Here is a 54,646-nt window from a genome sequence, read left to right as displayed (position 1 = left end):
CTGATCCTGTCTTCCTCTGCTTTACAGGCACAGTTTAGTACGCTGGAGCAGCGCCTTTTCGAATTGCCCGATGTGCTCTTCAAAGCCATTGATGCGCCTGATGGGTTCGAAGCCGCCTATGAGCTGCATATCAAGCAGCCCATTGACCATGAAAACCCGGAAAAGGGGCACTTCTACCAGCGTGCTTACCTGTCGCACCGCAGTTTCGAAGCGCCAATGGTTCTGGCCACCGAGGGCTATTAAGGTGATGGTTTTCGGCGCTCCCGAACGAGGCGAGTCTTTTAACGTACTGATTAAACGTTTGCGTAAATCCAAGGGGCTCACTTCTTGATTCTCCAAATACGATTCATAGGATACCAAATTATCATAGTCTGCCTCCCAGCGCCTGCGCCAGGATTTTACCGTATTCAGTGAAATATCCAGTTCCCTTTTGATGTGGGAATTGCTTTGTCCTTGATTGGCCATTAGCAATAGCTTGATGCGCTTGGCTAGTTGCTGGCTTGTCGTATGCCGGCGCCCTATATCCTGCAATATCTCCTTTTGTAGTAGAGTCATCGGGATTGGGGCAGCCGGTGCTTGGCCTCTTCCCATGGTATTTTCTGTCAAAGAACGTTTAAAATTATCAATTATTTATGTCTTAAGCCAGTAGTTTGGCTGCATCCCCCCTGAGGTGAGGAAGCCCGATCTGATCGGCAGTGCGCTGACATTCTAAAAGTAACCCAATGGCAGGCTGAGGCTGCCCCAGCTGTATGTATCCATCCGCAACATTAATTAAACTGTAAATGAAGTATCCGGGGTCCGCACCTGCTCTGGCCTGAGCTTCTGCTTCAGAAAGGTAGCCCATGCCCTGCTCTTTAGCGCCTTGCCTCAGGGACAAAAGGCCTAAAATGGACAACGCGTAGCTGGTACTGGAAGGGTCCTGCATCTTTTTACCCATGTCCAGCGCATAATCCAGAACTTCCCGGGCGGTTTCCAGCCTGGACACTTCAATCAGGTACACACCATAGTCTGACAGGCCTATCGCCAGTTCTCTGTTGACAAATTGATGGGTACGGACCAGTTGCCAGGACTGTTCACGGTAGCGGCCCTCCTGCAGGGTATCGCCCATATTCCCATAAATGGTGCCAAGGTTCTCATATAGTCCGGCCAGGTGGTTGTTGTTGCCCAGTGCTTCATCAATGGCTATAGCCTCCAGCAGATAACTGATCCCCTCTTCCTGATTAATCTGCATGTTGGCCAGGTTTTCCAGTATATAGGGCAGTATTTCTTTGAAATCAATACGTTTTGCTGCTTCAAGTGCCTGGTTATAATTGAGTACAGCAGAATCCGGTTGCCCCAGCTGCCGGAAGGTGCTGCCGAGGTTGAACAAGGCAGCAGTTGCCTTTTTGCGTGGGGGCTTCCATACCGGATACAATAGCTTCCATTAGTGTGTAGTAGTATCTGGCGGAGTCGGGCTGGCTTTGATAGAAGAAAATATTCCCGAGCAGGTTATAGGCTTCTAGCCGGACTTTGCCTGACGGGTTGGGGTCAAGCGAAAGCGCTTGGTGTACCATGGTTTTAGCAGGTTCAAATCCACCATTCATACACTCGTAATCGGCGAGGCAGATTTGAGCAAGGGCGAGCCGTTCTTTGTCCTGAGTAGCTTCCGCTATCGCCATAGCAGCTTCTGCAAAGGTGAAGCCAGACTCCGGATTGATTTTGAGGTACTGGTTGGCGAGTTGAAGGTTGATGGTAAATCGCTCATCTTGTGAGAGGTCATCCTTCAAAAGTTGCTCCAGGCTGTCGAGGCTGGCAGGCTGACCGCTCAGAAGGGCCGGCATTAGCAGGGTGCTCAGGCTGATGAGCAGCCAATAAGTCTGTTTCACACTACAATAAATTAAGATTGTTCAGTAATTTTTCACGGTAGGTTTTGCCAATGGTCACGGTCTTATTGCCAACGACCAGCCAGGCGCCGCTGCTTTCAATACGCTCGATGGCTGAGGTCCGGACGATGGCGGAGCGGTGCACCTGCAGAAAATCCTGCATCGGTAGTTTGACGGCAATTTCTTTAAGCGGGCTTCTGACCAAAAAAGTGTCTTCGGCTGTGGTTACCGTGCAGTAGCGGTCTTTCGAAACCTCTACCAGCAGGATATCTTCAAAACGGACCTTGTGGATCATATCCGCGGCTTTGACAAACAAAGCTTGCTGCAATGCAATGCCACTTTCCCAATCCGGACTGACCTGCAGGGTTTCCCGCTCCATCTGATCAGCAGCAAAGCGGTAAATCGCCAGTTCCAAAGCGGCCTGTAGGTCTTGCTGTGTGAACGGCTTTACCAAATAGCCATAGGGCAGGGTACCCTTCACCCGGTCGAGCGTAGCCTGATCAGCTCGGGCGGTAGTGTAAATGAGGGGTGTTGGTCGCAGTTGGTTGATGCGGTTGGCTAGTTCAATTCCGTCTTGCTGCCCGTTGATTTCGATATCCAACAGTACAACATCCGGCTTAGTAGCGAATAGCAACTCCAGAGCTTGTCTGGCATTGTCGGCCAGACCTGCCAGTTCGTACCCCAGCTCCTGAGTAACGACAAACAAGAACTCCTGATGAATCGGATTGTCTTCTACACCAAGTATTTTGATCATGAGTCCAGTATCCGGGGTTAATTTCCAATCGGAAACCCATATTGTAAGCTTTCTGTGCTTTTTCCTCAAATATATACGGAAGATCAGCCAGCAGGATGCAAATTTAATTCAATTTCAAGCAGTAGGGAAGGTGCCTTGTGAATACATGGCGTTTTGATTTAAGTGCGGGGACTGTATCGGTGTTCATGAAACAATGACCACTATTCGTACGCCAGTACCTCCACCAGGTAAGCACCGGAATACCCTAAGTCTTTGAGCTCGCTGCGCATATCCTCTGCTTCCTGCCGGGAACGGAAACACTTCTTAGTTTCCACCACCCATACCTGTTCACAGGGGCGGTAGCGTGCCACCAGATATTTGTGGAAAGGGTAGTCCTTGGGATGCGTGAACTTTAGTATAGCCACCTGCACCTTGTATTCGGTTACAGGAGTGGTCTCAAACTTCGGCAGTGCCGGAGGCTTTGCCATAGCCCCCTTGTCATACATCACAGGGATTTCATCGCAATAAGAGGGGCGCTCTTGTGCCTGGCTTAGAATTGGCAACAGGCAAATGTTGATCAGGAGTACAAAATATTTAGCTATATTCATGAGCGTCTGTTTATGGTGTCACAGCTTTCTGTCTGTGTATTGACCAAGGCAAAATAACGATTTTATTGCAATAATAGTGTTAGGCGTTTTATCTTCCTGCCAGAATCAATTTATGACTAATGAATCGTTTACTGCTGCTACTGTTATTTCTTGCTTTCAGCTTCACTTTTCTTCTGGCTCAATCCGATGACCCGCTGCGTACTAAAGCCAATGAGCTTGCCCGGCAGTTTATTATCACCGATGGGCATGTGGACCTGCCCTACCGTCTGCGGGTACAGAATTTCCGCCTGGAGCGGGAGTACCTGGGCATCCCGGTAGAAACGGACAAAGGCGACTTTGACTATGTTCGGGCCAAGGCAGGCGGGCTGGATGCTCCTTTCATGTCTATATTCATTCCTGCTTCACGGGAAGATAACGGAGCAAGGGCGCTGGCAGATTCCCTCATTGATATGGTGGTAGGTATTACACAAGCCCACCCGGATAAGTTTGCCCTGGCCAATTCCCCGGCTGAGGTGGAGGCTAATTTTAAAAAAGGCATCATCTCTTTGCCCATGGGCATGGAAAATGGCTCGCCTATTGAGCGGAAGCTCGAAAATGTACAGTACTGGCATGACCGTGGCATCCGTTACATCACCCTCACGCACAGCAAAGACAACCACATCTGCGATTCCTCCTATGACACCACCGGCACCTGGAACGGCCTCAGCCCTTTCGGGCAACAGGTAGTCCGTGAGATGAACCGGGTAGGGGTCATGGTGGATATCTCCCATGTCTCCGATAGCACTTTTTGGCAGGTGATGGAAATGACGGACGTGCCCTGCATCGCTTCACATTCTTCCTGCCGTAAATTTACCCCGGGTTTTGAGCGCAATATGAATGACGATATGATCCGCCGCCTGGCAGATAACAACGGCGTCATGCAGATCAATTTCGGCTCCACTTTCCTCGATGGCAATATCTCAAAGCAGATGGATGAAAAACGGGCGGAACTTACCCGGCTACTGGAAGAAAAAGGCTTAAGTTACGACGACGAGGAAGCCCAACCGGTGATTGATAAATTCCAGGAAGACAATGAGGTGCTGATGGCGGATGTAAAAACCGTGGCAGATCACATTGACCATGTGGTAAGCCTGGTAGGCGTGAACCACGTTGGGTTTGGGTCGGACTACGATGGAGTGGGAGATACCCTTCCTACTGGTCTGAAGGATGTCTCTCAGTACCCCAACCTCATTTACGAACTACTGCAGCGCGGCTATTCAGAATCTGACATTGAAAAAATCTGTTATAAAAATGTGTGGCGGGTATGGCAGGCGGTAGAGGATGCAGCGGAGTGACCCCTGTTACCAGCGGGCGTATTCAATGTATTTGGCGATAGCATCTGCTTTGGCTTTTCCTTCAAGCCTTTCTACGAGGTATAGCGCCCCGTCAATCCCGGAAGAAACACCGGCTGCGGTGACGATTTTGCCGGAGTCTACATACTTTACGCCAGTTAATACTTCGCTCTGTGGTGCTTCCTGCTTCAAGCGCTCAATTTCCCCGTGGAAGGTAGTCACCCGGTGCCCGTTCAGCAGCCCGGCGGTGGCATAGTAAAATACGCCGGTGCAAACGCTGAATAGTACCTGGCAGGCCGGGGCGGTCTCCTGTATCCATCGAATAACTTCCGCTTGTTGGACAGCTTCTTCAGAATTACCTCCAAAAGTTGCCAGTATATCTGCCGGCGGGCAGTCCGTGATGTCGTACTGTGGCAGTATCTTCACTATCCCCTGACTGGTCACCGGGCTTTTGTCCCAGGCAACGATGAAGACTTCCCACCCTGCATTGGTGAACACCTCAACCGGGCCGGCAAAGTCAAGGATTTCCATGCCCGGATGGATGAGGGCAGCTATGCGTATGGCGTTGTGCATCGGGATTGGTTTTAGATTAGTATTAGGCAGAAGTTGGAGCTCATCGCCGAAGGGCTTCAATGACGTCCCCGACATTCCGTTGTTCAAAGGCTTGCATCAGCCTGAGCCCGTTTCTTAGTGCCCACCCCGGCGGACGGGCGACAAGGCCTCCAACCTGGTGAACCCAATAGTCTGCCTGTTCAAGCCGTTGCTCGTAGGCTGAGCCCTTCAGCCGCCACAGCTCACAAGCCAGTTCCCAGGAAAACGCCCGGGCATTGCCCATACTGAAGTTGATGATGGCTTCGTCTTTATCATTGCCCAGCCAATCCGCCAGAAAAAACAGAGGAGAAACCCGGCTCAGCCGGTCCTGTAGCTCGTTCACGATCTCAGCCAATATTTCATTGACTTTTTCGAAGTCATGTTTCAAGGGTAGGAGCGGCTTGTCTTTCATTAGCTGGCTGGCGGCAATAGCCAAATCGTAGTTGATGTGCGCATTCATACCTAGTAAGATGTGCTGAATAATTGCCACGGAGGAACGGGTGCTTTCAAAAGCCAGGCGCCAACACCGGGCGATAGGCTTACCGCGCTGCCAATCCTCATAGGCATCCAGATAAAGATTGGCGAAAGCCACATCGAATTGCTCCATTCGGGGCCCGTCCTCAAAGGCTCTCCGGGCAATAGCCCGTTGTACCTGATCGGTGGTCCGGCGGTAAACATAGGCAAACAGCCCGGCAGGATCACCGTTGGCAATCGATGTGTCTATGATACGATCGAGGGCATCAAGGACCTCTCTTATGGTTGTTGGGCGCATGATCGTGGGGTATTAGGCTTTCAAAATAAGAAAAAATTGATGAACAACCTTAATCTTATTATTTGTCGCTGGCCGTTAACTGTAGCCATTCAAGCGCTGAATTCCGCCAAAAATTCTATTTTTGCCCGTCAAGTCCAAAACCAAATCGCCATGCGGAATAAATTTCTTCTTTTCTTTCTGATCCTGTCTTCCTCTGCTTTACAGGCACAGTTTAGTACGCTGGAGCAGCGCCTTTTCGAATTGCCCGATGTGCTCTTCAAAGCCATTGATGCGCCTGATGGGTTCGAAGCCGCCTATGAGCTGCATATCAAGCAGCCCATTGACCATGAAAACCCGGAAAAGGGGCACTTCTACCAGCGTGCTTACCTGTCGCACCGCAGTTTCGAAGCGCCAATGGTTCTGGCCACCGAGGGCTATATGCGCCCTTCCAACCGTATGTACGAACTCACTGGCTACCTCGATGCCAATCAGGTGGATGTGGAGCACCGCTACTTTGGTACTTCTTCACCGGATTCACTGGATTATACTTACCTGAACCTGAAGCAGGTGACGGCCGATTTGCACCATATCCGTACTTTGCTGGGGCAACTGTACACACAGCCCTGGGTGAGTACGGGCATTAGCAAAGGGGGGCAAACCACGATCTTCTACCGCTACTTTTACCCTGATGACGTGGCTGCTTCCGTGCCCTACGTAGCGCCCCTCAACCTGGAGCTGACGGATGACCGGATTTACGAATTCCTGGCGAATGTGGGTACTGAAGAATGCCGCAAAGGCATCCGCGATGTGCAAATGCGCGTATTGAAAAATCGGGAGGAATTGCTGCCCCTGCTTCGTTGGCACGCCAAAGGCGCAGGCATGGAATTTACCTATCTCAGTCTGGAAGAAGCTTTCGAATATGCGGTTTTGGAATACCCTTTTTCTTTTTGGCAGTTGGGGCACGACTGTGAGGCGATCCCAGGCAAAACAGCTGACCTGGAAACCCTGCTGGAGCACTTTGTCAAGGTTGTAGGGTTGGATTTCTACGCTGATGCCTCCATGTTTGGCTATGCCTCACACTACTGGCAGGCGGGCGATGAGATGGGCTACTATGGCTTTCAGACCAAGCCCTTCAAAGGTTTGTTGAAGGAAATTACAGAAGAGGAGCCTACCGCCATCTTTATGCCGGGCAAAGCTCCGATGAAGTTTGATCCTGCTTTCGTAAAGTCTGTCTACAACTGGACACAGCGCGAGGCCGATGAAATGATCTACATCTACGGCGCGATTGATACCTGGACCGCTACAGGGGTCCCCGTTTCCGACAAGGTAGATGCCAAGTGGTTCGTCATGGAAGGCAAAGACCACGGCAGTGCCCGCATCCGCAATATGAGCGAAGCGGAGCGTGCAGAGCTCCTGCAAACTCTGGAGCAGTGGATGAATGCAAGTAAACATTAAAAGATATTCAGAGAGCTATGAGAATTTTGCTGATTTTGCTGGCGCTAAGCCTTAATGCGATTGGGCTGATGGCGCAAGACACACAGGCTGGCGATACCACGATTTACCGGGCACTGGAGGCCCCTCCCCGTTTTCCGGCCTGCGAACAACTGGACACCACGCTGATAGTCATACAGAAATGTGCAGAGCAGTCTTTGCTCGAGTTTATGTACAGCAACATCCGCTACCCGCAGGAAGCCCGGCAGCAGAACCTGGAAGGCAATGTGGTCGCTACTTTTGTGGTTGAAAAAGATGGGAGCCTTTCCAACTTATCCGTGCTGAAAGACATTGGCGGTGGCGCCGGGCTGGAAGTCCTTCGGGTAGTGGAAGCTATGAATGAGGCAGAGATCCGCTGGGTGCCTGCCGAAAAAGACGGACAACCCGTACGGTTTCAGTATACCCTGCCGATAAAGTTCAAACTGGAGGAAGCACCTCCTTACACCATGGTTGGCCGGGATTCGGTATATACCATCTATGACACGCCCCTTGAATTTACGGGTGGGCAGGATGCTCTTATGGCTTACCTGCAGGATAACCTGGATTACCCGGAGGTACCTGCTGATACCTGTATCGTAGGGCGGGTAGAGCTACAGTTGCTGGTACGGCCGTCCGGAGAGGTACGTATTCTTGACCTGGTAGATTTCAATGACCTTGGCTTCGACTTTTGGTATGAAGCCATAGATGCAGCAACTTCCACGTACGGCAAATGGGATATCGCTACCTATGAGGGGCGGGGAGTTTCAGCTGCATTCGACCTGAGCTTGCCCTTTATCCCCGAAAACACAGCTTGTGCTACTCTGGTGGAAGAGTACGAAGCTGCGAATACCCTGGCTCAGGAAGGTGCCAAGTTGTTTGCTGATGAGGAACAGGAACCGGGTCTCGCTAAACTGACGCAGGCCATTGATATGTTTCCGAACAATGCGGAATTCCTGCTCATGCGGGGGCAGGCTTATCTGGACATGCAGCGCTACAGTGAGGCTTGTTCTGACTTGCGCCTGGCGCGGTCCATCTCCCTCGTAACCTGGTATGATGCGGTGCTGCCGATCATTTGCCGGCAGTAAAAAATGAGGAGCATGAGAAAGTGGGGGCTGGCTATATTGGTTGCAGTACTGGCCCTGCCGGTGATTTTCAACTACCATTCGGAGCAGCCGGTGGAAGCCCTGCGTGCGGCTTATACCTATCCGGAGTCTGCATTTACGGAAGTCATGGGCATGCCGGTGCACTATCGCTCCGCTGGGGAGGGCCCGGTTCTGCTGCTCCTGCATGGTACCGGCGCAACGCTGCACACCTGGGAAGGCTGGACAGCTGAATTGCGGGATTCCTTTCGGGTCATTAGTGTGACTTTACCTGCCTTCGGGCTTACCGGCCCACGTCCGGATGAGGATTATTCTATCCCTGCCTATGTTGATTTTGTAGAGGCTTTTGCCAAAAAGGCAGGCTTGGAACGGTTTTATCTGGCTGGCAACTCACTTGGCGGGCTGATTGCCTGGGAATATGCCCTGGCCCACCCGGAGCGCGTCCAAAAGCTGGTATTGCTTAATGCATCCGGCTGGCCCCGCGATAGAGAAATGCCTTTGGCTATGCGCCTGGCCAGAAAGCCGGTATTCAGGCAGTTGTTGCAGCGGATTACCCCCAAAGCGCTCTTCCGGAAGTCCCTTCGAGAAGTGTACGCCAATCCTGACCGTATTTCGGATACGCTGGTGGACCGGTACTTTGATCTCTTCCTGCGGGAGGGCAACCGCCGGGCCTACGTGCAGCGCTTAAATCAGTCTTATCAGCCTGATCCCGATCAGCTTTCCGAACTTAACATTCCCACCTTCATACTCTGGGGTGAGCAGGATGCCTGGATTCCCGTGGCGGATGCGTATCGGTTTGACGAGGTACTGCCTAACAGCCAACTCCTGATTTATCCGGATGCCGGGCATGTGCCTATGGAGGAATGGCCGGCGCGCACGGCGGAGGATGTGCGGAGCTTTCTGCAATAGTGGGTTGCTTTTAGGGCTTTACGAGTGGCGTACCCGTATAATCCGTTGGAAGAATGAGCTCATAATCAAACCCGTTTATCAAGGACTGCAGGCTTTCCGATTCAGGTGGAGCAATCTGCCCCTGAGCGACCGCCTCCCGGATCGGGCGGAGGTCAATGAGTGCAAAAGCATCCTTCCGGGCCTGCAGGATTAAGGGCAGGTTTTGGCAATAATAGCGGTTGCGTTCTTCGAGCCAGTCGGTCACTGCTCCGTCTTCAACGCGGTAGTAGCGGTTCCATACCGCGATGTTGATGCTTTCCAGGCCCGCTTCGCTGGCAAGTGTGTGGGTGAGTTCCCCCAGGTCGAGCTCTCCGCCTGATTCGACTTTACTGGCGTGCAGCCGGCCGATTTTGACAAAAACTTTGGGCGCCCCGTGCCTGTCGTACTGTTTTTGAAAATTGTTCCTGATGTACTGCACCCGGTCTCCGTGTGAGGCACCGCCACGGTAGCGGTCGTAAATATCCCAGCTGATTTTTAGATCGTTCAAAAGGGCTTTGGCCTCCGGAGAATGGGCTTCCAGGGCACTGAAATAGGCTTTTACCGCTGGCTCTTTTAAAATGCGCCCAAATACGGGGAAGCCTTTATCGTCCTGATTTTCCTGTATCATCCACTTCCGGATAGTGGCAACGGCGGCTTGATGGAGTACTGTGGGTACGTCCTCGGGTTCTAACTGGCTTTGCAGCCAATCCAGCAAAAAGAATACCGATGAAAAGTACTCCTGATCCAGCCCCCAAATGGAAAAGCCTTCCCGGCGAATTGCCTGAAGAAAGGCGGCATCTTCCTGCAGTTCGAAAAAAGGCATGGGTACGTCAGCGATAGCTTCAAACTGGTACTGCTCATAGAATGCGGCGAGGTTGACCGGTATATTTTCGGGCACTGTGGTCAGTTGTTCCAGGTACTGGGCAGAATGAGGCCCGATTTCGCACGCAAAGTGCCGGAAACCGTTCGCGCGGAGCAGCGGGGCCAGTTGTTCCACAAAGCGGGACAGGGTAGGGGAGCCGTGGGTTTCTCCCAATACCAGGATTTGGGCAGTTTGTACGGCCTGTTCGAGCGTTTGGGCCCCTTCACCGGTAAACCCCTCCGGCGTAAGTTGGAAATAGTGCGTATGGGATGCGACAAAGGCACTGTCGAGTGCGGGTAATGCTGAGCTTGGGATGTTGGTTTTGGGAGTCTGACAGGCCCAAACCACGAATAAGGAAAAGTATAGCAGGTATTTCATAGCTGGAGTAGTTTGTGCCCGGCAGCTGTTGTGGCCACCGGGCAGTTGTCAGTCGGGTGATTTATCGAACGGTAAAGTCGTTCAGGCTGTCAAATTCTACTAATTCATAGCGGGGGGAGCACTCGTATAGCCAGCGCAGGATGCCCACGTGCCCGGCCCCAAAGAGGATAAGCACCCGGTCATCGTCCTGAATATCTAATTGCTGGATTTTATGGAAAATGCGCAGGTTGCGGTTCATCCAGAACATGGACAGCGCATCCGGTCCTTCAAAGGCTTCCGAGTCAAACTGCCCACCGGAAATATAGGCTCCGAAGTAACGGTCGATGACCTTATCCTGATTGAGGTACAGGAAGTTTTCCAGCAGGGTGTTGTGTGGCATTTGTTTGTCGCTGTAAACGTACCATTCCTTGTAGCGCTTCATCCACTCATCTTTGCCCCCAAAGTAATGCCGGTCGCCAACCCTTTTAATGTATTGATCGGCTTCCGAGTCTCCAATTTTGTCATGCAGATCGCCCAGTAACCCCCATGCATCGCAGCCGTAGATCGTATCCAGCCCCAGCTGATCCATCAGGCGAATGCCGACCTGATCGCGTTCATTGGCATATAGTTCCTCTTCGCCTTTTTTCCAGCGGCGGTAGCGGTTCATGAGGTAGCCGGTATTGGCACCCGATTCCACGATGATTTTGGTCGGCTTAAACTGGGCTACGTAATCCAGCAGCTCCTGTAGCTCTTTCTGTCGTTTGGGCGTGAAAATGTTGATCTTGTCTTCCTCCCTGGTCTTGTGCTCGTCCAAACCGGGATAAGCAAAATGCCAGGTGCCCATAAGCAGCACCTGAGGCACTTGCCGTTCGCCGATGAGGAACTCGTCCGGTCCCTTGTAGGGCATCTCCTGGGCAGTGGACAATTGAAAGAAGCATAAAGCGATGAAAATGGGGATAATGGATTTCATTGGTGATAATTTTTATTGTTTTCGGTTGAGTAGAGAAATGGTCAAAAAAGCATTTATGGGCTAGTCCTGTTGAAGCAGCAAGACTTCGGAGAAGTCACATCTTAGTATCCCTTGAAACACCATAGCTGACCGACTTCGGAGAAGTCGCACGTTGACCGCTGTTAAAGGAAATAACCCAAGTGCTTTCATCTGTAATCCAGCTTGTGATTTGTATAGATGACTAAGCATAAACTCAAAAATGGAGCCCTTACCCACATCTTCCAACTGGAATCGGTAACCCTGAGGATTTCCCCGGTCAATCCCAAAATTCAAAACAGTGGGCATTCACCGGGCAATCCTGCTCATTCACCGATAGAATCTCCCTGCCAGCCTATCCTTCGGGGGGATACTGCCCATGAATTGCTTAGTTTTAGCCTAAAATTGATCCGGGATGAAACCTAAATACGGCGTTTTACTCATCTGGAGTGTGGCCTTTTTCCTGATATATGTAGAGCTTAGGGATATTGCTGATGACGGCATTCAAAGCTTTGTGGATACCTGGACCAGCCAAAAGGGCGTCTTACTGTCTTTGTCCTCCCTGATTGCGGATATGCTGTATGCCTTTGGCTGCTATTCTGTGCTTTTCTGGCTCAGGGGCAAACCTAACCTGCTGCTGGGTGTATTACTTTTCGCGGTGTATCCATTTACCGCTGCTATTCGGTTTTTGATCGAGGAAGTACTGTACCTGCGCTGGTTTGGATTCGACAATTACTACGATCAGATGAGCACCGGTGCTTACCTGCTGGACAATTTGTACTACGCCATCCCATTTTCAGCCGTAGGTATTGTGTTTTACTTCTCACAGTATTCCCGATTCCGGGAGCGGCAAAGCCAGGAGTTGCTCATTCAAAATCAGAAGACGGAGCTGGCTTTTTTGCGGTCGCAGATCAATCCTCATTTCCTGTTCAATACCCTGAATAATGTCTATACCCTGGTTTACCAAAAATCAGATAAAGCACTGGAAGCCATGGAAAAGCTGACGGGCCTGCTCCGGTACGCTCTGTATGAGAATGCTGATCAGGTGCCCTTGGAACGGGAAGTGAGTTACATTGAGGACTTCATCAGCCTGCAGCGCCTTCGGTACGGGTACGAAGTGCAACTGCAATTTGAGGTGCCCGACAACCTGCACGGGCTGGTCATTCCCCCATTTGCGCTCATCCCCTTTGTGGAGAATGCCTTCAAGCACGGCGAGCTGCGGAATCCGGAGCACCCGGTGCTCATCCGGCTGGAGCGTACGGCATCGGCTCTGGTCTTTCACACCCAAAATACCCGGCGGGTGCAGCAAAAGGATCAGGTGGGCGGCATCGGCCTAGCCAATATCCGCAAACGCTTATCTTTGATTTATGAAGATCAGCATGAGTGGGCCGTCGAAGCAACCCAAAATAAATTCGAAGTCACCCTGAAAATCCCCATTGCCCTATGCTCCGATGTGTAATTGTGGATGATGAGCCCCTGGCCATTCAGTTATTGTCCGACTATGTCCGGAAAACTCCGGATTTGGAATTGGCGGAGGCTTTTTCCAACCCCATTGAGGCTTTGCAGTACCTGCAGGGGCAGACGGATTTGCTGCTTTTTCTGGATGTGCAAATGCCTGAGCTCACCGGCATTCAGGTGATGAAAATCCTGAATCAGCGCCTGCCGGTCATCCTCACCACTGCTTACGAGCAATATGCGCTGCAAGGGTACGAACACAACGTGGTGGATTATCTGATGAAGCCTATTTCCTACGACCGCTTTTACCAGGCCGTACAAAAAGTGGAGATTGGTGATAGGAGGCCCACCTCAGAAGTTCAGGATGCAGAATTGAATGCCTCCTATTTGTTCGTGAAAACGGAATACCGCCTGCAGCGCGTTGACTACGCCGATATTGCCTATCTGGAAGGGCAGGGCGATTATGTAGCCATCCACACGCCGGCCGGCCGCATTATGACATTGGAAAACATGAAGCATTTTGAAGAGGTGCTGCCGACAGCCTTATTTGTGCGCACGCATCGGTCCTATATCGTATCCATTCCCAAAATCGACTACATAGAGCGCAACCGGGTAGTGATTGGGAAGGAGCGCCTGCCGATTAGTGAGGGGTACCGGAAGGGGGTGATGGGTAGGTTGAAAGGGTAATATATTCGCTATCCTTCTATCTGGAAAGGATTCCAAATGGTTAGGTTGGCTAATTTTTGACTATGCTGTAAGTCTTCAGAGAGCAATATGTTGGCTTCCGCAGATTGAGCAGCTACTAAAATCAAACTGTCCCAAAACGAGAAGCTGTGTAAAGTGTGAATATCTACAGCCTTCTGAATAAGCAAAGGGGTAATTTGAATTACTTCAAATTGACATAGGTCATCAACCAGTTCTTTTACTAAGCTGGGTTGTACTTTAAACTTACCTATCATCACACTTACAAATTCTTTTAGCACTTGAGTCGAAAGTACAAAAACTGCTTCTTTAGCCCCGGCTTGGAGGATTTCCCGACATATTTGCTGTTTCCTCTGCTCATCTCCACTGAATAGATAAATCAGAAAGTTGGTGTCAAGAAAATATTTTCCGGTCGTATAATTCATTTCTGTTCCATTTCCATTTTTTTGTTGATATACTGAGGGAATTACTTCTTTCAAGTAATTTTTCTGTAGGGCTTATTGTACTTGTAGCCACATGGCGTCTTAGCAGTTCTCTTACAAACTCATTAAGGCTTGTACCGTGCAGCTTGGCATAAGCTCTGCTTTTCTCCAGTAGCTCATCAGGAATAGATAGCGTGATATTCTTCATTTTACACAGGTTATGTGTACAAATATACTGTGTTTTAAGCTTTGAAGCAATATCACCATTGTAATCCACTTAAAAAGCTTTCGCATCCTGCCCAATCAAATAGTTCGCCACCCAGCCGTAAGCGAATATGCCCAGTGCGAACACAATGATCAGCCAACTGCCGAGGGAAGGGACGAGCGCTCCAATAATGCCAACAGCTGCCAGTGCCAGGCTGTAAATGGTCAGGGAGCGCCGGGCTTTGGTGCCTTCACTGACGGAGAAAGTGCCACCGGCGGGGACTAAAAGCAATCCAAAAACAAGGCCCAGGAATAGCAGTTGACCGGCATCGCTAATGAAATAGCCCGCCAGGGATAGGAGCGATAACCCAATCAGGCCACCAGCGATATTGGAGCCCATTTTTTCATCCTCTGTCAGGGCGTGCTTGCCAATGGGGTGGAGGCGGAGGAAGAGGTTGGCTATCGGCACTGCAATCCAGGAAGACAGCGCAAACAATACGTACAGGGCGATAATAGGATAGGTGAGGGGCGCCAGGGCCGGGTTGTTCCGGGCAATACCCAGCACCACCCGATAGATGATATAAGCTCCGATTATGACTGCCCAGCGGTTTTGCTCATTCATTTTCGCCATCCAAAGGAAATACTTCAGTAGGCCGCGGTAGAAAAAGTTCTCGCCTTTGATTGCTTCCTTGAGGCCAGACCGGGCATATTCGTTATTGGGGTTCAGTCGGAGGGCTTCCCGAAAGTTTTGCTGGGCTTCCTTGAAACGGCTTTGCTCAATAGCCACCCAGCCACGGTTGGCGTGGGAGTAACTGTCCTCGGGGGCTTTGTGCAGGGCGTAGTCGATAGTCTGAGCGGCTTCGGCTTTGCGGTTGAGTTTCACCAGGGCTTGTGCCCGTATGTTGACCAGGTTGACATTTTCAGCATCCTGTTCCAGCCCCTGTTCGGCAGCGTCGAGGGCTTCCTGCCATTTTTCCTCGTAGAAGGCAACATGAGCGAGCAGCAGGAAAAAGTCTGCATCCGCCGGGTTGAGCTGAAGCCCCTGCCGGATCATTTCGCGTGCCTTTTTCGTGTTCTGATTGTAAAAGTACGCCCTTGCCATAGTGTAGAGCAGGAACGGATCGTTAGGGGCATGGCCCATGGCACGTTGGCCGAGTTCCAGGGCTTCAGCATAGCGTTTGCCGCTGAGGTAGCATTCCGCCAGCCAGGCCATGGCGTAGGCGTCATTGGGCGCATGGCTTAGGGCCTGCTTGAATTCCTTTTCGGCATCAGCCAGCCGCTTTTGGGCCAGGAGCAGCTTGCCTCGTTCCAGATGAATGTTGATCATTTCTTAATCTTGAGGTAGTCGAGGATTTCGTCATAAATGCCCGCCTCATTGGCAAAGAGGGCGTAGTTCTTGGCGGTACTGAACCATTCCTTAGTGGTGGCCCGGTGCTTTTTGATGGCTTGCTCCAGATCTTTTGTTTGCAGAGGCTGAGGTGTTCCCGTGCGAATGGCTTCTGCCAGTTTGCCTTCTATAGCCCGGTCGATGATGGCCTCCAGGTCGGCTCCGGAGAAGTCACCGGTCTTTTTGACCAATTTGCTGTAGTTTAGCTCGCTTACCGGCTTGCCTTTGAGTTTGAGCTTCAGGATGGCTTCGCGGGCGGCGGGATCGGGCGGGGGCACAAAGATGATGCGGTCAAAACGGCCCGGGCGGCGGAAGGCAGCGTCGAGGTGCCACGGGGCATTGGTTGCGGCGAGTACCAGGACGCCTTCGTTATTATACTCCACGCCGTCCAGTTCGGCGAGGAACTGATTGATGACATTCCGCCCGGCACTGTGGCGCATATCCGACCGGCTGGCCCCCAGGGCATCCACTTCGTCAAAGAACAGAACGCAGGGTTTCAGGCTTCGGGCTTTTTCGAATATAGCGTGCAGGTTGCGCTCGCTTTGCCCGATGTACATATCCAGGATATCGCTGATCCCTACGGCCAGGAAATTGGAGCCAACCTCACCGGCAGTAGCTCTTGCGAGGTGGGTCTTGCCGCAACCGGGCGGGCCATACAGCAAAATGCCACCACCAATTTTCTTCCCATAGGCCTGGTAGATTTCCGGGTGTTTCAGCGGATGGAGAATTTTCATGCGGACTTCCTCTTTTACCTGTTCCATTCCACCGACGTCTTCAAAGGTGGTCTCGGGCCGCTCTATGTCTATGCTTTTATCCTGGTCTTCGCCTTCGTTTCCTCCGGTTTTGAGCTTGATTTTTTCCGGTTCCGGCTGGTCTTTAATTTGCAGATTGATCTCTGATTCCAGGTAGGCGTCCCGGAGTTTATCATTGATGGCGATGGCATTTTCGTAGGCTTCCTTAGCGGCTTCGGCTTGCTGGCTTTGCAGCAGTAGCTTTGCGTATACGAGCCATGCTTTTGCTGGTGGAGCCGGGGCTTCCACTAGCTCTTCGATCAGTACCAGTCCGGAGCCGGTTTTCTGCTGGGCGCGGAAGGCATCGGCGAGGCCGATTTTAAGGTCGGTGTCGGCTGCGTTGAGGCGGAGTGCGGCTTTGTATTCGGCTTCCGCTTCTTCATGGCGGTCCTGCTTCATCAGTGCATTGGCCAGGAGTTTCCGCAGCGGGAGGTTGTCAGGAGCGCTTTTGAGGGCTTCGCGTAGTTGTTGTATTTCGTCCATGTGGTCCTTTCTTCTTTTGGGAAGGGCAAGGTACGGAATTTGGGGGAGAGTTGGGAGGGGGCAGTATTGCAGTGGGCAGTATTGCAGTGGGCAGTTTGGCAGTGGGCAGTATTGCAGTGGGCAGTTTGGCAGTGGGCAGTATTGTAGTGGGCAGTGGGGCAGTCTTGCAGTGGGCAGTTTGGCATGTAGAGGGAGCGAAGGTAGCCTGATGTGAGGCGGTCTGATTTCGGGCGGGTGCCGGGTTTACAGTCAACAGGTTGCCTTCGCTCCGAGGTGTTGTTAGCTCATTGCTTTGAGGGTCTGCCGGAGGTAGCGCTTGTACTTGATGCGGTACGCCCGGTAGATTTTGCGGTAGCGGGTATAGGAGTCTTCATGATCCATTACGGGATGAGGGTGCTCGCCATTGAGAGGGGCAGGCTGTTGCATAAAGCCCTGCTGTTTCATCCACTCATCGTTGTAAATCTTACCGAGGTAGCGGGTGCCGTGGTCGGGGAAGAGGGCGACAACTACATCCGTTGGCTTGAGCTGCTCCTTGAGGCGGAATACGGCCTGCATGGCAGAGCCACTGGAGTAGCCTACGAGCAGGCCTTCCTGGCGGGCCAGCTGACGGGCGCGGTGGGCGCTGCTACGGTCGGTAACTTTGATAAAGTCATCGATCAGATCGAATGCTACGTTGCCGGGGATGATGGTTTTGCCAAGGCCTTCTACTTTGTATGGATAGATTTCACTTTGGTCAAACTCGCCGGTTTCCCAGTACTTCTTGAGGACGGATCCGTAGGCATCCACCGCGATGATTTTGATGTCCGGATTTTTCTCCTTGAGGTAGCGGGCGGTGCCGGATAGGGTGCCACCGGTACCTGCGCAACAGACGTAGTGGGTGATTTTGCCCTCAGTCTGCTCCCAGATTTCCGGGCCGGTAGAGCTGTAGTGGGCTTTGGAGTTGTTGAGGTTGAAGTTTTGAGCCAGGTAGTAGGCCCCAGGGATGTCCTCAGACAACTGTTTGGCGCGGGAGTAGTAGGAGCGCGGGTCCTCGGGGGCTGCATCTGCAGGGCAGACCACCACTTCGGCACCCATGGCTTTCAGCAGGGACAGCTTCTCCTGAGAGGCTTTGCTGGAAACCGTGAGGACACAACGGTAGCCCTTCAGGCTGCAGATCATGGCCAGGCTGTAGCCGGTGTTGCCGGAAGTGGCCTCCACAATGGTGTCTCCGGGCTTGATAAGCCCTTCGCGCTCTGCCTGTTCGACCATAAACAACGCCGTCCGGTCTTTAGCCGATTGCCCGGGGTTGTAAGCTTCTACTTTTCCGTAAATTTTCGCCGGCAGGTCCTTAGTGATCCGGCTAAGATGGATGAGTGGCGTATTGCCGATAGTTGCCAGTACGTTCTCGTATCGCATATAAGCTTGCTTTTTGCTCACGATAGGCTGTACTTTTGTACAGCATGTTTGATTTTTATAGGCTTAGTTGCCCGGAGTGTATGGTCCGGAAACTAAGTACAGATTTGCAGTCCCGATACGATTGTGAAGCAAAGGTAATAAATTTTTTGCCTCTGGGAAGATCGGTATTTCTATTTCTCCTTTGTCCCGAAAAGTATTTTAAACGCAATGATCAATATAACCTCCCTGCAATGAAAAAAGTCAACAATCAGAATTGGAAGCCGTTTTTGACGTATCTTGCTATTTATTTTTTTGGTACGCGCAGCCATTGCTGTATCGGCATAAGGCCACCCAAACACCCAACACTTTATGGCAGACACACGGATATCCTTTAAAGCACGATTGATTCTATACCATCGCGGTCGTATTCTGTTACTTAAGCAGACGAAGCCTAACGGGGGCAATTACACGCTCGTGGGCGGTACGGTGGAATCCAGAGAGTTTGCCCGGCAGGCGCTCATCCGGGAGAGCTTTGAAGAGGCAGGGATTATACTGCGGGAGGAAGACCTGGAATTAGCCCACTTGTTGCACAAAGTGAATGGAGAGGAGCACCGCATTGTCTTTTACTTTAAAGCTTACCGTTGGGAGGGCGAACTAAAAGCAAAGGAGACGCACAAATTCAAGGAGGCAGAATGGTTTTACCTGGAGGATTTACCCAGGAATCTGACCTCAACGGTACGCCACGTACTTGAGGCCTACCGTCATGGTCAGTTGTATTCCGAATACCTCAAAAAATAGCACTTAATTTGCTACCACCGGAGGTTCCAGTAGCTGGAAAAACTGGTCCAGGCGTGGCATAATAACGATTTCAGTACGGCGGTTGAGGCTGCGCCCGGTTTCGGAGTCGTTATCTGCTTTGGGTAGTTTGTCGGCCCGGCCTGCAGCGATCATGCGGGTGGGGTCTACATAATGTTCTTCCTCCAATGCCCTTACCACTGCCGTAGCGCGTTTTACGCTCAGGTCCCAGTTATCTTTAATGCAACTATTGGAAATGGGTACGTTATCGGTATGGCCTTCCACCATCAGGTTGAGGTCGCTATGATCGCTGACCACCATAGCTACTTTGCCAAGTACTTCGTTTGCTTCTGCTGTGATCCGGGAACTACCGGACTGGAACAGGAGCTGATCGGAAATGGAGACATGCACCACACCGCCCCGGACTTCCACCTTCACATCATCGTCGTTCAGGTCGGAAAGGGAGCGTTTAAGGTTGAGCACCAACGCCAGGTTTAGGGAATCCTTCTCCTGCATTTTGGTCGTCAGGTCCTCAATGAACTGGTACTGTTGGTTGATGTTCTCCAGGGACTCCCGAATGCTCGTAGCACCTTCCTTGCTCACAATGGACAAGTCGGACATGCGGTCAAGCAGGCTGGAGTTCGTAAACTGCAGGTGCTCAACCTGGTCTTCCAGCTGCTGGATTTGCTTGTCTTTTTCACTTACCTGCCGTTCCAGGCTTTCGACTTTGCCCTTGTTGCAAGCGGAAAACGTGAAGAGAGTGATGATTAGTAAAGCGGAGAGGGTTGTTTGTTTCATCCTGTTTTAGCATTAATGGTGGATGGAAAGAACTGAATTGCCCCTCCGTTTAGTATATCCGGCTTTAACTTATCACTCTGTTGCAGAGCTGATTTTCCGGTGAACGCCCACATAGTCATCATCTTCTTCGCCATCTCCGTCCCAATCCATTCGGGCTTTCAGGCTTATCAGGCCATTTTCAATGCCGGCTTCATAGTGGTAAGTGGCATTGGGCTCCACCATCATGAGCGTATCCCCGAACACATTCCACATGCCCCGGCTCGTGCTAAGTATAGTATCGGTAAGGCTGGTAAAGACCTGCTCATATTTATTATCCAGTTTATAGTAGGTCTTTACCGGCTTAACACCCAAACGGCTTATCCACTCTTCTTCCCGGACTTCAAAAACGTAGGAGGTATCGGTGCCGTTAGCCGTATTAATATCTACACGCAAAGACACCGATTCCCAAGTGCCGGGCAGGGTCTTTTGCAGGTCTGCCTTTGCGGTATCTGTATCTGGGGCCGGGTCTGACGAACAACCAATGGTCAACGCCAGCAAAAGGAAAAAAGGTAGCTTGTTCATGCTGCTTCAGTTATTTTGTAGCGCAAAAGTAAATCTTACTGATGAAAAGGATGAGGCGCCAGGGGCAATTTAGCTAAAGGGTGAAAATCCCCTTTTAGCCCGAGTGGTTGCTGATGCCGGATGTCGTGTACAATTTCTATGGCTGGGCGGGCAGCACTTAGCGGGAATCCTTTCCCATCAAGGATGGCCTGATAGCTTTGGGTGTGCAGGTCGGTAAAGCCTCCGCTGAATTCAAATTCTTCTCCTTCAATAGTGAGGGCCCGGAAAGTGCGCCCTCCGGCAGTTTTTACGATATCCGGCAGAGTGTCCGTGTTGATACTGAGAAACCAGCGCACCCGCGCCCGCTCGAATTCCAAAAAGCCCGCGGCCCGGTCATGCGTATGCAGGTGGACGGTATTCTGCTGTACTGGCCCGAAAATCCACTGCAGCATGTCGTAAAAATGTACGCCGATATTGGTGGCGATACCGCCCGACTGCGGCTCCCTGCCTTTCCAGCTGGCGTAGTACCAGTTGCCCCGGGAGGTGATGTATGTCAGGTCTACATCAAATTTGGAGTCACCGGGGGCTTGCTGTACGCGCTCCCGGAGCTGCTGTACGCTGGGGTGCAGGCGAAGCTGCAGGATATTGAATACAGACCGGCCGGTTTCAGCTGCTATTTCCTCCAGGGCATCCAGGTTCCAGGGATTGAGTACCATAGGCTTTTCACAAATGACATCTGCTCCATGCCGCAGCCCAAACCGGATGTGGGCATCATGAAGATAGTTGGGAGAGCAAACACTGAGATAGTGAAGTGGCGTACCGGAGCGCTTCAGCTTTTCGAGGTGCCGGTCGAAGCGTTCGTACTCCACAAAAAAGGCGGCATCCGGAAAAAAGGAGTCGATGACCCCCACGGAATCATGTTTGTCAAGTGCTGCAATGAGGTCGTTGCCGGTATTCTGTATGGCTTGCATGTGCCGGGGAGCAACGTAACCGGCCGCTCCGATCAGCGCAAAGTTGTATTTCATGGTTGTGCAGTTGGATTAGGAAAGGGGATGGATTCGGTCTCCGTTTTTCAGGTAGACGGTCCCGGTTGCCGGGCAGATGGCGCGTAGGTCTTCCCCAAAGGAAAGTTTTTCGCCGTGGGCGCTCATCCATCCAGTCTGCCTGGCAGGTACCCCGGCAACTAGCGCATAGGCAGGAACATCGCGGGTCACCACCGCACCTGCAGCTATGAAAGCATAAGTGCCGATGGTATGGCCGCACAGTAAGGTGGCATTAGCGCCAATGGTGGCCCCTTTTTGGATCAGCGTCGGCCGGTACTCCGTCTTGCGCTCCACACCAGCCCGCGGATTGATCACATTTGTGAAAACCATGGATGGCCCCAGGAATACCTCATCTTCGCAAATGACACCCTCGTACAGAGAGACGTTGTTCTGGATCTTCACCCGGTTGCCAATTTGCACACCGGAAGCCACGAAAACATTCTGCCCAAGGCTGCACCCCTCACCAATGACAGCGCCGGGCATCAGGTGGCAGAAGTGCCATATTTTTGTGCCTTTGCCGATTTGTGCCCCTTCATCCACCCAGGCAGAGGGGTGCACATAGTAATCCTTGCTTTCCATACGTTGCGTAAATGATCTACGCCAAAAGTACGGTACGCCAACGGTAATTAAAACTTCGGGCAGGTAACATTCGTACGCCAGCGGGCCGGCTGTGTGTAAATAAAGCTGACCTCGAATGCACCACGGGAGTTATTGGCCGTAGCCAGTACAGAAGTGGTGATGTCGTAGCTCAGCCCAATATTCCAGCGTTCCATTTCAAGTACGGTGGTGGCTACGATGGCATCCATGCCTACGCCAGAGTCCAGCTGATTGGAAAAATGGGTCCATCCACCGGCCCGGATGGCTACTTCCCGCCAGTCGCGGTTGGTATAGCGGAAGTTGGCACCTGCCATAACACTCAGGTGCGGGCCCTGGCTCATCACTGCCGCTGCCGGCAACAGGCTAAGCCCTTTGGCTAAAGGGAACTCTCCGCCCATGTGGCCTACAAAGCGCATGTCCAGAGGCGTGGCATCGGCACCCAGAAAGGAGATGTTAGGCTCATTGAGATGCATAAGGGAGCCGCCAATGTAAAAACTTTGGTTGTCTTCAAAGGTGATAAACCATAGCAGGCCGGCGTTGAAGTCAAGGTACATATTTGTACTCATTTCATCGCCGAAGGCTTCGCCATTGTCGGCTCCAAAATCAATAGAGCCATTATTGGCATCAAATTGCTGGGAAAACCACAACCGCTGCCAGTTCAGGCCGTGCTGCCCGAAGCCTACCTGTGCACCGGCCACCAGGTACTGCGTGTAGGGACGGTAGCCAGAGCCACCGAGCTGCTTCAGGAATGAACCCCCAATATTTGCTTTAGTCCGGTTGAAATTGGCCAGGCCTACCTCGTCGCGCATGGCACTGATGCCGAGCCCAAAGTAGTCATCATTCTGCACCCGGAAGCGCATGTCGAAGCTGGCGGCCAGGGTACGGTAGGGGTTATTGTCCAAAATGGCCGGATAAAGGTCCCGGTAGTTGGCCACAAAGCGCATACGCCCTTCAAAAACCCCGATCATCGCCGGGTTCATTTCCAGAGGAGCTGCGTAGAACTGAGACAGTCTGGGGTCCTGTGCCTGCAGGGCAGACAGGGTGCCCAGTAACAATAGTATGGTGTAGATATAACGCATAGTCTGCTTTTTTCGGTTTGAGTGTGTCAAAATCGGGTGCTGTTATCGGATTAAAGTGGTCTGCCCTTCGAGGGCTTCCTCCCGCCCGTCCGGATAGGTGACGATGACCTGCCAGATGTAAACACCGGGCATAAGCGCTTTGCCACGGTAGTTGCCATCCCAGCCGTTGGCTTCGGAGTTGACTTCAAATTCACTGCGCTCGAACACGAGTTCGCCCCAGCGGTCGTACACCCGGAACGTTTCCACGAAAGTGCCTTCCTGCCCGTGGACGATCAGGCGGTCGTTCGTGTTGTCCCCGTTTGGCGTAAAGCCGGTGGGCACTTCCACGATCCTCGGTTTTTCTACGTAAATACGCAGCTGATCGCTATCCGTACAGCCCAGAGAGTCTACGCCAACCAATTCATACAAAATAGAAAATTCCGGTGAGGCGACCGGATTGAAACAGTCGGTACAGCTCAGGGTGCCTTCGTAGGGTGGGATCCAGGTGAAACTAACATTACCCGTGGCATTTTCACTTGTGCCATAAATCCGTATGCTGTCTCCAAGGGTGATGGTGTAGCTCTGAGGCCCGGCGTCAATTTTGAGTTCCGGTGGATTGCTGATAGATGTATTTTCACTGCTGATACAGCCGTTGTTATCCCTTACATAAACGATGTAGTCATCTGCTTCCAGCCCAATCAGCAAGCTGGAACCTGAGAAGAAGTCATTGTCTAGGCTGTATCGGTAGGGGGGAGTTCCTCCTGTGGCATTAACCTGAATGCTGCCGTTTGCCTCATCAAAGCAAATCGGATTTTGAGCGGAGAGGCCCACCATGAGTGGTTCCGGAGAATCCACGCTATCGGTTAAAATGATCTCACAGGCGTTAGCGTCCGTAAGGGTTAGGGTATAGGAACCTGCTCCCAGGCCGGTTGCGGAACTGCCGTTTTGCCCGTTTGACCAGTTGAAGGCATAACCCGGTGTGCCTCCAGCCGGTAGTGCTGTAAGCGTGCCATTGAGGTTGCCAAAACAATCGATATCCTCACTTTCCAGCGTCGCTTCAAGTGGCGTAGGCTCTGTAATTCTGAATTCTGCAATGCCAGCGCACCCATTTTGATCATTGACCGTGAGGGTGTAGGTACCTGCTGCCAGGCCTGCAACGGTTTCTGTGGTTTGACCGTTGCTCCAGTCATAGGTGAATGGGGGCGCATCTCCGGTGACTTCCACAGCGGTAGCTGTACCATCTGCTCCGCCATTACAACTTACACTATCGGTAGCGACTTCCACTGTAATGGCTGGAGGTTCAGGCAGGAATCGGTCTCTAATCCGTTCGCAGCCTTGACCATCTGTTACGGTCACGGAATAAGTCTGCCCACCAGCCAGTCCGTCGGTAATAGGGCCTGTATCTCCTGTACTCCAGGTAATGGAATAGTCTTCAAAGGTTTGGCCGTTGCCACCAGTGATCAGGTTAATCCCAAGCCGTCCGTCGACCACCCCATTACAGGAAGGCGGATTGGTGATAATCAGGAACGATATTTCTTCGAGGTCGGCTGGAAGGATCGTATCCACTGCGGTACACCCGCTGTCATCTGTCACGGTTACAGTATAAGGGATGGTGTCCAGGCCGGTAGCCGTTGCCGTACTCTGGCCGTTACTCCAGCTGTACGTAAAGCCGCCTGTGCCGCCAAAGCCAGTCGCCGTTGCCTGATTATCCTGTGCTCCGAAACAGCCCTGCTGGGTCTGCATGACTTCAAGGGTTACTGCTTCCTGCGGTTCATCGAGGGTTATCGAAGACTCCAGCATACATCCGTTGTCATCTGTAATTGTAACCTGTACGGCTCCTGCCTCTAAACCGTCAGCGGCAGGCCCTTCCTGCTGATTGCTCCAGCTGAAAGTGTAAGGAGCGGTTCCGCCTTCCGGCAGTGCAGTAGCGGAGCCATCTGAGCCACCGTTGCAGCTGGCATCCTGTATTTGAAAGGTCACGCTGAGCGGCTCCGGTTCAGTGAGGGTCACAGATTGTTCAGTCATGCAGTTGTTGTTATCCGTTACGCTCACCGTATAGGTTTGTGCGTTAAGCATATTTGCGGTTGCACTGCTTTGAGCAAGATTATCGCTCCAGTTGTAGCTGTAAGTTCCGGTCCCGCCGCTGACAAAGACGGTAGCGGAGCCATTGTCGCCTCCGTTGCAAAGGGGTGGCGTAAAGGTTAATGAGTCGATAAGTAAAGCCGGGGGCGAAGTAACCTCTGTACAAGCGATCTGTTGGCATCCATTGCCATCGGTGATGGTTAGGCAGTAGTTGCCTGCCTGTAAGCCATTGATTTCCGGAGTGGTGGCATTATTACTCCAGGAATAGTCATAGGGCTGCACCCCTCCGGTGACCACACTCTGCAAGGCGCCATCCTCCAAATCAGCACAACTGGCAGCCTGTGGGGCGAGTTGGATGATGATAGAATCCGGTTGGCTGATCGTAACCGTGTCGGTGGCCGTGCACCCGAGGGCGTCAGAGACTTGCAGGATATAAGTACCTGCGGTTAGCCCATCCGGCGTTGGCGTATCCCCTATGCCAGGGTCTTCCCAATTGTAGCTGTAGCCACCATTGCCGCCGTTGGCTGTCGCTGAGATCGCACCGGTAGAGCCGTTATGGCAATCAATCGTTGCTGTGATTTGAAGGCTGACTGTGAGCGTATCTGGTTCATTGAGCCCAAATTGCAGGGTGTCTGCGCAGCCATTGGCGTCATTGAGAATGACCTGATAATTGCCTGCACTCAGCCCGGTGAAGGTAGGATCAGACTGTGGCGTACCTCCATCAAGGCTGAACATAAGTGGTGCGGTGCCCCCCTGCGTTGTAATGGTTGCACTACCATCAGCAGCGCCGAAGCAGGTGGGGTCGGTTAGTGCATCCGCTGTTCCGGTAAGGGTGCAAAGCGCAATGGAACAAACCGTTTCGCCTACGGCAACTTCGCAGTCCAGCTGAGCCCCCCCTGTGAAGACGCGTACCTCAAAGGTGACGTTGTCGCTATTGTTCAGTCCGGAAAGCTCATAGGATGTACCCATAACAGGCCCTTCCCAGTTGCCGGTCACGCCGTTGATCGTTGCCCGGATTTCGTATTGTGTGAAGTCACCCACCGCTGTCCAGTCAAACTGCAGCACGCCAGGACCGGTAACCACGCAGCTCACCTGGGGGGCAGGGATATCCGAAACCACACCGATCAATACCGTATCCATACCCACACAACCATAGCTGTCATTGGTTTCCACAATATAACTTGTGGTCATGGTTGGAGTAGCAACGGGGTCCGGACAATCTGTGCAGGATAAGTTATTTCCTACCCAACTGTAGGTCACATCGTTATTGTTATTGAAGGAAATGGACCAGGAAATGAATTCGCCAACATCATTGGGTGCAAAGGCATCAGAAGCCCGTAGGATCCAGTTGCCGTTTATATCACTGCCGGTCAGGTCTGCCCAGTCCCCTTCGGGCTGGAAATCACCGGTAAAGGGCCCTGTCCCGGTATTGATTGGAGTGATTGCCGCAGGCGTGAAGCAGGTGTTCGTATAGTTGTCAGAGCCACCACCGTTGCCGGTACTCAGCTCAAGGGTCTGCCCGGTTGGCGATTCCAGGAACAGATTAATGTCTCCGTTCCAGTTGGTTTCAATGTTGACACATACCGACTCAATCTGCGTGGTGGGGTCCGTTAATACCAGCGGGTTGATGCTGTTGACACTAATGACGGATTCGTAAGGGTTATTGTTAGGATAATTGGCTGCACCGAAAGGAATTTGCGGAATTTGTTCAAATGTAATTGGTACCATGCCTGCAAGGGGCGAAGTGGCATCGAGCGCCACACTTTCGCCCTCACATATAACCGTATCGGTCAGCGGGCTGTCTGAAGTACCACAGCTGTAGCAGTCCGGATGCGTAATAGGCAGCGCCTGTATATTGACGGTAGTGTCGAAAGTGCAGCCAAAGTCATTTTCCACGGTGAAGGTATAGCTGGAGGTGCCTGCATTTTCCGGGATCGCGGAAATAGAGTCCTGGCTGTAGAAAATCATATTATCCGTTTCGATCCAGCCCCAGTTAGTGATGACCGGCTGAAAAGTTTCCAGGTTGGCAAACAGGCTGGGGTCAAAATTCAGGCCCCACTGGAAGAGCCAGCCATTGTCCTGTGAGAGGTTGTCCTGCACCCGGATGGTCCATTCGCCATTGAGGGGGCAGCCTTCCAGGTTGGAAAAATCTTGTTGAGGCAAATAGCTTCCTTCCGGGAAGTAGGAATCCATATAAGAAAAGGTCTGGCCTGTATTCTGACTCGGCACGGTCGTGTAGGTGTATTGGTAGTCACCGGCTTCAGCATTGAGTGTGCCATAATCCGTGCCTGTCATGCTAAAGCAGTATTCGTAGGGCACACCGGGGGTCAGGTCGCTGGATTGACTGTCTACTCCCCCTGTGGCAAAGGGCTCACCAAAGTTAGTGGAACCAACGGAAGACGCGCCATAATCTAAGATGAAAACAGATTGCCCGTTGGGGCAGATGAGCTCGATGTCCAGGTCACCACCGTAGGAGTGTTCCATAATCAGGCATACGCTGGAAAGCAGGTCGGAGTTGGTCAGGGTCGCTCCCGGAGGGAACTGGTTCAGGCCTACCGAGGAGAAGTAGCTCGTACCGTTGCCATCAGGGAGCAGCAGGGTGTCAGAACGGCTGCCCCCTTGCTGAAAGCTGCCTTCCACCGTAGAGGCGGCAACATCCACACCATTAAACATGCTATCCACGGTTCCAACCAGACTAATGGTATCTCCCACGCAGCCTGGCAGCAAAGCGTCGCCAAAGTTGTACTCAGGGTAAGTCGATACCCGCACCCGTTGCGAGATAAAGTTAGTGCTGGTACAGCCCTCCGTATCTGTGATGGTAAGCTGCACGGTATATCCTCCAGGTTCAGAGTACTCATGGGAGACGTTTGGGCCAACGGCTTCGGAGCCGTCGCCGAAATTCCACAAAAAAGTGGAGGTCAGATCGGACTGAGGGTAGTCCAGGTTATTTTGCGGATAGAGGCCTGCCCCTTCAAAGGATACCCGGTCTCCGGGGCAGATGTCAATATAACCAGTATCGGCAGGTACAATCGCAGGGTTGGAAAAAGCGATAGTAGACAAGATCGTCTGGCAATCCTGAATACATTCAATATTGGCACTCCAGCCTGCATCTTCGGCGGTTGCGTCAGAGGTGAAGGTCACGGTTACACAGCCAGAAGGGTTAGCCGCTGTTGCCTGAATAATAATACCATTACCATAGGTCAGCTCGTCGGAGCAGGCCAGTAGCGGGGCACTGGTATTCTCCCCGTCATAAAAGCACAACAGGTCACCGGGCTGAATATTCATGCCCGGAAAGGTCAGCTGAATATTCTCGCCAGCGCCCGTGGGGCAGAAGGTCGTCTCCAGGTTTTCATTGGGCCCGTATCCGTTCATATTGCCGCCCGTATCCAGGAACAACCCGTCGCAGGTATTGATCAGGGGCGATTCTCCCATGAGGAAGTTCTGGGCCTGGCCGGAAACGGCAGAAATGAAAAGGGCAAAAAATACGAGTAGGCGTTTATGCATGCTCATGAAGTGAGAATTTCTATTTGGTTTGAATGTAGAATTCCGGATGCTCCGAAGTCAATTTTGCGGATTGAGCCGTAATTATCTGACCGTTAGCGTCCCACCTCCGGAAAATGTCTGAGGGTGGACATGCTGCCGAATAATCCAGACTGGCCGTACCAGTGTCATGGTTTCCGTAAATTGGTGGGATAAGATAGATAGATTTAGCGGCTTGACGAAAGGGTGTTGCTGTTTTAAAGCATGAGTTGCCGCCTGCCCTCTTATTATAAGGGCTGAACAAAAATAACAATTTAAAATGGTCTTCAAAGCAGTCTGCTTTTTTTTCAACAGGGACTACTGCTGTTGGGGGGCGGTTCATCATCGTTTGGTGGTTTGCTAATCAGTATGTAGAACCCTTTGCCCCCAACCAAGTGATCTGAAGGCAGGACTGCTGCAAAAATATTCTATTCCACGTGCAAATCCCCATCCAAAAGCTGTTAATTCTACTTTATTGGCGACAAATATTGGGAAAAGTAGCGGGCAAACGGAGCGCAGGCTAAAAGGACCACCGGTTATTCCGGGTCCATTCCCTGAGCAGGGCGGTCCGTTTGGCCGCAAGGGGGATGCTTCGTTCGTTGACTTTTATACGGAGAATGTCATGCGGCAGGTACTGTTCCGTGCTGCTGTTCCACCGGTATTGGATCCAGATACTGGCCCGGTCCTCCATGCCATCGCCATCGTAATCCCGGCTGCCACTGTCCACATGAAGGTAAACGAGGTCTGCCGGCTGATTACCAGGCTGAGGCACACTGCGCTCAAAGTAACCGAACAAGCCCAGAATCTGCTGGTAGGAAGGGCCACGCCGTGCATAAATCTGACCGCTGCATCCACCGGAACCACAATGGGAAGCCGAGTTGATTTCGATAAAAAGGAGGTCCGGATTTTGGCTGCTGCCAATGAGCGGAATGTATTCAATGTTGCAGTTTGCGCAGGGGGCGCTCTCATACACTTCCCCGCTTTTGGAGGTGAGTGGGTCACAAAGCCCAAGCTTGCCTGCGATCTCCAAGCCTGCCTTTTCGGGCTGCGCCCATCCCCACAGGGGCAATAGCAGCCCCACCCATATTTTCAGTACCGTTCTAAAAGGCATATCCGCTGTAGTATAGCCTGTGTGTAAGCGCAACAGGCCGGGTGTAGAAATAAAGACTACAAAAACTCAGGGTTGTCTTAGTGATTGTCAGCGAAGGGTATAGGAGTATTTTCTTTGCAGGGCAAGCTACAAAAAAATCGCATTTTTCAAAGAGGGCTAAGGTGTTTTTCCCCATTTTCTAAGCTGATTTAACACCGTACGCAGGTCTTTGGGCATTGGCGCCTCAATGAGCAATGGCTGTTGACTGCCGGGATGCACAAAGGAGAGCCGGCTCGAATGCAGGGCAATCCGGCTCAGCAGGGGGCGTTCTTCACTGGTTTTGCCGAGTTGGAAGCCCCGGGTTTTGATTTCAGAAAGATAAAGGGCTTCGCGCCGCCCGTAAAAGGCATCCACCGCCAGAGGGTGCCCAATGGCAGCGGCATGTACCCTGATTTGGTGGGTACGCCCGGTTTCGATCCGGAATTCTGCCAATGCGAATTGCCGGAAGGATTCCAGTACCTTGTAGTGAGTGACGGATGGCTTACCTTTCCTGACGACCATCATTTGACCGGGTTTGGCCGGGTTGGGACCGATGGGGCGGTCGATAGTGCCTTCTGCTTCCGCTGGGCAGCCGTCAAGGATAGCGGAGTAGGCTTTTTCTACCGTGCGTTCCTGAAACTGCTGTGATAAGCTGCGGTGGCTTTCTTCATTGAGGGCAAAGACCAACAGCCCGGAAGTCTCCCGGTCCAGCCGGTGTACAGTCCAGACCTTGCCAAATAGCTGGTCTAGCTGGGTTTTCAGATTAGGCTTTTCGGCTGGCTTAAAGCGATCGGGTAGGGTTAACAGGCCCGCGGGCTTGTTAACGACCAGGAGGTCATTGTCCTGATGCAGGATTTCGGGTTGGTATTTTGGCATGGACAGGTTGGGTTAAAGGTCTTTAAAATACTGAATGTTGCGGGCGTAGAAGGCCCATACAATGCTTTTGGGGTAGCGGCCGCAGAGATTGGGCTTGCTGGCAATGCTCACTTTAGCAACCCGGTCCTGGTTTTCCCGCCGCTTGCGCCAGGTGGCCTGCCACTGACCGAAAAAGGACCAGTGGGCCTGCACTATGGATGCGATGTGTTGAAATTTACCCTGGGATAAAAACAGCAATCCGGCCACACCATCGAGGAGGAGGCGGGCCGGCAAGATCCAGGCCAGCCGGCTGCCTGTCTCATTTTTAACCAGGGTGAACAGGCTGTTGCGGAAGTTCAGAAATGCCTTGCGGGGGGTATTATAGGAAAGTGTGCCGCCGCCAACGTGGTAAACCACGGAGCGGGGCCGGGCCATGATTTTGTAGCCCGCGCGCTTGATGCGCCAGCACAGGTCGATTTCCTCAGAATGAGCAAAATAATCACCGTCAAAGCCTCCGAGCTGCCGGTACAGGCTCGATCTTACCAGAAATGCAGCCCCCGTTGCCCAAAAGACTTCCTGCAGCTCATCGTATTGCCCTTTGTCGGTCTCTGTAACGGAGAAGATACGCCCCCGGCAAAAAGGGTAGCCCAGATTGTCCAGCCAGCCGCCGGCCGCCCCGGCGTATTCGAATTTTTCGCGCTCATGGTAGGCCAGAATTTTGGGTTGTACGGCACCCACCGCAGGATCGCGTTCCAGGAGCTCCACAAGGGGAGACAGCCACCCAGGGGTAACTTCCACATCAGAATTCAGCAACAGAAAATAGGGGGCATCAACCTGGGCCAGTGCCTGATTGTAACCTTCCGCAAAGCCGTAGTTTGTCTTGAGGTCGATGTGCCTGAGCTCCGGGTAGGCTTCCGCCAAAAAGGACAGAGAGTCATCTGTTGAACCATTATCTGCGATAATGACCTCAAAGTTGCCGGAGGTATGCTCCAGGACCTTCGGCAGAAACTGCTCAAGATAAATTCTCCCGTTATAATTGAGGATGACGATGGCCACGCGGGGTGCTTCTGCTATTTTTTTTTTCGCTTGTTTGCTTTCCCGGGATTCGATGATGGCTTTGGTTTCCAGCCGGTCCTGTGCAAGCCGCTCACTGAGCTGATCCAGCCCGGCAAAGGCCTCGTCGTCCCGGGTACGGGCCACAAGTTCGAGCCTCAGTTTATCGCCATAGATGTCTTTATCAAAATCAAAGAGGTTGACCTCAATAGTTTTGTTTTGGTACTCTTTGAGGGTGGGGCGGTCGCCGATGTATAACATGCCGCCGTACCGTTGCCCTTTGTGGTAAGCGTAAACAGCGTATATACCGGTTGGGGGAAGCAGTTTGTGGCGGTTGTTCAGATCCAGATTAGCCGTTGGGAAGCCCAGTTTTTTCCCGATCTTATTGCCGTGCACCACCGTGCCGGTCAGAAAAAAATAGTGGCCCAGCAGCCGTTGCGCCTGATCAACAGCGCCCTGCTCCAGCGCCTTGCGGATTTTGGTGGAGCTTACCGCGATGTCTTCCACTTCGTGCTTGCCGATTTCCTCGACTTCATAACCGGATTGTTCGCCGTGCCACTTGAGATAGTTGATGTCCCCCTGCCGGTTGAGCCCGAATCGGTGGTCATACCCGATAACTATATAGCGGGGGTGAAAGGTCTCTACCAGGAATTTCTGGATGTACTCATCGGCGCTCTGCTGAGAGAACTCCACCGTAAATGGTACCACCACCACGTTGTCGATACCGTAGCGCCGCATCAGGTCTACCTTTTCGTCAATGGAAGTGATGAGCTGCAGGGTGTTGTCCCTGGGATAGATGACTAGCCGGGGGTGGGGGTGAAAGGTGATTACGATACTCTCGCCCTCGCACTGCCGCGCTAGCCCTTTGACCCGTTCCAGGATTTGCTGATGCCCCAGATGGACACCGTCAAATGAACCGATGGTGACAACAGCGTTTTGAAAATCCGGTAAATCATTCAGGTCATTGAAAACTCTCATGCGCAGTAGGCTGATGTATAAAACAGCTAGAAAACTGTTCTGGGCTTTTAATTGTTTGTAATTTTGCTTTTCTTCTTAATCCTATTCAATCTAAATAGAAATTAGCTCGAGTGAGTTTTGATAAAACAAAAATAGTAAAGGCGCTAACCAAAGTCACTGATCCGAACTCCGGTCAGGACATTATCACGATGAATATGGTGCGCGACCTTGAAATCGACGGCAATAATATCAATTTTTCACTGGAATTGCCATCCCTGGATTCCAGGAATAAGTCGGATATGAATTTTGCGTGCATGCAAGCCGTCCAGGAAGTGTACCCGGAGGCGAACGTGAACGTCCATATGATCAGTGCTGCGCCTGGGGTACAACAACAGCCCAACAGCCCGGTCAGCCACATTAAGAACATCATCGCAGTGGGGTCTGGCAAAGGCGGCGTGGGCAAATCTACCATCTCCGTCAACCTGGCACTGGGGCTCAAACAGCTGGGAGCAAAGGTGGGCTTGATTGATGCTGACCTCTACGGTCCTTCCATCCCAACGATGCTGGGCTTGCAGGGGCAGCGGCCACAGGTAAAGCAAATCTACGATCAGCCCAAGATTATGCCACTGGAAGCTTACGGTATGCCGGTGATGTCCATTGGTTTTATTATTGAACCAGAACAGGCAGTGGTGCTGCGTGGGCCCAGGCTGTCCGGTATTATCAAGCAGTTCTTCAATGATACCGTCTGGCCGCCTCTGGATTACCTCATCGTTGATCTGCCGCCTGGTACTGGTGATATTCAGCTCAGTCTGGTGCAAACCGTTCCTGTGACGGGCGCCATCCTGGTGACCACGCCGCAGGAAGTCGCGATCGCTGATGCCATCAAGGCTATGAATATGTTCCTCCTGCCTTCGGTCAATGTACCAATTCTCGGGGTGGTGGAGAATATGTCCTGGTTTACGCCGGCTGAACTGCCCGACAATAAGTACTTCCTCTTTGGCGAAGGTGGTGGTAAGCGGCTGGCAAAGGAAAGCAATTCTGTTCTTCTTGGTCAGGTTCCTATTGTACAGGGTATACGCGAAGGCGGTGACGAAGGCAAGCCGGTCGTCCTGCGGGACGTACCTCACGCCACGGAAGCTATGCAGCTGGTGGCTAAGAATGCCGCCCGTCAGATCGCTATCCGCAATGAAACCAAAGACCCAACCCGTATTGTAAAAATGAATAATTAAGCGCCATGTCGAATACCAAAAAGCAAGAACTGATTCAACGCGTCGACGAGGCGCTCAACGATGTCCGGCCTCACCTGGCTGTCGATGGGGGCAATGTGGAAGTGGTAGATGTTACCGAAGACCATATTGTCAAAATCAAATGGCTTGGCACCTGCGAAAATTGCAGCATGTCAATGATGACGATGAAGGCTGGCATCGAGCAGGCACTGATCGGCAAAATCCCCGAGGTAAGTGCGGTGGAAGCCATTAACGGGCTGAATGTGGGATAGACTATTGCCCATCCACCAATACTACGACCGACCGGGCATTGACATATACTCCGCCGCCCCGAATGACAGGGGCATCTTCGAAGCTCAGAATGTCGTTCGGGCTTTCCACTGCTGTATTAATGATCCGTTTCCAGGGTTGTCCCCCCTTTGGTTTTGGAATCTGAAAGTTCAGGTGTTCCCAGTAAGCATTCACCATGACATGCATGCGGTAAGGGTAACCCCTGTTCTTTAGGGTATAAGACAAGGTATGGGAGTGATGGCTCCAGTCCGGGTGATTGTTGCGCACTCCTCCGAACTGGCAACGGGAGCCGCCCAGTGCTTTAGGGCTGTTCCAGTAAAATTGTTCCTGAAAGTACGGCGTTTTGAGGTTAAGTTGGATCAGCTCCCGGGTGAAGCGCAGGATGTCCTTATGCTCTTCTACGGCGCCCCAGTCGAACCAGCTGAGCTCATTATCCTGGCAGTACGCATTGTTGTTGCCCCGCTGTGTACGGCGCACCTCATCTCCCATTAACAGCATAGGAGTACCCTGGCTTAGCAGCAAAAGAGTCAGGTGGTTCTTTACCTGCCGCATCCGGCGTTGCTGTACCACGAGGTCTTTTGTGGGGCCTTCTGCGCCGCAGTTCCAACTGTGATTGTCATTATGGCCGTCCCGGTTATCTTCGCCATTGGCCCAGTTGTGCTTTTGGTTGTAAGAGACCTGGTCGTTGAGGGTGAAACCATCATGGCAGGTGACGAAATTGATACTGCGGTTGGGGTCGCGCAGCAATTTGCCAAATAAATCCGGGCTGGCGTTGATCCTGTTGGCTGCTATTTGTGTCATACCCTGATCTCCTTTCAGAAAGCGGCGGATGTCGTCGCGGTAGGCTCCATTCCACTCTGCCCATTTGTCACCGACGAAATTGCCCAGCTGATATTGCTGTACATCCCACGCTTCCGCAATAATTTTTGTGGGGGCCAGGACCGGGTCAGACTCGATCTCCCAAAGGATGGGCGGGTTTTGTACTGGCCGTCCGGCTTCGTCTCTGGACAGAATAGAGGCGAGGTCAAAGCGGAAACCGTCTACATGCATCTCATCCACCCAGTACCGCAGACAGTCACGGATGAGGCGGCGTACCACCGAGTGGTTGGCGTTGAGGGTGTTTCCTGTGCCGGAGTAGTTGCGGTAATGGTAATGCTCATCGAGCATGTAGTAGGCCCGGTTTTCAATGCTTTTGAAGGAAAGGATGGGCCCGTCAGCGCCTCCTTCACCGGTGTGGTTGAAGACCACATCCAAAATCACCTCGATTCCAGCACGGTGCAGAGCCTTGACCATATCCCGGAATTCATTGATGGCACCAACCGGGTCATCCGTACTGGCATAACCGGTATGTGGCGCAAAGAGAGCAATGGGCGAATAGCCCCAGTAGTTGGTCAGATTGGAATCGGGTACATCAGCCGGGTCAAACTGCTGTACGGGCATGAGCTCCACGGAGTTGATACCCAGCGCTTGCAGGTAAGGGATTTTTTCAATAAGCCCCCGGTAAGTCCCCCGCAGTTTATCGTCTACGCCGGAGCTTTCGTGTTTGGTAAAGCCTCCGACGTGCAACTCGTAAATGATGGAGTGGGAATAGGGATGGTTAAGCGGCCGGTCGCCTTCCCAGTCGTAGCTGCCATTGGCCACTACTACGCTCTTGATGGCTTTGGCGGTGTTGTCCCCGGGGTGACGCGCTGCCTCCCGTTCGTAGGTATCCATTACAACCGCCCTTGCGTAGGGGTCGATCAGGAGTTTGTTCCCGTCGAAATAGTAGCCAATTTCCGGTGCATATGGGCCATAAATCTTCCAGCCGTACAATTGTCCCTCGTGCACTCCCTCCACAAAGATGTGCCAGTAGTAGAAGGTCTTATGGTTATCCGGGTCGAGGCGGAATATTTGAAGCGGCGTGCTGTGGTCTTTAGCATCAAACAACAGTAGTTCAACAGCAGAGGCATACTTGGAAAAAATGCTGAAGTTGGTGCCTTCCGGGTAAACGGTGGCGCCAAGCGGTGCACTTCGGCCGGTCTGGGCGTGATAGGACATAAACAGCAAGGGTTTGTTCCGGGCTGAAGATAAGCAAACCCGTGCCGATATAGTACAGGATACCTGGTCTGAATTCCGGCTTACAAAATATCGTCAAACTCGTCCTCGGCTTCTTCGGGCTGCAGGCGTTGCAGGGCGCCCTGATGAATGCGGTGCAGGCGGCTCATTTCGACCATAGCTTCCTCTATAAAAGTAGCATCTACCAGCCGGCGGATGTCGTTGACCGAATTGATGTATTCGCCCGTGCGGAATTTGTAGGCTTGTTCGTGTTTCCCGTCTTCAAACTTAACGGTGAAGCGGTTGTCCATCTGAAAAATGGTGATTTTGAGTGTGGGGTGCTCGATATAGCCGGCGATGCGCATGCTTTAGAAAGTTTGAATGTAAGAAGTGATGGCTTTATAGACGGTTGAAAGCTCAGGATGGTTCGCCAGTTGCCTGAGGTGCCGCTCAATGGTTTGCTGGTCCCTGCGTATGGCGGGGCCGGTCTGAGCCATGCGGGGCTCTTGCCGGGTACCTTTTTGGATGGTGGCCTGGAGCAGGGGGCTGAGGATCTCGCGGGGCAGTTGGGCTTCCTCCGTCAGGGTATGGCTGGCTTGCAGCATAGCGTTGGTGAAGTTGTTGATAAACACGGCGGCCAGGTGCAAGGTGGCGCGTTGCTCATCATTGACCAGGTGCACCTGATGGCTGATCTGCCCGGCGATTTCCTGCAGGGCCTGCTGAATGGCCGGAGTCGCACCATCTATGCACATAGGGATTTGTGTGAAATCAGCCGGCTGCCCTTTGGAAAGGGTCTGTAGAGGATAGAATACGCCCCAATTCGCCCAGGCATCTGAGAGGAGAGTGGAAGGAGTAGCGCCTGAGGTATGAGCCAGTAAAGTGGTTTTGGGCAAAAAGGCAGACAGGTTTTGGGCCACTACTTCGATCGCATCGTCTTTGACCGCAAGCAGACACAGTTCGCTTTCGGTGCTTACCGCGCTTAGCTGATGAATGGGGGTGGCGCCGACTTTTTCAGCCAGCGGCCGGGCATTTAAAAGCTGCCGGCTGTAAATTTGTAGTATACTGTAACCGGCCCGATGAAGGGTCAGAGCCAGGTGGCTGCCCACATTGCCTGCGCCTATGATGGTGATTTTCATAGCAGAGGCATTTAGTTTCGAGGGCCAAATAGCAAGCTGCCGATGCGGACCATGGTGCTGCCTTCTTCCTGAGCAAGCAGGTAGTCGCCCGACATGCCCATAGAAATTTCCTTAAAGTGGGGCTGATCAGAAAAATACGCTTCGCGGAGGGTGTCAAAAATCCGGTGCAAGGCCTGGAATTCCCTGCGGACTTTATCCTGATCGTCCGTAAAGGTCGCCATGCCCATGACCCCGCAGATGCGCACGTGCTCAAAGTTTTGAAAAGCGGCTCCTTCCAGCATAGCTTTAGCTTCCGGCAGGTCAAAGCCAAATTTACTTTCCTCCTCTGCGATGTGGAATTGCAGCAGGCAGCCGATCACCCGGCCGGACTGCTTAGCTCGCTTGTTGATCTCCTTTAGGACTTTCTGTCGGTCTACGGAATGGACGAGGTGCACAAAATCCGCCATGTACTTGACTTTGTTGGTCTGTAGGTGGCCAATGAAGTGCCACCGGATATCTTTGGGCAGGGCTTCGTATTTGTCTGCCATCTCCTGTACCCGGTTTTCACCGAAGTCACGCTGCCCCAATTCATACAATTCCATAATCTGCTCATTGGGCTTGGTTTTGGAGACTGCGATGAGGCGGGTGTTGGTTTGGGCAAGCTGCTGTTGGAGTTCCTTGAAATTCATATTTGCGTGGATCGTCGTTTTTGCTTTTTGGTTCTAACACTTCAGCGGCACCAAGGTTGTCCGCTTTGCCGTCACAGAATTGACTGGAGTCTATTGATTAATTCCTACCTTTGAAGCAAAAATAAGCCCTATGCAGATACTTGATGGAAGAGCTCTGGCCAAAACAATCCGCGCAGAACTGGCAGAGGAAGTCCAACAGCTGAAAGCTGCCGGCAAGCGTGCCCCGCACCTGGCTGCTGTGTTGGTGGGGGAAGACCCCGCCAGTCAGGTTTATGTGCGCAACAAAGTCCGTTCCTGCGAAAAAGTCGGCTTCGAATCTTCTTTGGTCCGCCTTCCTGCGGACACTTCAGAAGAGGAAGTCCTCAAAGTGGTGCATAATCTAAATGAGGATGACGCTGTCGACGGTTTCATCGTGCAATTGCCTCTCCCGGGCCACATCAATGAAGTGCGGGTAACCCTCGCCATTGACCCCCGAAAAGACGTTGACGGTTTCCATCCGGTCAATTTCGGGCGTATGGCGCAAAGCATGCCCTGCTATTTGCCTGCCACACCCGCCGGCATTCTGGAAATGATTCGCCGTTATGAACTGCCTACCGAAGGCAAAGAGGTCGTGGTGCTGGGACGTAGCAGTATCGTGGGCACGCCCATGAGTATTCTGCTTTCCCGCAAGGGCTACCCCGGTAATGCTACGGTGACGCTTTGCCATTCCCGCACCAGAGACCTGGCGGAGCATACCCGCCGTGCAGATATCCTGGTGGCGGCCATTGGTATTCCGGAGTTTGTAAAGCCGGATATGGTCAAGGAAGGTGTAGTCATTATTGATGTTGGGATCAACCGTGTGGAGGCGCCGGAGCTTGAAAAAGGCTACCGGCTCTGCGGAGATGTGGACTACGAAGCGGTGGCGGAAAAGGCCTCCTGGATTACTCCTGTCCCGGGCGGTGTTGGGCAGCTTACCGTGGTTTCGCTGCTGATGAATACGCTGCGGGCGGCTAAGGGGGAGGTGTATTAGGTTTTTTTGGGTATTGTGGTTTTTTGGTATTGTGGTATTGTGGTTTTTTGGTATTGTGGTATTGTGGTTTTTTGGTATTGTTGGTGGAAGCCGGAGCAGGGCGGGTTCAAAAATTAATGAACATGGATTACTATCGCTATATCATTACGGCTGATGCGCCCTCCCGTGAGATTATCCTGGCATTTCTGGGAGAGCTTCCTTTCGATACTTTTGAGGAAACGGAAGACGGGCTGCACGCTTATTTACGCGCGGATGCGGATGCTTTCGCTATTGAGCAGCAGCTGAGTGATATTTCCGGCAAGCTATCTTTTTCTTTTAAGCGGGAGCTGGTGAAGCATCAAAACTGGAATGCGGTTTGGGAGTCCAACTTCCAGCCTATTCAGGTGGAGCAATTTTGTGGCGTAAGGGCGCCCTTCCACGAACGGCTGTCGGAGGTCCGGTACGAGATTGTGATCAATCCGGAGATGGCTTTTGGCACCGGCCATCATGAGACCACTTATATGATGATGGCGCAGATGGAAGCACTCGACTGGGAAGCCAAAGCGGTATTTGACTATGGCTGCGGGACCGGTATCCTGGCGATTCTGGCAGGGATGTTGGGGGCGGCTGAGATCGATGCTGTGGATATAGAGAAACCGGCATACGAGAGTACAGTGGAGAACGCCAGGCGCAACGGTGTACCTCACCTTAAAGCCTATTTTGGAGACCTTTCCAAAGTGCCAGAACGGACCTATGATATAATTTTGGCAAACATTAACAGAAACGTAATATTAAACTCCCTTGAGGCGTTATATGAGCGCCTAAACGCCGGCGGGCAGCTGCTGGCTTCAGGGGTTTTGCAGGTAGACGAAGCTATGGTGACCGAACGGGCAGCCCAGGTCGGGTTTGAATGCCGGAAAACGATGCACCGTGGCGACTGGTGCTGCCTGCTGTTTGAGAAACAATAGCAAAATTCAGCATGGCCAGAATCATTACGATTGTCCTTTCCTTTCTCTTTTTGTTGACCACCATTTCAAATGCGCAGCGACTGGAGCGCTTCTCTGAGGACCACGCCGAGTTCATCCGGCAGTTGGAGGAGTATATGACCAGCAGCAAGCGTGAAGTGCTGGAGGAAGCCTACAAGGAATTTGCCGACGTTTTCGCCAGCGGGCAGTTTACTGAGGAGGAAGTACAGCAAATTCTCAAAACCGGCAATGCCATGCTGGAGCTGCGGATGACTGCCGGTCCTTATTTTCAAAATTACCTGCGCGCACTGACTAAGGTAAAAAATACGAAGGACCCGGCCCGGGTTTTTCAGGAATGGCATTCTGTAATGGACCAGATGCTGGCTGGCATTGAAAACCGGCGGCTTCGCCCCTTTGATGACTTCCTGGAGTTTTCCAGCCAGTTTTTTGAGCGCCGCGCACTGCGCTATTCCGATTCCGGCGGTACTTCCTGGTATGCCTATACGGACGACTTCACTTTCAAATACGAAGAGGAGCAGCCTGTGGTCGCTTTCGAAGGGCTCGACCTCATGGCGCAGCGGCGCACCGATTCCATATTCATATACCAGACTTCCGGTACTTTCGAGCCGGTAGAACGCATGTGGCGGGGCACCGGTGGCCGGGTCACCTGGGAGCGGCACGGCCTGCCTAAAGGGGTTTTCGCGGAATTAGGCGACTATGAGTTTGAAGCGATCAAGAGCTTGTATACCGTGGAAGACGCTAAAATGCACTACCCGGTATATTTTGGGAACAAAGCGGTAACGGGCAATTTTAGTGACAAACTCGTATCGAGTAGCGATGCTGTGGAAGGGTCATTCCCAAGGTTCGAATCTACCGAGCGCCTGGAAGTCAGTAATATAGGCGAAGGCATCGCTTTTGAAGGGTACTTCCGCCTGCACGGCACCACCGTTTATGGCTTTGGGAATAAGCAACAGCCCGCCAGAATCAATATACGGGATGCGAACAGCACGGCATCTTTCCGGGGCGCATCAGAGCTATTCACCATCCGGCGTGAGGACCGTATTGCCGGCAGTGGGGTGGAAGGCGTGCTGTATTTTGGCAAGGACAGCATTTACCACCCTTCGGTAGATGTTCGCTTCGAAATCAAAGAACGGGAGATGACCCTTACCCGGGGCGAAAGTGCGGCAGACCAAAACCCTTTTTACAGCTCCCTGCATGGCATCAACTTTTACGCTAATTCCATGACGGCCTATCTGAATGGCGACTCTATTGCGATCGGTCGGGGCAAACTGCCGTATCAGCGGAAAGAGGATGTGATTTTCGAATCCCTGAACTACTTTACCGAACAGGATTACCGGCAGCTGCAGAGCATTGCTTCAGTGAACCCGATCGCTATTCTGAAGGTGATGTACGATAACAACGGGGGCGTAAAGACACTTCCGGCGGCTGACGTAGCTCAACGCCTCAACCCGAAATTCGGCATTGAAAACATCAAAAGCCTGCTTTACGATATGGTAGCCCGGGGCTTCATCAACTACTACCCCGAAGAGGAAATCGTAGAGGTGAAAGACAAAGTATTTTTATATGCAGATGCTTACCGGGACCTGATCGACTACGATGTGCTCCGCATTCGGTCCACCACGGATAGCACCAGTGCGGTCATGAACCTGTCGAACAACAGTATTGACATCCGAGGAGTGGATATGGTGGAATTGAGTGCCAAACAGCGCGTCGCCCTGAAGCCCGAAGGCGATCACCTGGTGGTGCAGGATAACCGGAATATTGACTTCGACGGGGTGCTTTTCGCCGGCCTGACGACCTTGGAGGGTAAAGACTTCCACTTCAAATACGAGCCTTTTCAGATTGACCTGGACTCTGTCCGGTTTTTCGATCTCTTCGTACCCACCGGCAAATTGATGAAGAGTGGCGAGCCTGAAGCCCTGTCCATCGGCTCACGGCTGGAGCACCTGACCGGCGTACTGTTGATCGATGCCCCTTCCAATAAGTCCGGGAAGGAAGATATCCCCATGTTCCCTTCGTTGCAGAGCAAGGATTATTCCTACGTGTTCTACGACTATCCTTCGGCTCAGAAACGGGCCTACACCCGAGATTCCTTTTACTTTGAGGTCAATCCGTTTAGCTTTAACCACCTCGATTTTTATACCCGTGAGGATGTGCAGTTCGAAGGCACGCTGTACCCGGCGGGCATTTTCCCGCCTTTTGAGGAGACGGTCAGCCTGCAGGAGGACGAATCCCTGGGCTTTATCCACGAAACGGAAGGAGAAGGCTACACCGCCTACCAGGAGCGGGGTTTATACAAAGGAGAACTGGCGCTGAGCAATTCCGGCCTGTTGGGCAAAGGGAACCTGACTTACCTGGGCGCTTCCATCGACTCTGAGGACATGATTTGGATGCCGAAACAGATGCTGGCGAGTGCCGAAGAGTTTAACCTGGAGGAATCAAGGGAAGAAGGGCTGGAAGTGCCGCAAGTACGCGGTATTGACGTGAAAATTGACTGGCGGCCTTATCAGGATAGCATGTATATCCGCTCGGAGGAAGAAGCCTTTAAACTTTTCCCGGAGGAAGTCCATACCCTGGATGGTACGCTCATCCTGACACCGGGCGGCCTGAAAGGCGACGGCACCTTCGACTGGGAAACGGCAACGATGGTCTCCAGCTTATTCTCTTTTGGAGCTTTCAGTTCTGCTGCGGATACCACAGCCGTAAAAATTAAAACGCAGGACCTGGACGATATCGCCCTGGAGACCACAAATGTCCAAAGTGATGTCGACTTTGATGAGCAACTGGCGACCTTCAAAGCCAATCAGGCGTTTTTGGAAACCAAGTTGCCCGCCATTCAGTACAAGACCTCTATCAACGAGTTTACCTGGGATATGGCAGATGAGAGCATCACCTTCAAGGCAGAAGAAGGCTCGCCGGGCAAGTTCACGTCCACTCACCCCGGCAAAGACTCGCTGAACTTTGAAGGTGGAGAGGCTTTCTACGACCTCAAAACTGATGAGCTCAGCGTAAGCGGTGTCCCTTACCTGATTGCAGCAGATGCATTCGTTTATCCGGACAGTAACTTTGTGAGGATCGGTCAGGACGGCGAGATGGCTACCCTGGAGAACGCCAGGATTGTAGCTGATACTCTTAATCAGAACCACGTTATCAAGCGGGCAACGGTAGATGTCAAAGGCCGCAGGTTCTATCAGGCATCAGGGTTTTACGAGTACAACGTTGGTGACCGGGAGCAGGAAATTGAGTTTGAGAATATCGTGGGGCAACCGCTGGGCAAAGGGGCTTATGATGAGCGCCCGGTGGTGACGGTAGGTAAAGGAGAAGTAACGGAAGAAGATGAGTTTTATATTGATCAGCGTACCGAGTTCCAGGGTGAAATTGGGCTGAGAGCAGAAACCAAGAATCTGAGCTTTGACGGTTTTGCCCGGCTGGATGCGGAGCGCCTGCCCTACCGCTATTGGTTTACGGTGCAAAGTGAAGCGGACAAGAATGACCTCGCCATCAGCTTTGATGAGCCCAAAAACCTGGAAGGGGAGCCCCTCGCTACCGGTTTCTTCCTGAGCAAGGAAACGGCTGAAATCTATCCACGGGTTATGATGCCCCTTTTCTTCCGTAAGGACCGGCAAATTCTGCCTGTAAAAGGGATATTCAAATACAACAGGGATAAGGATTACTTCATTTTTGGGGATTCCATTCGCATCCAAACCAATGGCATACGCGGCAATCAGCTGACCTTCTGGAATGGCTCCGGGAAGCTGGAGGGCAAAGGGAAATTTAACCTGGGTACCGGGCTGAATTATGTGAGTATAGATGCTTCTGGGGTGATGGAGTCCCGGTACGAAGAAGTAGTCAATCCGGATGAAATGATCATTTCGGATACCATGTCGCTCATCCCATCGCTCGGACAGCAGGAAGAAGGGGTGCAGCGGTATGAAATCAACGCCGAGTTCATGTCGGGCGTAAAACTGATTGTGCCGGATAGGCTCATGAAAATCATGATGAATGACATCGAGGCGATGAGTTTTGATGCCAAGCCCATTGTTTACCTCACGGAGCTGGACTTTTACCGGGAAGCGCTGATGAACCTGCTTCCGGAAGGGACGGAAGCCAGGGAAGCCCTGGCAACTTTAGGTAATGGCATTCTGGATATACCGAAAAAGATCAACCCCTACACTTTCCTGTTTTCTAAAATTCCGATGAAGTGGGATGCGGAGTATCAGTCCTTTGTGTCCAAAGAGGAAAAAATCGGTATCGTATCCGTAGCTGGTGAGCCCCTAAATAAGATGCTGGAAGCTTACGTAGAGTACAAAATGCCAAGCAATGAAGACGACCGTTTGTACATTTATATCAAGTCGCCGAGCGAACTGTTCTACTTTTTTGGCTTCAAGCAGGGCATTATGAGCATCACCTCCAACAATCCTGAGTTTATGGATGCCCTGGGCGGAATGAAGAGCAAGGAGTTAATCACCAAAATGGATGATGGCAACACCTACGAGATACAGGCGGTGGATGTGGGCTCGGCACGGCTTTTCCTCAACCGGGTGAAGGCTGCTCAACAAAAGTAATGACAAATCACACCTTACAGAACTGTGATCTGTCAGCAATAGAAATACTATTGATCTGCATATTGAAGGTATCGTTGTTCACTTAATTTTAATCCAATGATCCTTCTTGAAATCATAAGGGCGAAGGCCATCTTCTTATTGCTGTTGTTTGTGACCGTTGTACTGCCGGTGTGGGCAATTGTTGCTTACTACCGGCGGAACGCAAAAAAGAAGGCTGCTGAGCCGGAAGACGAAGCTTAGGTGCCGTAAAAAGCCTAATATTTTTCATGGACACAGGGTGACAAAGGTCATTACCTGGATTTGTGAACTGCCGTATTATTGATGTGAAAAAGGGGCAGGCTGCCTCACTTACTCACAAAAATATAAACCAATGTTCCTGTTAGACCTCTTTGCTGCCAAAGTTGCCTTCATTGCAATGGTGGTGTCCCTCATTGTGATTCCGGCCTGGATTCTGCTGGTGGCGTTCACCAAGAAGAAAGGAAAAGCTGATAATGTCAACGCCCCTTCCGAAGAAGAAACTGAAAAGGACCCGGCAGAAATGGTATGACCAATGCCGGCACTCCTCCAAATTTACAGCCTCGGTCAATAGCTGAAGAAGCCTTTTGCGGTTTGTTCAGCTATTTCCATTTAGTAATTCTGAATTCTGGTGTCATTTTTTTAGTAGTCATGTACTACAGGGCATCAGGATTGATTACCTTTAACCAAGCTATAAACAAATAAGTCTGCTGAAGACTGTTCAGTATCATCAAACGATTTCTATCTCCTCTACGCTAATTTTTTCCAAAATGAACATTCAAGACATTCGATTCAGCCGCGACAAGGGGCAACGGGAATTTGCTATGGCCCTCCGAAAGCGGGTCAACGACTATTTCCAGGAAAACAATATTTCCAAGTATGCTAATGCAGCGATGGTAACCAAGACCGTAGTACTTGTGGGCACTTACGCATTGCTCTATGGCGCTATCGTTGGTGGTTTTGTGACCAATGCCTGGCTGGTACTTCTGGCCTGGACGGCGCTCGGTATCGTTACCGCTGGCATCGGTTTCTCCGTAATGCACGACGCCAACCACGGCGCTTACAGCCGCAATAAATACGTCAACGGCGTATTGGGCTGGGTGATCAACCTGATTGGCGGTTTCGCGCCCAACTGGAAGATTCAGCACAACACCCTGCACCATTCTTTTACAAATGTGCATGGTATGGATGAGGACATCGACGCGGGTAAACTGCTTCGGTTTTCTCCGGAACAGGAGCGCCTTTGGTTCCACAAATTTCAGCACCTCTATGCCTGGTTCCTCTACAGTCTTATGACGCATATGTGGATCACGACAAAAGACTTTAAGCAATTGGTGCGCTATCATCGCTCCGGCCTGCTGGAACAGCACGATATGTCTTTCCCTAAAGTATTTGCGGAGTTGATCTTCGTGAAGGTGGTTTACTACATCTACCTGCTGGTCATCCCACTGGTATTCTCTCCGGCGAGCTGGTGGATTACGGTGATTGGTTTCGCTATTATGCACTTTGCACTTGGCTTCCTGCTTGGTTGTGTTTTCCAAACGGCACATGTTATGGAAGCTGCGGTGTTCCCGACAACAGACGAAGAGGGTAACCTGGGGCAAAACTGGGCTGTCCATCAATTAATGACCACGACGAACTACGCGCCGAACAACCGCATCCTGTCTTGGTTTGTAGGTGGCTTGAACTATCAGGTGGAGCACCATTTATTCCCAAATGTCTGCCATATCCATTACCGTCATATTTCCAAGATTGTACAGGAAACTGCCGAGGAGTACAACTTCCCCTACAATACGCTGCCATCTTTCCGTTCTGCTTTGCGCATCCACTGGAATATGTTACGCAGCTTAGGTACCGGGCAGCCAATGCCGCAGATTGCCTAATTACGAATTCTTGCCATAGAAGGTCTGTTTGTAGGTCGGCATTGCCGGCTCGCGGCCACGCCAGCTGTCAGGGATATGCTTGACAGCTGGTGTCATTTTCTGAATAGCCCGGAGAATATCTACCCGGCTGACTTGCCCCACAAGGCGGCCTTCTTCAAGCACCGGCAGTCGCTTGTAACCACTGTGCACAAATTCATAGGCGGCATCAAGGATAGTTTTGGAGGATTCGATGTGCTTTACCCGCCCCGACATATAATCCCCTACTTTGATCTTGGCGGAGGAAGGTTCATGATTGTAGGGGCCTTCGATAAGAATGCGCAGACAATCAGCCTCCGAGAGCATGCCGATGAGTTGCCCGCTGGCATCTAAAACCGGAGCGCCCGAGATTTTCTTTTTCAGCAGGATATCGATAGCTTCCCGTATATCCATATCGGGGAGGAAGGTGACGAGCTTGGTCGCCATATAGTCGGTAATTGGTGGGTATGGTTTCATAATTATTTTGTTTGTTTATGTAATCTTACAATAAAATACCGAGCTTGTCAAATTTTTCGAAATGAGTTTTATCGGGATTGAAGTAGAGCCTTATGCAGGCTGGGGTTTTCCGGTTCTTTTGACGGCAGCGGTTCTGCTTAGTATCCGGGCAAAAGCCATCAGTTGGAGCGGAGGGCTGGCCGGAGCGCTTATTGCTACAGGTATGTACCTTGGCGGTGGCTGGTTGGGTGTGGCTTTGCTCGGGCTGTTTTTTGTGACGGGGTCTATGGCTACGAGGTGGGAGCGTTCTGTAAAGGAAGCGATGGGCGTTGCGCAGGAAGCCGGTGGGCGCCGAAGTTGGGTGAATGCCATATCAAATGGTGCTGTGGCAGGCGGTCTGGGGTTGGCCGCATGGGCTACCGGATGGGTGGAGCCACTGGCTTTTCCTATGATGGCGGCTGCAGTGAGCAGTGCCACATCCGATACACTGTCATCAGAGCTCGGTACTTTATATGGACGACGCTACTGGAATATTCTGACCTGGCAGCAGGGGGCTCGCGGTGCAGACGGTATGGTAAGTCTGGAAGGTACGCTGTTTGGAGTGCTTGGGGCGGTCTTAATTGCGGTGCCCGTTGGCTGGCAGGCGCAGTCCTGGTTGGCAGGAGGAGTGGTTGCAATAGCAGGAATCGCAGGTAATTGGTCGGATAGTTTGCTGGGAGCGACGCTTCAAAGACAGGACCTACTTAATAACCACACTGTCAACTTTTGGAGCACCCTGATTGCGGCCCTGTTTGCCGGGCTGACCTATGTCGTATTTTGAGAAAAGTACCAGCTGAACCACCCTACGAGGGCACAAAGCACCGTCCCCCAGGCAATATCAATCAGTACAATCGGCCAGGGCCAGTCTTGCAGGACCGCCCGGTTGGTCAGCTCATAGGTACTGTAAGCCACCATTCCGAAAAAAGCCCCACGCAGGAGGACCGCCATTCCGGAATTATTGGTGCCCGGCTGTACGACGAAGTATATGATGCCAGACAGAAAAATAAAATAAAAGAGAATAGCAGCAATCCAATCGGTAGAGGGCCGCATATGCTGCCCAAGGTAGCGGGCATAAATACCCCGCGCCACCACGCCCAGCCAAAGTAAGTCCAGGGCGGTAAAGGCAGCCGCAGCAAGCAGGAAGGGTTTCAGGTAGGCCATAATGGGAAAGTTGGGAAGTACTGGGGCTTTCCGGAGAAAGCACCCAGGATCGGATTTACTCTACAGTAGAAACTTTGAAAGGCACAGCCACATCTGCCCACCGCATGGTGACCCTATCGCTGCCCACTTCAAATTCCAGCATCTCTGCATTTTCTTCCAGGGCTTCCGGTGCCACTTCCACCCGGAGGGCATCCATGCTTTCGTCATAGTCGTAGGCACCCCACTGCTCCGCTTCCTTATTGAAGATAACCGTCCAGGTTTCCTTGTTGGGAATGGTAAACAACGCATAAGTGCCGGCAGGCAGCGCCTCGCCTTCCACCATAACCTCCTCGCTCACGGTGATGGTAGTCGCCTCGTTGGCACCGGTACGCCAGATGTTGCCGTAAGGTATGAGGTCGCCAAAAATGGTACGGCCACGTACCGACGGACTGCCATAGCTGACTGTTACGGTAGCAGAGCCAATTTCGCCTTCCGCAGTGCGGGGCGGGCTTTTGCGGGTGGATTTGTCTTCTTTTGGTTCTTCCTCTGTCACGGTTTCTTCTGTAGCTGTGGAGTCAGCAGCTGAACCAGCCTCACCTGAATCCGTACCGGCACCCCCGCAACTTGCAAAGGCGAAGCCAAAGACCAGGGCAAATAGTAAATGCTTCATGCTCATAATGTGGATAGATTGAATTGTTAAAAACCTAAAATTACATTTTCTTGGCCGCATGTCAGAGTAATGCAAAAATCAAAGCCGGTGTTCAAAGCACGGGCAGGTACTTTGAAATTTTCTTTTGCCTAAATTATTGCACCGCATGCCGGGGTTGCTTATATTTGCGTTCCCGGAAAAGAAACGAAGTCCTAAAAGGGAATTTCAGTTTTCGGAAAACAATAAGAGCGGGATGTAGCTCAGCCCGGTTAGAGTGCACGTCTGGGGGGCGTGAGGCCGGAGGTTCGAATCCTCTCATCCCGACAACACAAAAGGTCATTTCGCAAAGCGAAATGGCCTTTCGTCGTTTAAGCCCGTTGCGAATGTGTTCGCATAAGGGCCTAAACGACGAAAGGCTAAACCAGGGGTTGACCTTTTGTGTTATCATTTCCCACCTGAGGAAGGGCGCAGCCCATCCGCCCGTCAAATGCAGTTTATAATTAGGTGAGGGCTTGAAGTAGGTTTTCTCAGTTGTCGGATAAGGTGTCGTTTTCCACCGTGGCAGAATCGATGACCTTCACTCCACCTCATTCCCCATCCCCCGTACCCAGTGCAAAAGCAACCGGTTTCAGCTCCTCAATATGCTCAAACACTTTTTTCGCCACACCGGTGATGGGGATGGCCAGAACAGACCCTGCAACGCCCCAGATCAGGCTGAAACCAATAACAGTGGCAAAAGTCGCTAATGGGTTGAGGTTGACTTCGCGGCTCATGATCCAGGGAGTGAGGACGTTATTCTCCAATACCTGCGCCAGGGTCATCGTGCCAATGATGCCTAACAGCAGGGTGGTGGAGCCGCCGGTCGCTATGCCGAGCATCAGCGCAAAGAGGCCGCCAATGATATTGCCGATGTAGGGGATGATCGACAACGCAGCAGCAAGCAGAGCCACCGGAATAGCGTATTGCAATCCGAATATCAGGAAGCCAATAGCGTAAATCAGGGCGAGTATGCCGATGAGGAGCAGCCGGCCGGTCAGGTACTCCGAGGCGGTCTGACGGGCGCTATGCATCACTTCCCGGGCTTCGTTCCGCCCGGATTTGGGTACGAAGTCAAGCGCCGCTTTAATCAGCCGCCGCTGCACCAGCATAATGAAGACCATATAAACCAGTGCAAAGATCAATCCGGTAAAAAAAGAGAATAAGGAGCCCAAAAAGCCCCCAACCATATTCGCAATGGCTGATTGTTGCCGGGCTAGTTTGTCTTTAGCTTTTTGGATCCGTTCTTCAGAGGCAATACCAATGTTTTTTATGACAAACTGCTCGGCCTTATGCTGCTGTTCGGCGAGTTGCTCCTGTATCTTGGGCCAGTCTTTGACCAGAGACCGCGTTTGCATCACCATTACGCCGCTCAAAATTCCTAAGGCTAAAATGAAGAGGAAAAGAGAGAGCCCGATACTGGCCCATCGGGGCATGCCTTTTTTTTCGGCCCACGAGGCCAAAGGGTGAAAAATCATAGCGAGTAAGATACCAAAGGCTAAGGGGATCAGAAACCCACTGCCGTAGTACAATATCGCAACCGTCAGGGCAATGATCAATAGAACGGCTGCTGTTTTCTGAGGCTTCATGTATTGCATGGTTTTGGAGTTGGAAATTAGGCGTTTCAGTTTCATTGGTTTCGCTTTGTCAACCCGGCCAACCGGTGGAAGTTCGAAGCCCGCTACCCAAAAACAAAGCCCAGCCAAAGCGGCTGAGCTCTCGTCCTGCTCGATTTTCCATTGATTTTTTGGGGTCAGGATATCCTGACTAATGGCTCAACGGCAGATAAAATCGGCTCACTATAAATGGTCATGGGAAAGGTCTTAATTCAATGCATCTGCCATTGCATCTGCCCGCTCGAGGTCGACTTTGATCTGATCGCGCTGACGCAGGACCATCGTTTTAGTGGAGGCGGGCCAGGAGGTGTTTTCCAGTAGTTTGTTATAGGTTTTGAGGCTGTTCTTTTCGCCGCGTACGCATTCTTCAAACACCGCTTCCTCGTCGTTGGAGGACAGTGCGGATTTGATGTCGATCCAGCTGTGGTGCAGGCTGCCTTTGACGGTGGTTTCCCGCTTCGCAGAACCGCCAAGGGTGATTATCTCCTGTGTGATGGCTTCGATGAAGGCTTGTCGTTGGACCACCTTGTCGGTCAGGTAAGATTCAAGGATAGACTGCTCAACGTCAGAGCGTGCCTTCTCGTAGCCCTGCCGGGCATCTACATTTTGCTGCAGCAAATCATTTAGCGCATCAATCACTTCCTGTGGGTTGGTCATGTCATTTGATTTTTGGTGAAATAGTGTGCCTTTTACACGCAGCACCCAGCCCGGATGTTCGTTGCCATTCGCAAAAATAAAAAGCGGGGCTGCCTACCAGGTTGGTAAGCAGCCCCGCTCAGGCTATAGTTGGAGAAGTTTATAAAAACTGCTCAACCGGCGTGAATTCCAGCCCGAAGGCATCCGCCACGCCTTTGTACACTACTTTTCCGTCAATAACATTCAGGCCCTTTTTGAGGGGCTCGTTGTCTTTGCAAGCCTGCTTCCAGCCTTTATTAGCCAGTTGGATGGCGTAAGGCAGGGTCGCGTTGGTCAGGGCAATGGTAGAAGTGTAAGGTACCGCACCAGGCATATTCGCCACACAGTAGTGCACCACATTATCGATAATGAAGATTGGGTCTTCGTGCGTGGTCGGCTTGCAGGTTTCGATACAGCCGCCCTGATCTACGGCAACGTCTACAAGGACCGTGCCCGGGATCATATCTTTAAGCATGTCACGGGTAATCAGGTGGGGTGCTTTAGCCCCGGCAATGAGTACGCCCCCAACGATAAGGTTGGCCTGCTTGATATGCCTGCGGATGTTCATTTCGTTGCTGTACACCGTATTGACATTAGCGGGCATCACGTCGGCCAGGTAGCGCAGGCGGTCGAGGTTGATGTCCATGATCGTGACTTGTGCACCAAGACCAGCGGCCATTTTTGCCGCTTGTGTACCTACTACGCCACCGCCCAGGATGAGCACACGGCCTGGCTCAACGCCCGGTACACCGCCCAGCAATACGCCGGAACCGCCCATTGGCTTTTCCAGAAACTTAGCGCCTTCCTGAATCGCCATGCGCCCGGCCACTTCAGACATAGGCACCAGCAGCGGCAGGCTGCCGTTGGGGTTCTCCACCGTTTCGTACGCCAGGCAGGTCGCTCCGCGCTCGATCATCGCCTTCGTCAGCGGCTCGTAGGACGCAAAGTGGAAGTAGGTGAACAGCAGCTGATCCTTTTTGATCAGGTTGTATTCCTGCTCGATAGGCTCCTTTACCTTCATGATCATTTCGGCTTTTTCGTAAACCGCTTCGATGCTCGGTAAAAGTTGTGCTCCGGCAGCCGTGTATTCATGGTCTTCGAAGCCGCTGCCCAATCCGGCAGTGGTCTGAACGTAAACCTCGTGGCCGCGCTTGGTCAGCTCCATGGCACCGGCCGGCGTAAGGGCCACCCGGTTCTCATTGTTCTTAATTTCCTTAGGGACACCAATGATCATAATCGCTAAGTTTTTTGCTTTCTGGTTAGGGAATCTAAGACTGTGTTGGGATTTCACCCTTTGGGCTGCATTTGCCAAATTTCATCCTGTACTTCGTTGCTCTTCAGTCGCTTAGCTCAGGCTAGTGGTCTGTCAAGGCTAAAACTAGGGGTTGCCTGCGGCGACTTTTGAGGCTACTCTTCGTTGGATAACCCCTTGCGTAGCGCTGCTATGCGCGGGAACATCCGCCTTGATTAGCCTCAAAATTCGCTCCCACTCAACCCATAAATTAACACTTGACAGACCACTAGGCTCCCTCATCGCGCCTTGTTCAGAATAAAATTTGACTACATTCGCTCCAAAAGCGAATTCCCAACACAGTCTGAAATGCAGCGCAAAAATAGTCAAAGTGGCGATATTCTTGCACCCTGGAGCAGATTTCCGGTGGCGAAAATGATCTTTCTCCGAAGTTGGTCTGCAGGCAGGGCAAGCTACACGAAAACGGGGGTGTTAGAAACAGGCATAACGCCCTTTTTCATAGCGACTTCAAACAAGTGCTCAACCGCCGCTCTGCCTCGTTCGCCCAAATCACGGGTGTAGTGGTTGACGTACAGGTTGATATGTTTATACATGACCGCTTCTTCCATTTCCTGGGCATACTGCCGTACAAAATCTCTGGGCGCATCAGGGTGGTCTAATGCATAGGCTACGCTTCGGGCGAGCACGCGGTCCACTTTGTGTTGCACCACTTCCGGTAAGTCCCGGCGTACCACAATGCCGCCGAGGGGAATAGGCAGCCCGGAGGTTTCCTCCCAGTAGTCGCCCAGGTCCATTAGCTTGACCAGCCCTTTGTACTGATAGGTGAAACGGTTTTCGTGAATAATCAGCCCTGCATCCACACTGCCCTGAAGGACAGCATTTTCGATTTCTGAAAAGAGCATTGCTGTACGCTTTTGCGCCTTTGGGAAAGCGAGGCTTAGCAAAAAGTTGGCGGTGGTATACTGTCCGGGAATGGCAATGTGCGCGGTATCGATTTCGTCAGGCGTGAGCGGCTTTTTGGCGATGAGCAGCGGGCCGACTTTTTCGCCAAGAGCACTGCCTGCGTTCAGAAGTGCATAGTGGGGGAGGAGGTGGGCAAAGGCGTGGTAGCTGAGTTTGGTGATGTGCAGCTCGTGGCGGAAGGCCATTTCATTGAGGGCCTCCACATCTTCGATAACCGGCTGAAAGCTCAGCCCTTCGGTATCGACCTTGCCGTGCAGCAGGGCATCGAAGATAAACGTATCATTAGGGCAGGGAGAAAATCCGAGTGAGAGTTGCATAAAACAGGGCAGCTTTTGTTTCGCTTTACAGAACGACAAAGCTGCCCTGTTGGTTGCAAGCGGTTAACGTAGGGCCCGCGACTTTTTTCCAACAGCAATAACAGCAAGGGCGAGCACTAACATCGTTGTAACCGGCATGAGCATCAGTTTTGAGATCGTTAAAATAGTTGTGTTCCAAATTCATTATGCCCAGACAGGCACGGGGTTGGAAAGGGTTGGGCAAAAATGAAAAAAAGATATCGTTTTTTCTGTAGCACAGTATAGTTGGGGAGATTTCAGGTCTGTTGTAGCTTGTTTATCAGGGGGTTGTGTACTAATCGGTCAGGTATTTTTTTTCTGATGATGCCAAATTGGCAGCTGGGCTGGCAAAGAGGTGCCAAGGTGGCGCATTTAGGTGTTTGGTACATCATTTGAAGTTAAATTGCTGTTCAATTCCTGTAGGGAAGATTTTAAAGCATACAACTCAACGATAGATGAACCTCAATAATTTCACCATCAAGGCTCAGGAAGCCGTGCAGCACGCGCAGCAGATCGCTATGCAGGAGCAGCATCAGGCGATTGAGCCGGCCCACCTGCTAAAGGGTATCCTTCAGGTGGATGAGAACGTGACGCCTTTTGTACTGAAGAAGCTGGGTGTCAATTTCGACAATATTAAAAAGGCAACGGACAGCATCATTCAGTCCTACCCGAGTGTCAGCGGCGGCAGTCAGTACCTGTCCCGCACCGCTACGGAGGTGTTGCAAAAGGCTAATACTTACCTCAAGGACTTTGGGGATGAGTTTGTTGCCCTGGAACATATCCTGCTGGCCTTGCTGGGTGTTAAGGACAGCACCACGCAAATGCTCAAAGATGCGGGCATCACCGAAAAGGCATTG

The 54,646-nt window shown here is 51.9% G+C and carries 51 protein-coding genes, 1 tRNA gene and 2 pseudogenes (1 of these 54 running past the window's edge); 19 read left to right on the top strand and 35 right to left on the bottom strand.

Features of this window, described 5'->3' with window-relative positions; translation table 11 throughout:
- Positions 1–243: pseudogene (locus tag IX84_RS34250) on the top strand (S28 family serine protease); the annotation flags it as partial.
- Positions 244–384: 141 nt separating this feature from the next.
- Here the strand turns inward: IX84_RS34250 and IX84_RS34745 are convergent.
- The 5 genes and pseudogenes from IX84_RS34745 to IX84_RS28320 form a co-directional block, all read right to left on the bottom strand.
- Positions 385–555: pseudogene (locus tag IX84_RS34745) on the bottom strand (helix-turn-helix domain-containing protein); the annotation flags it as partial.
- Positions 556–637: 82 nt separating this feature from the next.
- Positions 638–1,369 (bottom strand): tetratricopeptide repeat protein, encoded by a 732-nt coding sequence (locus IX84_RS28335; RefSeq protein ID WP_044229332.1) that lies wholly within the window; start codon positions 1,367–1,369, stop codon positions 638–640.
- Positions 1,305–1,865 carry a hypothetical protein gene (locus IX84_RS28330; protein WP_044229330.1) on the bottom strand — a complete coding sequence of 187 codons (561 nt, stop codon included), beginning with the start codon at positions 1,863–1,865 and terminating at the stop codon, positions 1,305–1,307. Before IX84_RS28330 ends, IX84_RS28335 begins: the two co-directional genes overlap by 65 nt.
- A 1-nt stretch (position 1,866) precedes the next feature.
- A complete protein-coding gene (locus IX84_RS28325; RefSeq protein WP_044229327.1) occupies positions 1,867–2,616 on the bottom strand; it encodes a LytR/AlgR family response regulator transcription factor in 750 nt (249 codons plus the stop codon).
- 200 nt (positions 2,617–2,816) lie between these two features.
- The gene (locus IX84_RS28320) at positions 2,817–3,203 is read right to left on the bottom strand and encodes a hypothetical protein (RefSeq protein WP_044229326.1); all 387 of its coding nucleotides are present in this window, start codon (positions 3,201–3,203) and stop codon (positions 2,817–2,819) included.
- A gap of 119 nt (positions 3,204–3,322) precedes the next feature.
- Here IX84_RS28320 and IX84_RS28315 point away from each other — a divergent pair, with 119 nt between their 5' ends.
- A complete protein-coding gene (locus IX84_RS28315) occupies positions 3,323–4,537 on the top strand; it encodes a dipeptidase (protein WP_044229325.1) in 1,215 nt (404 codons plus the stop codon).
- A gap of 6 nt (positions 4,538–4,543) precedes the next feature.
- On the opposite strand, the gene IX84_RS28310 is transcribed toward IX84_RS28315, so the two are convergent.
- Positions 4,544–5,107, bottom strand: a complete 564-nt coding sequence (locus IX84_RS28310) for a DJ-1/PfpI family protein (protein WP_044229323.1) — start codon at positions 5,105–5,107, stop codon at positions 4,544–4,546.
- A 40-nt stretch (positions 5,108–5,147) separates the two neighbouring features.
- A complete protein-coding gene (locus IX84_RS28305; protein ID WP_044229320.1) occupies positions 5,148–5,897 on the bottom strand; it encodes a DUF5995 family protein in 750 nt (249 codons plus the stop codon).
- A gap of 150 nt (positions 5,898–6,047) precedes the next feature.
- Between IX84_RS28305 and IX84_RS28300 the strand changes: the two genes are divergently transcribed.
- The 3 genes from IX84_RS28300 to IX84_RS28290 are packed head-to-tail and all read left to right on the top strand — an operon-like array spanning position 6,048 to position 9,355.
- Entirely contained in the window at positions 6,048–7,331 is a 1,284-nt protein-coding gene (locus IX84_RS28300; RefSeq protein WP_160213979.1) for a S28 family serine protease, read from the top strand.
- A 17-nt stretch (positions 7,332–7,348) separates the two neighbouring features.
- Positions 7,349–8,431: an energy transducer TonB gene (locus IX84_RS31705; protein WP_052516482.1), complete on the top strand. Its 1,083-nt coding sequence runs from the start codon at positions 7,349–7,351 to the stop codon at positions 8,429–8,431.
- Between the two features lie 12 nt (positions 8,432–8,443).
- Complete coding sequence (locus tag IX84_RS28290) at positions 8,444–9,355, top strand: alpha/beta fold hydrolase (RefSeq protein ID WP_160213977.1); 912 nt, start codon at positions 8,444–8,446, stop codon at positions 9,353–9,355.
- Positions 9,356–9,365: 10 nt separating this feature from the next.
- Here the strand turns inward: IX84_RS28290 and IX84_RS28285 are convergent, their stop codons facing one another.
- Positions 9,366–10,613 carry a hypothetical protein gene (locus IX84_RS28285; protein ID WP_044229313.1) on the bottom strand — a complete coding sequence of 416 codons (1,248 nt, stop codon included), beginning with the start codon at positions 10,611–10,613 and terminating at the stop codon, positions 9,366–9,368.
- A gap of 61 nt (positions 10,614–10,674) precedes the next feature.
- Complete coding sequence (locus tag IX84_RS28280; protein ID WP_044229310.1) at positions 10,675–11,562, bottom strand: DUF5694 domain-containing protein; 888 nt, start codon at positions 11,560–11,562, stop codon at positions 10,675–10,677.
- Between the two features lie 430 nt (positions 11,563–11,992).
- Here IX84_RS28280 and IX84_RS28270 point away from each other — a divergent pair, with 430 nt between their 5' ends.
- Positions 11,993–13,036, top strand: a complete 1,044-nt coding sequence (locus tag IX84_RS28270) for a sensor histidine kinase (protein ID WP_052516481.1) — start codon at positions 11,993–11,995, stop codon at positions 13,034–13,036.
- Positions 13,021–13,719: a LytR/AlgR family response regulator transcription factor gene (locus tag IX84_RS28265; protein WP_044229304.1), complete on the top strand. Its 699-nt coding sequence runs from the start codon at positions 13,021–13,023 to the stop codon at positions 13,717–13,719. Before IX84_RS28270 ends, IX84_RS28265 begins: the two co-directional genes overlap by 16 nt.
- Before the next feature lie 8 nt (positions 13,720–13,727).
- Here the strand turns inward: IX84_RS28265 and IX84_RS28260 are convergent, their stop codons facing one another.
- From IX84_RS28260 to IX84_RS28245, 5 genes are all read right to left on the bottom strand, one after another.
- The gene (locus IX84_RS28260; RefSeq protein WP_152605280.1) at positions 13,728–14,213 is read right to left on the bottom strand and encodes a PIN domain-containing protein; all 486 of its coding nucleotides are present in this window, start codon (positions 14,211–14,213) and stop codon (positions 13,728–13,730) included.
- Positions 14,128–14,364, bottom strand: a complete 237-nt coding sequence (locus IX84_RS34740; RefSeq protein ID WP_072013694.1) for a CopG family ribbon-helix-helix protein — start codon at positions 14,362–14,364, stop codon at positions 14,128–14,130. The genes IX84_RS28260 and IX84_RS34740 overlap by 86 nt, the downstream gene beginning before the upstream one ends.
- 69 nt (positions 14,365–14,433) lie before the next feature.
- A complete protein-coding gene (locus IX84_RS28255; protein ID WP_044229296.1) occupies positions 14,434–15,687 on the bottom strand; it encodes a tetratricopeptide repeat protein in 1,254 nt (417 codons plus the stop codon).
- A complete protein-coding gene (locus tag IX84_RS28250) occupies positions 15,684–17,021 on the bottom strand; it encodes an ATP-binding protein (protein WP_044229293.1) in 1,338 nt (445 codons plus the stop codon). The genes IX84_RS28255 and IX84_RS28250 overlap by 4 nt, the downstream gene beginning before the upstream one ends.
- A 279-nt stretch (positions 17,022–17,300) precedes the next feature.
- Positions 17,301–18,416: a PLP-dependent cysteine synthase family protein gene (locus IX84_RS28245; RefSeq protein ID WP_044229291.1), complete on the bottom strand. Its 1,116-nt coding sequence runs from the start codon at positions 18,414–18,416 to the stop codon at positions 17,301–17,303.
- A gap of 348 nt (positions 18,417–18,764) precedes the next feature.
- Here IX84_RS28245 and IX84_RS28235 point away from each other — a divergent pair, with 348 nt between their 5' ends.
- On the top strand, positions 18,765–19,193 hold the full coding sequence (locus IX84_RS28235; protein ID WP_052516480.1) for an NUDIX domain-containing protein: 429 nt from the start codon (positions 18,765–18,767) through the stop codon (positions 19,191–19,193).
- 3 nt (positions 19,194–19,196) lie between these two features.
- Here IX84_RS28235 and IX84_RS28230 read toward each other — a convergent pair whose 3' ends face one another.
- The 10 genes from IX84_RS28230 to IX84_RS32260 form a co-directional block, all read right to left on the bottom strand.
- Positions 19,197–19,988: an OmpA/MotB family protein gene (locus IX84_RS28230; protein ID WP_044229285.1), complete on the bottom strand. Its 792-nt coding sequence runs from the start codon at positions 19,986–19,988 to the stop codon at positions 19,197–19,199.
- 72 nt (positions 19,989–20,060) lie between these two features.
- Positions 20,061–20,549, bottom strand: a complete 489-nt coding sequence (locus IX84_RS28225) for a hypothetical protein (protein WP_044229282.1) — start codon at positions 20,547–20,549, stop codon at positions 20,061–20,063.
- Positions 20,550–20,584: 35 nt separating this feature from the next.
- A complete protein-coding gene (locus tag IX84_RS28220; protein ID WP_044229279.1) occupies positions 20,585–21,553 on the bottom strand; it encodes a Gfo/Idh/MocA family protein in 969 nt (322 codons plus the stop codon).
- Between the two features lie 15 nt (positions 21,554–21,568).
- Positions 21,569–22,150 carry an acyltransferase gene (locus IX84_RS28215; RefSeq protein WP_044229277.1) on the bottom strand — a complete coding sequence of 194 codons (582 nt, stop codon included), beginning with the start codon at positions 22,148–22,150 and terminating at the stop codon, positions 21,569–21,571.
- 47 nt (positions 22,151–22,197) lie between these two features.
- Positions 22,198–23,247 carry a PorP/SprF family type IX secretion system membrane protein gene (locus IX84_RS28210; RefSeq protein WP_044229275.1) on the bottom strand — a complete coding sequence of 350 codons (1,050 nt, stop codon included), beginning with the start codon at positions 23,245–23,247 and terminating at the stop codon, positions 22,198–22,200.
- Positions 23,248–23,289: 42 nt separating this feature from the next.
- A complete protein-coding gene (locus IX84_RS28205) occupies positions 23,290–28,818 on the bottom strand; it encodes a T9SS C-terminal target domain-containing protein (protein ID WP_044229272.1) in 5,529 nt (1,842 codons plus the stop codon).
- Between the two features lie 13 nt (positions 28,819–28,831).
- On the bottom strand, positions 28,832–29,173 hold the full coding sequence (locus IX84_RS28200; RefSeq protein ID WP_044229270.1) for a hypothetical protein: 342 nt from the start codon (positions 29,171–29,173) through the stop codon (positions 28,832–28,834).
- Between the two features lie 174 nt (positions 29,174–29,347).
- Positions 29,348–29,938 carry a hypothetical protein gene (locus IX84_RS28195; RefSeq protein WP_152605279.1) on the bottom strand — a complete coding sequence of 197 codons (591 nt, stop codon included), beginning with the start codon at positions 29,936–29,938 and terminating at the stop codon, positions 29,348–29,350.
- A gap of 156 nt (positions 29,939–30,094) precedes the next feature.
- A complete protein-coding gene (locus tag IX84_RS28190; RefSeq protein ID WP_044229264.1) occupies positions 30,095–30,832 on the bottom strand; it encodes an RluA family pseudouridine synthase in 738 nt (245 codons plus the stop codon).
- A gap of 12 nt (positions 30,833–30,844) precedes the next feature.
- Complete coding sequence (locus tag IX84_RS32260) at positions 30,845–32,842, bottom strand: bifunctional riboflavin kinase/FAD synthetase (RefSeq protein ID WP_072013693.1); 1,998 nt, start codon at positions 32,840–32,842, stop codon at positions 30,845–30,847.
- Positions 32,843–32,952: 110 nt separating this feature from the next.
- Between IX84_RS32260 and IX84_RS28180 the strand changes: the two genes are divergently transcribed.
- Together IX84_RS28180 and IX84_RS28175 are read left to right on the top strand one after the other, a co-directional pair.
- Positions 32,953–34,050, top strand: coding sequence for an Mrp/NBP35 family ATP-binding protein (locus tag IX84_RS28180; RefSeq protein ID WP_044229260.1), 1,098 nt, complete (start codon positions 32,953–32,955; stop codon positions 34,048–34,050).
- A gap of 5 nt (positions 34,051–34,055) precedes the next feature.
- Positions 34,056–34,319 carry a NifU family protein gene (locus tag IX84_RS28175; protein WP_044229259.1) on the top strand — a complete coding sequence of 88 codons (264 nt, stop codon included), beginning with the start codon at positions 34,056–34,058 and terminating at the stop codon, positions 34,317–34,319.
- A 1-nt stretch (position 34,320) separates the two neighbouring features.
- On the opposite strand, the gene glgX is transcribed toward IX84_RS28175, so the two are convergent.
- From glgX to IX84_RS28155, 4 genes are all read right to left on the bottom strand, one after another.
- Entirely contained in the window at positions 34,321–36,375 is a 2,055-nt protein-coding gene (gene glgX, locus IX84_RS28170; RefSeq protein WP_044229258.1) for a glycogen debranching protein GlgX, read from the bottom strand.
- A gap of 80 nt (positions 36,376–36,455) precedes the next feature.
- Positions 36,456–36,737: a hypothetical protein gene (locus IX84_RS31700; protein ID WP_052516479.1), complete on the bottom strand. Its 282-nt coding sequence runs from the start codon at positions 36,735–36,737 to the stop codon at positions 36,456–36,458.
- Between the two features lie 3 nt (positions 36,738–36,740).
- Positions 36,741–37,508 carry a Rossmann-like and DUF2520 domain-containing protein gene (locus IX84_RS28160; protein WP_044229257.1) on the bottom strand — a complete coding sequence of 256 codons (768 nt, stop codon included), beginning with the start codon at positions 37,506–37,508 and terminating at the stop codon, positions 36,741–36,743.
- Between the two features lie 11 nt (positions 37,509–37,519).
- Entirely contained in the window at positions 37,520–38,176 is a 657-nt protein-coding gene (locus IX84_RS28155) for a YggS family pyridoxal phosphate-dependent enzyme (RefSeq protein WP_044229256.1), read from the bottom strand.
- A gap of 130 nt (positions 38,177–38,306) precedes the next feature.
- Here IX84_RS28155 and folD point away from each other — a divergent pair, with 130 nt between their 5' ends.
- The 6 genes from folD to IX84_RS28135 all read left to right on the top strand — a co-directional run bounded on the left by folD (position 38,307) and on the right by IX84_RS28135 (position 46,613).
- Positions 38,307–39,185, top strand: coding sequence for a bifunctional methylenetetrahydrofolate dehydrogenase/methenyltetrahydrofolate cyclohydrolase FolD (gene folD / locus IX84_RS28150; protein ID WP_044229255.1), 879 nt, complete (start codon positions 38,307–38,309; stop codon positions 39,183–39,185).
- Between the two features lie 122 nt (positions 39,186–39,307).
- A complete protein-coding gene (gene prmA / locus IX84_RS28145) occupies positions 39,308–40,132 on the top strand; it encodes a 50S ribosomal protein L11 methyltransferase (RefSeq protein ID WP_052516478.1) in 825 nt (274 codons plus the stop codon).
- A gap of 11 nt (positions 40,133–40,143) precedes the next feature.
- A complete protein-coding gene (locus IX84_RS28140; protein ID WP_044229251.1) occupies positions 40,144–44,715 on the top strand; it encodes a hypothetical protein in 4,572 nt (1,523 codons plus the stop codon).
- Positions 44,716–44,811: 96 nt separating this feature from the next.
- The gene (locus IX84_RS33635) at positions 44,812–44,955 is read left to right on the top strand and encodes a hypothetical protein (protein ID WP_160213975.1); all 144 of its coding nucleotides are present in this window, start codon (positions 44,812–44,814) and stop codon (positions 44,953–44,955) included.
- Between the two features lie 130 nt (positions 44,956–45,085).
- Positions 45,086–45,262, top strand: coding sequence for a hypothetical protein (locus IX84_RS33630; RefSeq protein WP_160213973.1), 177 nt, complete (start codon positions 45,086–45,088; stop codon positions 45,260–45,262).
- Positions 45,263–45,500: 238 nt separating this feature from the next.
- A complete protein-coding gene (locus tag IX84_RS28135; RefSeq protein ID WP_044229249.1) occupies positions 45,501–46,613 on the top strand; it encodes a fatty acid desaturase family protein in 1,113 nt (370 codons plus the stop codon).
- On the opposite strand, the gene IX84_RS28130 is transcribed toward IX84_RS28135, so the two are convergent.
- Complete coding sequence (locus IX84_RS28130; protein WP_052516477.1) at positions 46,614–47,105, bottom strand: CBS domain-containing protein; 492 nt, start codon at positions 47,103–47,105, stop codon at positions 46,614–46,616. It abuts the gene before it with no gap.
- Between the two features lie 61 nt (positions 47,106–47,166).
- On the opposite strand from IX84_RS28130, the gene IX84_RS28125 reads away from it, so the two are divergent.
- On the top strand, positions 47,167–47,904 hold the full coding sequence (locus IX84_RS28125) for a DUF92 domain-containing protein (RefSeq protein WP_044229247.1): 738 nt from the start codon (positions 47,167–47,169) through the stop codon (positions 47,902–47,904).
- Here IX84_RS28125 and IX84_RS28120 read toward each other — a convergent pair.
- Both IX84_RS28120 and IX84_RS28115 read right to left on the bottom strand, forming a co-directional pair.
- On the bottom strand, positions 47,889–48,284 hold the full coding sequence (locus IX84_RS28120; protein ID WP_044229244.1) for a DUF2177 family protein: 396 nt from the start codon (positions 48,282–48,284) through the stop codon (positions 47,889–47,891). The genes IX84_RS28125 and IX84_RS28120 overlap by 16 nt on opposite strands.
- Positions 48,285–48,339: 55 nt before the next feature.
- Positions 48,340–48,933, bottom strand: coding sequence for a DUF2911 domain-containing protein (locus IX84_RS28115; RefSeq protein WP_081968996.1), 594 nt, complete (start codon positions 48,931–48,933; stop codon positions 48,340–48,342).
- A 228-nt stretch (positions 48,934–49,161) separates the two neighbouring features.
- Between IX84_RS28115 and IX84_RS28110 the strand changes: the two genes are divergently transcribed.
- A tRNA-Pro gene (locus IX84_RS28110) sits at positions 49,162–49,236 on the top strand.
- Positions 49,237–49,499: 263 nt separating this feature from the next.
- Here IX84_RS28110 and IX84_RS28105 read toward each other — a convergent pair.
- The 4 genes from IX84_RS28105 to IX84_RS28090 form a co-directional block, all read right to left on the bottom strand.
- Complete coding sequence (locus IX84_RS28105; protein WP_044229241.1) at positions 49,500–50,582, bottom strand: AI-2E family transporter; 1,083 nt, start codon at positions 50,580–50,582, stop codon at positions 49,500–49,502.
- A 189-nt stretch (positions 50,583–50,771) separates the two neighbouring features.
- On the bottom strand, positions 50,772–51,221 hold the full coding sequence (locus tag IX84_RS28100) for a ferritin-like domain-containing protein (RefSeq protein WP_044229237.1): 450 nt from the start codon (positions 51,219–51,221) through the stop codon (positions 50,772–50,774).
- Between the two features lie 139 nt (positions 51,222–51,360).
- A complete protein-coding gene (gene ald / locus IX84_RS28095; protein ID WP_044229234.1) occupies positions 51,361–52,473 on the bottom strand; it encodes an alanine dehydrogenase in 1,113 nt (370 codons plus the stop codon).
- Between the two features lie 470 nt (positions 52,474–52,943).
- Positions 52,944–53,771 (bottom strand): menaquinone biosynthesis family protein, encoded by an 828-nt coding sequence (locus tag IX84_RS28090; RefSeq protein ID WP_044229231.1) that lies wholly within the window; start codon positions 53,769–53,771, stop codon positions 52,944–52,946.
- Positions 53,772–54,244: 473 nt separating this feature from the next.
- On the opposite strand from IX84_RS28090, the gene clpB reads away from it, so the two are divergent.
- On the top strand, positions 54,245–54,646 hold the start of the coding sequence (gene clpB, locus IX84_RS28085; protein WP_044229229.1) for an ATP-dependent chaperone ClpB. It continues 2,217 nt past the right edge of the window; 402 of the gene's 2,619 nt are visible here — the first part of the coding sequence; it begins with the start codon at positions 54,245–54,247; the stop codon falls past the right edge of the window.

Origin of the sequence: Phaeodactylibacter xiamenensis (assembly GCF_000759025.1) — a bacterium.
Lineage (GTDB): Bacteria > Bacteroidota > Bacteroidia > Chitinophagales > Saprospiraceae > Phaeodactylibacter > Phaeodactylibacter xiamenensis.
This window is presented reverse-complemented; position numbering and strand designations above follow the sequence as displayed.

What these genes read in the sequence shown, in the direction of transcription:
- folD (WP_044229255.1), top strand. Translation starts at nt 38,307, where the DNA reads ATGCAGATACTTGATGGAAGAGCTCTGGCCAAAACAATCCGCGCAGAA.
- IX84_RS34740 (WP_072013694.1), bottom strand. Translation starts at nt 14,364, where the DNA reads ATGAAGAATATCACGCTATCTATTCCTGATGAGCTACTGGAGAAAAGC.
- IX84_RS28230 (WP_044229285.1), bottom strand. Translation starts at nt 19,988, where the DNA reads ATGAAACAAACAACCCTCTCCGCTTTACTAATCATCACTCTCTTCACG.
- IX84_RS28105 (WP_044229241.1), bottom strand. Translation starts at nt 50,582, where the DNA reads ATGAAACTGAAACGCCTAATTTCCAACTCCAAAACCATGCAATACATG.
- IX84_RS28155 (WP_044229256.1), bottom strand. Translation starts at nt 38,176, where the DNA reads ATGAATTTCAAGGAACTCCAACAGCAGCTTGCCCAAACCAACACCCGC.
- prmA (WP_052516478.1), top strand. Translation starts at nt 39,308, where the DNA reads ATGGATTACTATCGCTATATCATTACGGCTGATGCGCCCTCCCGTGAG.
- IX84_RS28140 (WP_044229251.1), top strand. Translation starts at nt 40,144, where the DNA reads ATGGCCAGAATCATTACGATTGTCCTTTCCTTTCTCTTTTTGTTGACC.
- IX84_RS28285 (WP_044229313.1), bottom strand. Translation starts at nt 10,613, where the DNA reads ATGAAATACCTGCTATACTTTTCCTTATTCGTGGTTTGGGCCTGTCAG.
- IX84_RS28190 (WP_044229264.1), bottom strand. Translation starts at nt 30,832, where the DNA reads ATGCCAAAATACCAACCCGAAATCCTGCATCAGGACAATGACCTCCTG.
- IX84_RS28090 (WP_044229231.1), bottom strand. Translation starts at nt 53,771, where the DNA reads ATGCAACTCTCACTCGGATTTTCTCCCTGCCCTAATGATACGTTTATC.
- IX84_RS28135 (WP_044229249.1), top strand. Translation starts at nt 45,501, where the DNA reads ATGAACATTCAAGACATTCGATTCAGCCGCGACAAGGGGCAACGGGAA.
- IX84_RS28235 (WP_052516480.1), top strand. Translation starts at nt 18,765, where the DNA reads ATGGCAGACACACGGATATCCTTTAAAGCACGATTGATTCTATACCAT.
- IX84_RS31705 (WP_052516482.1), top strand. Translation starts at nt 7,349, where the DNA reads ATGAGAATTTTGCTGATTTTGCTGGCGCTAAGCCTTAATGCGATTGGG.
- IX84_RS28210 (WP_044229275.1), bottom strand. Translation starts at nt 23,247, where the DNA reads ATGCGTTATATCTACACCATACTATTGTTACTGGGCACCCTGTCTGCC.
- IX84_RS28280 (WP_044229310.1), bottom strand. Translation starts at nt 11,562, where the DNA reads ATGAAATCCATTATCCCCATTTTCATCGCTTTATGCTTCTTTCAATTG.
- IX84_RS31700 (WP_052516479.1), bottom strand. Translation starts at nt 36,737, where the DNA reads ATGCGCATCGCCGGCTATATCGAGCACCCCACACTCAAAATCACCATT.
- IX84_RS28195 (WP_152605279.1), bottom strand. Translation starts at nt 29,938, where the DNA reads ATGCCTTTTAGAACGGTACTGAAAATATGGGTGGGGCTGCTATTGCCC.
- IX84_RS28310 (WP_044229323.1), bottom strand. Translation starts at nt 5,107, where the DNA reads ATGCACAACGCCATACGCATAGCTGCCCTCATCCATCCGGGCATGGAA.
- IX84_RS33635 (WP_160213975.1), top strand. Translation starts at nt 44,812, where the DNA reads ATGATCCTTCTTGAAATCATAAGGGCGAAGGCCATCTTCTTATTGCTG.
- IX84_RS28300 (WP_160213979.1), top strand. Translation starts at nt 6,048, where the DNA reads ATGCGGAATAAATTTCTTCTTTTCTTTCTGATCCTGTCTTCCTCTGCT.
- IX84_RS32260 (WP_072013693.1), bottom strand. Translation starts at nt 32,842, where the DNA reads ATGAGAGTTTTCAATGACCTGAATGATTTACCGGATTTTCAAAACGCT.
- IX84_RS28250 (WP_044229293.1), bottom strand. Translation starts at nt 17,021, where the DNA reads ATGGACGAAATACAACAACTACGCGAAGCCCTCAAAAGCGCTCCTGAC.
- glgX (WP_044229258.1), bottom strand. Translation starts at nt 36,375, where the DNA reads ATGTCCTATCACGCCCAGACCGGCCGAAGTGCACCGCTTGGCGCCACC.
- IX84_RS28205 (WP_044229272.1), bottom strand. Translation starts at nt 28,818, where the DNA reads ATGAGCATGCATAAACGCCTACTCGTATTTTTTGCCCTTTTCATTTCT.
- IX84_RS28220 (WP_044229279.1), bottom strand. Translation starts at nt 21,553, where the DNA reads ATGAAATACAACTTTGCGCTGATCGGAGCGGCCGGTTACGTTGCTCCC.
- IX84_RS28100 (WP_044229237.1), bottom strand. Translation starts at nt 51,221, where the DNA reads ATGACCAACCCACAGGAAGTGATTGATGCGCTAAATGATTTGCTGCAG.
- IX84_RS28245 (WP_044229291.1), bottom strand. Translation starts at nt 18,416, where the DNA reads ATGCGATACGAGAACGTACTGGCAACTATCGGCAATACGCCACTCATC.
- IX84_RS28215 (WP_044229277.1), bottom strand. Translation starts at nt 22,150, where the DNA reads ATGGAAAGCAAGGATTACTATGTGCACCCCTCTGCCTGGGTGGATGAA.
- IX84_RS28225 (WP_044229282.1), bottom strand. Translation starts at nt 20,549, where the DNA reads ATGAACAAGCTACCTTTTTTCCTTTTGCTGGCGTTGACCATTGGTTGT.
- IX84_RS28175 (WP_044229259.1), top strand. Translation starts at nt 34,056, where the DNA reads ATGTCGAATACCAAAAAGCAAGAACTGATTCAACGCGTCGACGAGGCG.
- IX84_RS28120 (WP_044229244.1), bottom strand. Translation starts at nt 48,284, where the DNA reads ATGGCCTACCTGAAACCCTTCCTGCTTGCTGCGGCTGCCTTTACCGCC.
- ald (WP_044229234.1), bottom strand. Translation starts at nt 52,473, where the DNA reads ATGATCATTGGTGTCCCTAAGGAAATTAAGAACAATGAGAACCGGGTG.
- IX84_RS28130 (WP_052516477.1), bottom strand. Translation starts at nt 47,105, where the DNA reads ATGAAACCATACCCACCAATTACCGACTATATGGCGACCAAGCTCGTC.
- IX84_RS28315 (WP_044229325.1), top strand. Translation starts at nt 3,323, where the DNA reads ATGAATCGTTTACTGCTGCTACTGTTATTTCTTGCTTTCAGCTTCACT.
- IX84_RS28255 (WP_044229296.1), bottom strand. Translation starts at nt 15,687, where the DNA reads ATGATCAACATTCATCTGGAACGAGGCAAGCTGCTCCTGGCCCAAAAG.
- IX84_RS28325 (WP_044229327.1), bottom strand. Translation starts at nt 2,616, where the DNA reads ATGATCAAAATACTTGGTGTAGAAGACAATCCGATTCATCAGGAGTTC.
- IX84_RS28200 (WP_044229270.1), bottom strand. Translation starts at nt 29,173, where the DNA reads ATGATGAACCGCCCCCCAACAGCAGTAGTCCCTGTTGAAAAAAAAGCA.
- IX84_RS28160 (WP_044229257.1), bottom strand. Translation starts at nt 37,508, where the DNA reads ATGAAAATCACCATCATAGGCGCAGGCAATGTGGGCAGCCACCTGGCT.
- IX84_RS28320 (WP_044229326.1), bottom strand. Translation starts at nt 3,203, where the DNA reads ATGAATATAGCTAAATATTTTGTACTCCTGATCAACATTTGCCTGTTG.
- IX84_RS28290 (WP_160213977.1), top strand. Translation starts at nt 8,444, where the DNA reads ATGAGAAAGTGGGGGCTGGCTATATTGGTTGCAGTACTGGCCCTGCCG.
- IX84_RS33630 (WP_160213973.1), top strand. Translation starts at nt 45,086, where the DNA reads ATGTTCCTGTTAGACCTCTTTGCTGCCAAAGTTGCCTTCATTGCAATG.
- IX84_RS28125 (WP_044229247.1), top strand. Translation starts at nt 47,167, where the DNA reads ATGAGTTTTATCGGGATTGAAGTAGAGCCTTATGCAGGCTGGGGTTTT.
- IX84_RS28270 (WP_052516481.1), top strand. Translation starts at nt 11,993, where the DNA reads ATGAAACCTAAATACGGCGTTTTACTCATCTGGAGTGTGGCCTTTTTC.
- IX84_RS28265 (WP_044229304.1), top strand. Translation starts at nt 13,021, where the DNA reads ATGCTCCGATGTGTAATTGTGGATGATGAGCCCCTGGCCATTCAGTTA.
- IX84_RS28305 (WP_044229320.1), bottom strand. Translation starts at nt 5,897, where the DNA reads ATGCGCCCAACAACCATAAGAGAGGTCCTTGATGCCCTCGATCGTATC.
- IX84_RS28115 (WP_081968996.1), bottom strand. Translation starts at nt 48,933, where the DNA reads ATGAAGCATTTACTATTTGCCCTGGTCTTTGGCTTCGCCTTTGCAAGT.